This window comes from Halorubrum sp. AD140 (assembly GCF_034497445.1).
Taxonomy (GTDB): Archaea; Halobacteriota; Halobacteria; order Halobacteriales; family Haloferacaceae; genus Halorubrum.
Map to the genome: position 1 here is coordinate 1 of NZ_JAXRUU010000001.1, position 54748 is coordinate 54748.

Annotated in this window: 56 protein-coding genes, 1 tRNA gene and 1 pseudogene (1 of these 58 cut by a window edge); 28 read left to right on the plus strand and 30 right to left on the minus strand. The window is 70.0% G+C overall.

Annotated features, from left to right (window positions below; all coding sequences use genetic code 11):
- Positions 1-273 (plus strand): annotated as a pseudogene (locus tag U4E84_RS00005) (amidohydrolase); the annotation flags it as partial.
- Between the two features lie 15 nt (positions 274-288).
- Here the strand turns inward: U4E84_RS00005 and U4E84_RS00010 are convergent.
- From U4E84_RS00010 to U4E84_RS00025, 4 genes are all read right to left on the minus strand, one after another.
- Complete coding sequence (locus U4E84_RS00010) at positions 289-1650, minus strand: aminotransferase class III-fold pyridoxal phosphate-dependent enzyme (protein WP_322530036.1); 1362 nt, start codon at positions 1648-1650, stop codon at positions 289-291.
- A 70-nt stretch (positions 1651-1720) separates the two neighbouring features.
- Complete coding sequence (locus tag U4E84_RS00015; protein ID WP_322530037.1) at positions 1721-3418, minus strand: BCCT family transporter; 1698 nt, start codon at positions 3416-3418, stop codon at positions 1721-1723.
- Between the two features lie 419 nt (positions 3419-3837).
- Positions 3838-4485 (minus strand): hypothetical protein, encoded by a 648-nt coding sequence (locus U4E84_RS00020; RefSeq protein WP_322530038.1) that lies wholly within the window; start codon positions 4483-4485, stop codon positions 3838-3840.
- A gap of 120 nt (positions 4486-4605) precedes the next feature.
- Entirely contained in the window at positions 4606-5886 is a 1281-nt protein-coding gene (locus U4E84_RS00025; protein WP_322530039.1) for an amidohydrolase, read from the minus strand.
- 179 nt (positions 5887-6065) lie between these two features.
- Here U4E84_RS00025 and U4E84_RS00030 point away from each other — a divergent pair, with 179 nt between their 5' ends.
- Positions 6066-6272: a hypothetical protein gene (locus tag U4E84_RS00030; protein ID WP_322530040.1), complete on the plus strand. Its 207-nt coding sequence runs from the start codon at positions 6066-6068 to the stop codon at positions 6270-6272.
- 23 nt (positions 6273-6295) lie between these two features.
- Here U4E84_RS00030 and U4E84_RS00035 read toward each other — a convergent pair whose 3' ends face one another.
- Both U4E84_RS00035 and U4E84_RS00040 read right to left on the minus strand, forming a co-directional pair.
- Positions 6296-6715, minus strand: coding sequence for a universal stress protein (locus tag U4E84_RS00035; protein ID WP_322530041.1), 420 nt, complete (start codon positions 6713-6715; stop codon positions 6296-6298).
- Between the two features lie 45 nt (positions 6716-6760).
- Positions 6761-7330, minus strand: a complete 570-nt coding sequence (locus U4E84_RS00040; protein WP_322530042.1) for a CinA family protein — start codon at positions 7328-7330, stop codon at positions 6761-6763.
- 112 nt (positions 7331-7442) lie between these two features.
- Between U4E84_RS00040 and U4E84_RS00045 the strand changes: the two genes are divergently transcribed.
- Positions 7443-7688, plus strand: coding sequence for a hypothetical protein (locus U4E84_RS00045; protein WP_322530043.1), 246 nt, complete (start codon positions 7443-7445; stop codon positions 7686-7688).
- Between the two features lie 33 nt (positions 7689-7721).
- Here the strand turns inward: U4E84_RS00045 and U4E84_RS00050 are convergent, their stop codons facing one another.
- From U4E84_RS00050 to U4E84_RS00060, 3 genes are all read right to left on the minus strand, one after another.
- Positions 7722-8441, minus strand: a complete 720-nt coding sequence (locus U4E84_RS00050; protein WP_322530044.1) for a thymidine kinase — start codon at positions 8439-8441, stop codon at positions 7722-7724.
- A gap of 127 nt (positions 8442-8568) precedes the next feature.
- Positions 8569-9633: an amidohydrolase family protein gene (locus tag U4E84_RS00055; protein WP_322530045.1), complete on the minus strand. Its 1065-nt coding sequence runs from the start codon at positions 9631-9633 to the stop codon at positions 8569-8571.
- 87 nt (positions 9634-9720) lie between these two features.
- Positions 9721-10974 (minus strand): HD domain-containing protein, encoded by a 1254-nt coding sequence (locus U4E84_RS00060; RefSeq protein ID WP_322530046.1) that lies wholly within the window; start codon positions 10972-10974, stop codon positions 9721-9723.
- Between the two features lie 103 nt (positions 10975-11077).
- Between U4E84_RS00060 and U4E84_RS00065 the strand changes: the two genes are divergently transcribed.
- Entirely contained in the window at positions 11078-11482 is a 405-nt protein-coding gene (locus U4E84_RS00065; RefSeq protein ID WP_322530047.1) for a universal stress protein, read from the plus strand.
- Between the two features lie 76 nt (positions 11483-11558).
- Here U4E84_RS00065 and U4E84_RS00070 read toward each other — a convergent pair whose 3' ends face one another.
- From U4E84_RS00070 to U4E84_RS00080, 3 genes are all read right to left on the minus strand, one after another.
- On the minus strand, positions 11559-12128 hold the full coding sequence (locus tag U4E84_RS00070) for a transcriptional regulator (protein WP_322530048.1): 570 nt from the start codon (positions 12126-12128) through the stop codon (positions 11559-11561).
- Positions 12129-12283: 155 nt separating this feature from the next.
- Entirely contained in the window at positions 12284-13594 is a 1311-nt protein-coding gene (locus U4E84_RS00075) for a phosphoribosylamine--glycine ligase (protein WP_322530049.1), read from the minus strand.
- Between the two features lie 81 nt (positions 13595-13675).
- Complete coding sequence (locus U4E84_RS00080; protein WP_322530050.1) at positions 13676-14041, minus strand: group 1 truncated hemoglobin; 366 nt, start codon at positions 14039-14041, stop codon at positions 13676-13678.
- Positions 14042-14181: 140 nt separating this feature from the next.
- Here U4E84_RS00080 and U4E84_RS00085 point away from each other — a divergent pair, with 140 nt between their 5' ends.
- The gene (locus U4E84_RS00085; RefSeq protein ID WP_322530051.1) at positions 14182-14541 is read left to right on the plus strand and encodes a glutamyl-tRNA reductase; all 360 of its coding nucleotides are present in this window, start codon (positions 14182-14184) and stop codon (positions 14539-14541) included.
- Between the two features lie 55 nt (positions 14542-14596).
- Here the strand turns inward: U4E84_RS00085 and U4E84_RS00090 are convergent, their stop codons facing one another.
- The gene (locus U4E84_RS00090; protein WP_322530052.1) at positions 14597-14830 is read right to left on the minus strand and encodes a DUF2249 domain-containing protein; all 234 of its coding nucleotides are present in this window, start codon (positions 14828-14830) and stop codon (positions 14597-14599) included.
- Positions 14831-15014: 184 nt separating this feature from the next.
- Here U4E84_RS00090 and U4E84_RS00095 point away from each other — a divergent pair, with 184 nt between their 5' ends.
- From U4E84_RS00095 to U4E84_RS00110, 4 genes are all read left to right on the plus strand, one after another.
- Entirely contained in the window at positions 15015-15401 is a 387-nt protein-coding gene (locus U4E84_RS00095; protein WP_322530053.1) for a cupin domain-containing protein, read from the plus strand.
- A 142-nt stretch (positions 15402-15543) separates the two neighbouring features.
- A complete protein-coding gene (locus U4E84_RS00100; RefSeq protein ID WP_322530054.1) occupies positions 15544-16719 on the plus strand; it encodes a tellurite resistance/C4-dicarboxylate transporter family protein in 1176 nt (391 codons plus the stop codon).
- A gap of 348 nt (positions 16720-17067) precedes the next feature.
- Entirely contained in the window at positions 17068-19209 is a 2142-nt protein-coding gene (gene katG / locus U4E84_RS00105; RefSeq protein ID WP_322530055.1) for a catalase/peroxidase HPI, read from the plus strand.
- Positions 19210-19371: 162 nt separating this feature from the next.
- Positions 19372-20343 (plus strand): glycerophosphodiester phosphodiesterase family protein, encoded by a 972-nt coding sequence (locus tag U4E84_RS00110; protein WP_322530056.1) that lies wholly within the window; start codon positions 19372-19374, stop codon positions 20341-20343.
- Between the two features lie 66 nt (positions 20344-20409).
- On the opposite strand, the gene U4E84_RS00115 is transcribed toward U4E84_RS00110, so the two are convergent.
- Complete coding sequence (locus U4E84_RS00115; protein WP_322530057.1) at positions 20410-21393, minus strand: nucleoside recognition protein; 984 nt, start codon at positions 21391-21393, stop codon at positions 20410-20412.
- Positions 21394-21519: 126 nt separating this feature from the next.
- Here U4E84_RS00115 and U4E84_RS00120 point away from each other — a divergent pair, with 126 nt between their 5' ends.
- Positions 21520-22449, plus strand: a complete 930-nt coding sequence (locus U4E84_RS00120) for a hypothetical protein (protein WP_322530058.1) — start codon at positions 21520-21522, stop codon at positions 22447-22449.
- 48 nt (positions 22450-22497) lie between these two features.
- Here U4E84_RS00120 and U4E84_RS00125 read toward each other — a convergent pair whose 3' ends face one another.
- Entirely contained in the window at positions 22498-23448 is a 951-nt protein-coding gene (locus U4E84_RS00125; protein WP_322530059.1) for an aminopeptidase, read from the minus strand.
- Positions 23449-23624: 176 nt separating this feature from the next.
- Between U4E84_RS00125 and U4E84_RS00130 the strand changes: the two genes are divergently transcribed.
- Positions 23625-24692: a type II glyceraldehyde-3-phosphate dehydrogenase gene (locus tag U4E84_RS00130; protein WP_322530060.1), complete on the plus strand. Its 1068-nt coding sequence runs from the start codon at positions 23625-23627 to the stop codon at positions 24690-24692.
- A 48-nt stretch (positions 24693-24740) separates the two neighbouring features.
- Here the strand turns inward: U4E84_RS00130 and U4E84_RS00135 are convergent, their stop codons facing one another.
- Both U4E84_RS00135 and U4E84_RS00140 read right to left on the minus strand, forming a co-directional pair.
- On the minus strand, positions 24741-24917 hold the full coding sequence (locus U4E84_RS00135; RefSeq protein ID WP_322530061.1) for a hypothetical protein: 177 nt from the start codon (positions 24915-24917) through the stop codon (positions 24741-24743).
- 122 nt (positions 24918-25039) lie between these two features.
- Entirely contained in the window at positions 25040-25339 is a 300-nt protein-coding gene (locus U4E84_RS00140; protein WP_322530062.1) for a hypothetical protein, read from the minus strand.
- 154 nt (positions 25340-25493) lie between these two features.
- Here U4E84_RS00140 and U4E84_RS00145 point away from each other — a divergent pair, with 154 nt between their 5' ends.
- The gene (locus tag U4E84_RS00145; protein WP_322530063.1) at positions 25494-25856 is read left to right on the plus strand and encodes a DUF5518 domain-containing protein; all 363 of its coding nucleotides are present in this window, start codon (positions 25494-25496) and stop codon (positions 25854-25856) included.
- Positions 25857-25881: 25 nt separating this feature from the next.
- On the opposite strand, the gene U4E84_RS00150 is transcribed toward U4E84_RS00145, so the two are convergent.
- Positions 25882-26355 carry a redoxin domain-containing protein gene (locus tag U4E84_RS00150; protein ID WP_322530064.1) on the minus strand — a complete coding sequence of 158 codons (474 nt, stop codon included), beginning with the start codon at positions 26353-26355 and terminating at the stop codon, positions 25882-25884.
- Between the two features lie 81 nt (positions 26356-26436).
- Complete coding sequence (locus U4E84_RS00155; RefSeq protein WP_322530065.1) at positions 26437-26940, minus strand: DUF367 family protein; 504 nt, start codon at positions 26938-26940, stop codon at positions 26437-26439.
- Between the two features lie 467 nt (positions 26941-27407).
- Between U4E84_RS00155 and U4E84_RS00160 the strand changes: the two genes are divergently transcribed.
- The 3 genes from U4E84_RS00160 to U4E84_RS00170 all read left to right on the plus strand — a co-directional run bounded on the left by U4E84_RS00160 (position 27408) and on the right by U4E84_RS00170 (position 31024).
- A complete protein-coding gene (locus U4E84_RS00160; protein WP_322530066.1) occupies positions 27408-28163 on the plus strand; it encodes a coenzyme F420-0:L-glutamate ligase in 756 nt (251 codons plus the stop codon).
- 8 nt (positions 28164-28171) lie between these two features.
- Positions 28172-29155, plus strand: a complete 984-nt coding sequence (locus tag U4E84_RS00165) for a 5,10-methylenetetrahydromethanopterin reductase (RefSeq protein ID WP_322530067.1) — start codon at positions 28172-28174, stop codon at positions 29153-29155.
- 159 nt (positions 29156-29314) lie between these two features.
- A complete protein-coding gene (locus U4E84_RS00170; RefSeq protein WP_322530170.1) occupies positions 29315-31024 on the plus strand; it encodes a methyl-accepting chemotaxis protein in 1710 nt (569 codons plus the stop codon).
- A gap of 110 nt (positions 31025-31134) precedes the next feature.
- Here the strand turns inward: U4E84_RS00170 and U4E84_RS00175 are convergent, their stop codons facing one another.
- Entirely contained in the window at positions 31135-31374 is a 240-nt protein-coding gene (locus tag U4E84_RS00175) for a hypothetical protein (protein WP_322530068.1), read from the minus strand.
- 157 nt (positions 31375-31531) lie between these two features.
- Between U4E84_RS00175 and U4E84_RS00180 the strand changes: the two genes are divergently transcribed.
- The 6 genes from U4E84_RS00180 (at position 31532) to U4E84_RS00205 (ending at position 38410) form a co-directional block, all read left to right on the plus strand.
- Positions 31532-33421, plus strand: coding sequence for a site-2 protease family protein (locus U4E84_RS00180; protein WP_322530069.1), 1890 nt, complete (start codon positions 31532-31534; stop codon positions 33419-33421).
- A gap of 107 nt (positions 33422-33528) precedes the next feature.
- Positions 33529-34872 (plus strand): TIGR00300 family protein, encoded by a 1344-nt coding sequence (locus tag U4E84_RS00185; RefSeq protein ID WP_322530070.1) that lies wholly within the window; start codon positions 33529-33531, stop codon positions 34870-34872.
- Positions 34869-35426 carry a GNAT family N-acetyltransferase gene (locus U4E84_RS00190; protein WP_322530071.1) on the plus strand — a complete coding sequence of 186 codons (558 nt, stop codon included), beginning with the start codon at positions 34869-34871 and terminating at the stop codon, positions 35424-35426. Before U4E84_RS00185 ends, U4E84_RS00190 begins: the two co-directional genes overlap by 4 nt.
- Positions 35427-35496: 70 nt before the next feature.
- The gene (locus U4E84_RS00195; RefSeq protein ID WP_322530072.1) at positions 35497-35922 is read left to right on the plus strand and encodes a universal stress protein; all 426 of its coding nucleotides are present in this window, start codon (positions 35497-35499) and stop codon (positions 35920-35922) included.
- A 116-nt stretch (positions 35923-36038) separates the two neighbouring features.
- Entirely contained in the window at positions 36039-36911 is an 873-nt protein-coding gene (locus U4E84_RS00200) for a sulfurtransferase (protein ID WP_322530073.1), read from the plus strand.
- A 260-nt stretch (positions 36912-37171) separates the two neighbouring features.
- Entirely contained in the window at positions 37172-38410 is a 1239-nt protein-coding gene (locus tag U4E84_RS00205) for an FAD-dependent oxidoreductase (protein WP_322530074.1), read from the plus strand.
- A 36-nt stretch (positions 38411-38446) separates the two neighbouring features.
- Here U4E84_RS00205 and U4E84_RS00210 read toward each other — a convergent pair whose 3' ends face one another.
- Together U4E84_RS00210 and U4E84_RS00215 are read right to left on the minus strand one after the other, a co-directional pair.
- Positions 38447-39034, minus strand: coding sequence for an FAD-dependent oxidoreductase (locus U4E84_RS00210; protein ID WP_322530075.1), 588 nt, complete (start codon positions 39032-39034; stop codon positions 38447-38449).
- A 119-nt stretch (positions 39035-39153) separates the two neighbouring features.
- The gene (locus U4E84_RS00215; protein ID WP_322530076.1) at positions 39154-40050 is read right to left on the minus strand and encodes a hypothetical protein; all 897 of its coding nucleotides are present in this window, start codon (positions 40048-40050) and stop codon (positions 39154-39156) included.
- 153 nt (positions 40051-40203) lie between these two features.
- Here U4E84_RS00215 and U4E84_RS00220 point away from each other — a divergent pair.
- The 4 genes from U4E84_RS00220 (at position 40204) to U4E84_RS00235 (ending at position 42953) form a co-directional block, all read left to right on the plus strand.
- Positions 40204-40277: transfer RNA gene (locus U4E84_RS00220), tRNA-Tyr, on the plus strand.
- Between the two features lie 450 nt (positions 40278-40727).
- Positions 40728-41792, plus strand: a complete 1065-nt coding sequence (locus U4E84_RS00225; RefSeq protein WP_322530077.1) for a YihY/virulence factor BrkB family protein — start codon at positions 40728-40730, stop codon at positions 41790-41792.
- Between the two features lie 194 nt (positions 41793-41986).
- On the plus strand, positions 41987-42343 hold the full coding sequence (locus tag U4E84_RS00230) for a nuclear transport factor 2 family protein (RefSeq protein WP_322530078.1): 357 nt from the start codon (positions 41987-41989) through the stop codon (positions 42341-42343).
- A 133-nt stretch (positions 42344-42476) separates the two neighbouring features.
- On the plus strand, positions 42477-42953 hold the full coding sequence (locus U4E84_RS00235) for a universal stress protein (RefSeq protein ID WP_322530079.1): 477 nt from the start codon (positions 42477-42479) through the stop codon (positions 42951-42953).
- Here U4E84_RS00235 and U4E84_RS00240 read toward each other — a convergent pair.
- The 4 genes from U4E84_RS00240 to U4E84_RS00255 form a co-directional block, all read right to left on the minus strand.
- A complete protein-coding gene (locus U4E84_RS00240) occupies positions 42950-43588 on the minus strand; it encodes a DJ-1/PfpI family protein (protein ID WP_322530080.1) in 639 nt (212 codons plus the stop codon). The two genes, U4E84_RS00235 and U4E84_RS00240, sit on opposite strands and share 4 nt — an antisense overlap.
- 86 nt (positions 43589-43674) lie before the next feature.
- The gene (locus U4E84_RS00245) at positions 43675-44364 is read right to left on the minus strand and encodes an SCO family protein (RefSeq protein ID WP_322530081.1); all 690 of its coding nucleotides are present in this window, start codon (positions 44362-44364) and stop codon (positions 43675-43677) included.
- A gap of 59 nt (positions 44365-44423) precedes the next feature.
- Positions 44424-45332, minus strand: coding sequence for a sulfite exporter TauE/SafE family protein (locus tag U4E84_RS00250; protein WP_322530082.1), 909 nt, complete (start codon positions 45330-45332; stop codon positions 44424-44426).
- Between the two features lie 76 nt (positions 45333-45408).
- The gene (locus U4E84_RS00255; RefSeq protein WP_322530083.1) at positions 45409-45912 is read right to left on the minus strand and encodes a winged helix-turn-helix transcriptional regulator; all 504 of its coding nucleotides are present in this window, start codon (positions 45910-45912) and stop codon (positions 45409-45411) included.
- A gap of 118 nt (positions 45913-46030) precedes the next feature.
- On the opposite strand from U4E84_RS00255, the gene U4E84_RS00260 reads away from it, so the two are divergent.
- The gene (locus tag U4E84_RS00260; protein ID WP_322530171.1) at positions 46031-46381 is read left to right on the plus strand and encodes a hypothetical protein; all 351 of its coding nucleotides are present in this window, start codon (positions 46031-46033) and stop codon (positions 46379-46381) included.
- A gap of 62 nt (positions 46382-46443) precedes the next feature.
- On the opposite strand, the gene U4E84_RS00265 is transcribed toward U4E84_RS00260, so the two are convergent.
- From U4E84_RS00265 to U4E84_RS00275, 3 genes are read right to left on the minus strand one after another with little or no spacing between them, the layout of a single operon-like run.
- Entirely contained in the window at positions 46444-47316 is an 873-nt protein-coding gene (locus tag U4E84_RS00265) for an ABC transporter permease subunit (RefSeq protein ID WP_322530084.1), read from the minus strand.
- Entirely contained in the window at positions 47316-48086 is a 771-nt protein-coding gene (locus U4E84_RS00270; protein WP_322530085.1) for an ABC transporter ATP-binding protein, read from the minus strand. Before U4E84_RS00270 ends, U4E84_RS00265 begins: the two co-directional genes overlap by 1 nt.
- Positions 48083-50227, minus strand: coding sequence for a NosD domain-containing protein (locus tag U4E84_RS00275; protein ID WP_322530086.1), 2145 nt, complete (start codon positions 50225-50227; stop codon positions 48083-48085). The genes U4E84_RS00270 and U4E84_RS00275 overlap by 4 nt, the downstream gene beginning before the upstream one ends.
- A 105-nt stretch (positions 50228-50332) precedes the next feature.
- On the opposite strand from U4E84_RS00275, the gene U4E84_RS00280 reads away from it, so the two are divergent.
- Positions 50333-50905 carry a nitrous oxide reductase accessory protein NosL gene (locus U4E84_RS00280; protein ID WP_322530087.1) on the plus strand — a complete coding sequence of 191 codons (573 nt, stop codon included), beginning with the start codon at positions 50333-50335 and terminating at the stop codon, positions 50903-50905.
- A gap of 104 nt (positions 50906-51009) precedes the next feature.
- Here the strand turns inward: U4E84_RS00280 and carB are convergent, their stop codons facing one another.
- Positions 51010-54240 carry a carbamoyl-phosphate synthase large subunit gene (gene carB / locus U4E84_RS00285; RefSeq protein WP_322530088.1) on the minus strand — a complete coding sequence of 1077 codons (3231 nt, stop codon included), beginning with the start codon at positions 54238-54240 and terminating at the stop codon, positions 51010-51012.
- Positions 54241-54398: 158 nt separating this feature from the next.
- Here carB and U4E84_RS00290 point away from each other — a divergent pair, with 158 nt between their 5' ends.
- Positions 54399-54748, plus strand: the start of a protein-coding gene (locus U4E84_RS00290) for a S66 peptidase family protein (RefSeq protein ID WP_322530089.1). 688 nt of this gene lie beyond the right edge of the window; the window shows 350 of its 1038 coding nt (coding positions 1-350); the start codon lies at positions 54399-54401; its stop codon lies off the right edge, out of view.

Consider the following 54748-nt stretch of genomic DNA (forward strand, 5'->3'; position numbering starts at 1 on the left):
GGGATCGACACCGTGCTCCCGGCCGCGGACTTCGGCGCGAGCGAGGACGCGACGTTCCTGATGGAGCGCGTACAGGAGGACGGCGGGCTGGCGACGTACCTGATCGTGGGGACGGACCACCCGACGAGCCACCACACCCCCACCTTCGACGTCGACGAGCGGAGCATCCGGCACGGGGTGGACGTGCTCGTGGGGACGATCCGGTCTCTCGAACGGCGACACCCGGTTCCGCACGTTCGTGACGCGGCGGCCGTTCGGTCCGGTCGGGACTGAGCGTCGACGGAGCCGTCAGTTCGCCGCGGCGCTCGCGCTGACGGCGTCGACCGCGTCGAGGAAGAGGTCGACGCCAAGCGCGATCTCGCGCTCCGTCGCGTCGAGCGGGGGAAGGAGTCGGATCGTCTTCGCCCCGCAGCCGAGCGTCAGGAGCCCACGGTCGAGGGCGGCCTCGACGACGGCGGTCCGCCGCTCGGGCGTGTCGAACTCCACCGCGAGCATCAGCCCCTTTCCGCGGACGTCGACGACGGAATCCGGCGCGCCGTCGCGGAGGAGCTCAGTCGCCTGGCGACCGCGCCGGGTGGCGTTGGCCAGCAGGTCGTGTTCCCGAATCGCCTCCAGCGTGAACGCGCCCATCATCGAGCCGAGGAGGTCGCCCCCGCCGAACGTCGACCCGAGCCGGTTCTTCTTCGACGGGAAGACGTCCGACCGGGAGATCGTCGCGCCGACGCGGAGGGCCTTCGCGCTCGCGATCACGTCCGGCTCGATGGCGTAGTGGTCCGCCGCCCACACCTCGCCGGTCCGCCCGACGCCCGACTGGATCTCGTCGACGACGAGCGGGATGTCGTACTCCTCGGTGACGGCCGCGACCTCGTCCATGAACGCCTCGCTGGGGAAGCGGTAGCCGCCGACGCCCTGGATCGGTTCGAGCGTCAGGAAGGCGATCTCCGCGGGATCGACGTGGCCGCCCTCGGGAGCGAGCATGTTCCGGAGCTGCGAGCCGCCGCCGGCGAAGAAGCCGCAGTCGCAGCTCGCGGCGTCACAGCCGCGGTCGGCACAGAACGGCACCGTCTCGATCCCGCTTATCTCGGGGTAGTGGCGGGTGTACACCTCCTTCGACTTCGTCAGCGAGAGGGTGCCGAGCGTGCGGCCGTGGAAGCTGCCGGCGAAGGCGACGCCGTACTTCGCGGGCGCGCGGTGGTCGTGGGTGATCTTCATCGCGTTCTCCATCGCCTCGGCGCCGGAGTTCGAGAGGAACACGGTGTCCATCCCGTAGTGACCGGAGACGTCGGTCAGCAGGTCCATGAGGTGACTCGACCCCGGGAACTCGGCGTCCGCGGGGTCAGGCCCGGCCCCGAAGTACATGTCCTGGCCGGCGATCTTCATGGGCTCGACGAGGTCGAACTCCCGGAGCCGCGAGAGCAGCTTCTCGTTGTTGTAGCCGAGCGGCGCCGCCCCGATGTGACAGGTGAAATCGAGAAGGACGTTGCCGTCGACGTCAGTGACGAACGGCCCGTCGGCCTCGCGCGTCACGTCCCAGACGAACTCGTGGGAGTACTCGCTGGGCGCGGCGTGCTCCCGGTGGAACTCGATCCAGCGCTCGGCGTTCGGACCGGGGAGCGCGCCCGCGTCCGGTTCCGCCGTGTCCCTATCCATACACAGAATATGTATACAGCATACATTAAAACTTGGTATAAACGAGGATCCGGGACGGACGCGACGGCCGTCAGTCGTCGTCCGATCCGGCCGACTCGACCGGAGCCGAACGGGCGTCGGCGTTGTCTCCCGACCCCCACAGCACGGTCTCTCGCTGGAAGAGCACCTGGTCGTAGTTCTCGCCGAAGTCCTTGATCAGCGCCAGCATCGCGAGGAGACAGACGAACGCGAACGGCGTGCCGGTGATGATCGCCGCCTGCTGGAGCGTGTTCGCGCTGCCGGTGCCGCCGAGGATCATCAGGATCGCCGCGGTCATCCCGAGGACGACGCCCCAGAAGATCCGGTTGATGTTCGACGGCTTGGCCTTCCCGCCCGTGGTCATCATCGAGACGGCCAGCGTCGAGGAGTCCGCCGACGTGACGAAGAACGTCGTCACGAGGACCATGAACGCGTAGATCAGCACGGAGCCGATCGGGATCGTCATCGACGTTCCGCCGAAGTTCAACGTGAAGTTCATCGCCTCGAAGAGGATGAAGCCGGACACCTCCGCGCCGGCCTCGCCGGAGATCACCGTCCCGAAGTCGGCGATACCGTTGTGCTGTGCCCACACCGCGGTGCCGCCGACGAAGGTGAACCACGGGATGGTGGCGGCGGAGGTCGCGACGATCCCCGTGAAGGCGACCTCGCGGACGGTCCGGCCCTTGGAGATCCGGGCGATGAACAGGCCCGCGAACGGCGACCACGACAGCGCCCACGCCCAGTAGAACACCGTCCACGCGTTCACCCACTCCGTCGCGCCCGAGTCGCCCGCTCCCATCGGCCCGGCGCCGGTGAAGAGGCTCATCGAGACGAAGTCGGTGATCATCCCGCCGAACGCCTGCGTGCCGAGCAGCACGAGGAACAGCGTCGGACCCACGACGAACGTCACGAGCATGAGCGCGACGAACAGGATCATGTTGAAGTTCGAGAGCCGACGGATCCCCTTGTCGACGCCCAGCACCATCGAGGTGGTGAAAAGCAGGGTCATCATGGTGACGACGAGCAGGATGCCGATGTCACCCATGTCGATGCCCCACTGGTAATCCAGCCCGGTGACGAACTGGCTCCCGATGAACCCGAGCGAGGTGGCGACGCCGCCGATCGTCGCGAACACCGCGAGGATGTCGACGATCTTCGCGAGCGGGCCGTCGAGGTTGTCCGCGCCGAGGATCGGCGTGAGCGCCGAGGAGACGCGCAGCGGAACGTTCTCGTAGTTGTACGCGAAGTACCCGATCGCGATGCCCATGATCGTGAACACCGCGAGCTGTGGCAGCGCCCAGTGGAACAGCGTCTGCTGGACGGCGACCGTCATCGCCTCCGCCGATCCGCCCTCGACGTTACTGAAGAGCGGCGAGGGGCTGTCGTAGTAGAACAGCGCCTCGGTCGGACCCCAGAACACGACGCCGGCCGCGAACCCCGCGGAGTACAGCATCGCGAAGAACGACAGGAAGCTGTACTCCGGCGACTCGTCGCCGAGCTTGATGCTCCCCCACGGTCCCACGATAAGGAAGAGGAGGAACAACACGACGAGGAAGACGATCAACATCATCGCCCAGTTGAACGCGCCGAGCAGTTGGGTGTTGAGCGACGAGATACTCCGCTCGACCGTCGACGGGCTGAGGAAGAACGCGACGATCACCCCGAGGGTCAACAGCGCCCCGAACGCGAAGACCACGGGGTCGATCTCCTCTCTGAACTCGTCGATGACGCCCGATTCGGACCCGCTCATCCCGGAACACCTCCGCGGCGGTGACGGCTGGCTGATCCGCGCTTCACCGGTCCACCGATTACCATGCGACGAGATGGCATGCAAGACGAAACAAAGTTGTACACAATAAGTGTTTCTCACTCCGTGAGAATAGATACGTATTATGTAATTTGTAGATACGATCAACGTATACCGTAACTACCGCGACTTCGACCGAAATCGACCGCGTCTGGCCAGAATATTTGACATTTTCCGGAAACTCACAGACACAACGCCGGACCACACTCACTCGAGGGGGAACTCCCGAACGACTGCGAACGGGACGCCGGCGGGAGCTGTTGGAGAGACCGGACGATCGACCGATGCGTCGTGACCGATAATCGTTACCGACCGCGCGCCGGTCGACACGCGGTCCCGGTCGCTCGGCAGTGGGGAAGGCGTCAGTTCGTCAGTTCGTCGAGCGTGCGCTCGTGAGAGGTGGCGCTCTCCGTCAGTCGCTCGGAGAGCTCGTCGACGCGGTGTTTGATCTCCTCGCCGGCGTCCTGCGGCGAGAACGACTCCGACATGGTCAACAGGCGGACGAACGCGCGGAGCTCCTCGTCCGTGAGCTCGGCGAACTCGTCGTCTTCGAGCTTCGCGACCACCTCGTCGACGTCGATCTGTCCGACGGGGTCGACGTTGAACTCCACGTTGACCATGCGGTACTTCGATCCGGCGAGCCGCTGTTCCGCCTTCCCGACTCCCTCGGAGAGCATGTCCTTGAACGGCGTGTGGTACCCCATCGTGCCGAGGTGGAGGAACGCGAGCATGTCGGTGATGCCCTGCGTGTACGCCTCGCGGTCCTCGTCGTCCGGGTCGAACACCGTCTTCCGGTCGCGCTCCTCCAGACACTCGAAGAGGATGCTGAAATCGAGGATGGCGTTCCTGACGCGGCGTCGTATCCGGTTCCGCTTCTGCTTGCGAGAGTGGTCCGTGTAGTCGGTCTTGCGCCCGAGCAGAAAGTCACGGTCGGAGGGCGTGAGGATGCCGCGAGGCCGGTCCGCCTCGGCCGCCGCTTCGAGCGACTCCGGCACGTCGTTCTGGCCCATACGACACCGTAGCGGAGGCGAACGGATTAACAGTACTGGTCGCAGAGACTCTCGCTCGCGCTCGCGCGCTGAGGGGCGACGGGCGACGCCGCGAGAGCGTACGGGCGACGCCGCGAGAGCTTACGGGCGACGCCGCGAGAGCTCGACGATCACGTCGGATAACAGCGTCGTGCCGATCTTGAGGCTCGCCTCGTCGACGTCGAACGTGGGGGTGTGGTGGCTCGTCGGGTGGTCGGTGCCGACGATCACGTACGTCGCCAGGCCGCCGCCCTCCTGCACGCGCTCCATCAGGTACGTGCCGTCCTCGCTCACGCCGAACTCCTCGGTCGGGATCACGCGCTCGACGCCGTCGACGTCCCACGCCAGGTCCCCCACGAGCTCGCTGAGCGCCGGGTGGCTGGCGACGCACGGCGACTCGCTTATCATCCGCGGCGTGACGTCGCAGTCGTGCAGCTCGGCGGCGGCGTAGAGCGTCCGTTCGAGTTCGTCGCGCGCGTACGCCATGAGCGCCGTCGTCTCCCCGCGCACCTCGGCGTCGATCGTCACCTCCTCGGCGATGACGTTGCTCGCGGATCCCCCTTCGATGCGACCGACGTTGACGCGGGTGGCCCCGTCGGCGTGCCGGGGGATGGCGTACGCGTTCTGGATCGCGGTCGCCGCCGCCTGCATCGCGTTCGCCCCCTCGTTCGGCGCCTTCCCCGCGTGCGCGCTCGCCCCCTCGAAGGTCGCCGTCAGGTGGGCCATCGCCAGGGGGCTCTCGACGCCCGCGACGATCTCGCCGGTGGGATGATCGAGGCCGACGTGGAGCGCGAACAGGTAGTCGACGTCGTCGAGGTGGCCCGACTCGGCCATCGCCTTCCCGCCGCCGGAGATCTCCTCGGCCGGCTGGAAGAACACCTTGAACGTTCCCGTGAACGCGCTCGCCTCGACCGCCTCCAGCGTTCCGAGCGCGATGGCCAGGTGCGCGTCGTGGCCGCACGCGTGCATGTACCCCTCGTGTTCAGATCGGAACCCCTCGGCGGCGGGCCGATGGTCGCTCGCGTCTGACTCCCGGATGGATATCGCGTCGAGGTCGACGCGCAGCCCGACGCACGGCCCCTCGCCCCGCGAGAGCGTGGCGACGACGCCGGTCTGACCGCCGGCGGTGCGTTCGAGGAGGGACTCGCGCACGCCGGCGCGCCGGGCCCGATCGAGCCACGGGCGGATCTCGTCGTCCTCGGGGACGGCCATCCGCTCGTCGCTCGCCAGCGCGTCGCGACCGATCGCGACGTCGTCGACGCCGATCCGTTCGAGTTCCTCGACGACGCGCGCGGTCGTTCGGAACTCGCGCCACCCCGGCTCCGGGTGGCGGTGGAACGCCCGCCGGAGATCGGCCAGCCTGGTACGCGCGTCGTGAGGCATCTGTTCGGTCTCAAAGCGGTCAGCACACTTAACCGTAGCCGATGGTCGACTCGCCGGGGCGACGCGCCGGGGCGACGCCGCTCCCCCGCGGCCGCCGAGAGACGGCCCGACCCCGGAGATCCTCTACGGAGAGCCGTCTACGGAGATCCGTTTATGTCGTCCGGGCGCGGATCCGCGGTATGGACCGGACCGACACCGCGCTTCTCGGCGTCGCCGGGGTGGTCGTCGCGCTCGTCCTCGCGGTCGCCTTCGCCACCGGAGCGCTGTTCGGTCTCGACGAGTCGGTGGGTCGTCCGATCCGTCTGCTCGCGGTCGAGCCGTTCGCGTGGATCGTCGTCGCCGCGCTGTTCGCGGCGGTCCTCGGACACGCCTACATCGACGGCTGACGGACGCGGTCGGGCGCGCTCGGTCAGCGCACGACCGTCACGGGGACCGGCGAGTGCTGGAACACCGACTTCGCCACGTTGCCGACGAGGAGCCGGTCGGCCAGCGACCCGCTGTGCGTCCCGATCACGACCACGTCGAACTCGCCGGCGCGCTCGACGATTCGGCTCGCCGGCGACCCGACCTCGGTCTCGACGGTGACCGCGAGGCCGTGCTCCGAGGCGATCGCTCCCGCCCGTTCGAACACGTCCTCGGAGAGCTCTCGGACCCGCTCCTCGCTGTCGTCCGCGAGCGCGATGCCCGTCGCCGCGCCCATCATTCCGGAGGGGCCGCCGACGACGTGTAACACCGTCACGTCGGCGTCCCGGTGCACGTCGAGCGCGTAACGCAGCGCCCGCTCGGAGAGCTCTGAGCCGTCCATGGCTACCAGCACGCGTTCGACCATGGTACTCGTACACACGCCACGGGCATAAACGCTCGCGCGCTCGGGCTACTCGGGCGGCGATCGCCCGCCCGACTCGTCCGGCGAGTCTCCGGCAGCGACCTCGCGAATCGCCCGTCCCAGGGCGTCGAGCGCGGCGTCGACCGCGCCGCGCTTCACGGCGCCGCGGTCGCCGTCGAGGACGACCCGCTCGCTCCGGGCGAACGACGCCTCCGTCCCCCACGGCGCGGCGTACGCGACGGCGACGTACACGAGGCCCACGGGCTTCTCCGCGGTGCCGCCGCTCGGTCCGGCGATCCCGGTCGTGGCGACCGCCCACGTCGTGTCCGCGCGGTCTCGCGCCCCCGCCGCCATCTCCTCCGCGACCGTCGCGCTCACCGCCCCCTCGGCGTCGAGCGCCTCGCGCGACACGCCGAGCAGCTCGCGCTTCGCGTCGTACGCGTAGGTGACGAACCCCCGGTCGAAGTAGGCGCTCGCGCCGGGGACGTCGGTCACGCGCGACCCGACCAGTCCGCCGGTCAGCGACTCCGCGACCGCGAGGGTCTCGCCGCGGTCCGCGAGCAGCGCTCCGATCGTCTCCGGGGTCGACGCGGCGTCCTCGACTCGGCTCTCGTCCATGTGGGTCGCTCCGAGCGCCACGTTCCTGTGGGTTACGCTCCGACGGCGTTCTCCTCACTCCCCGGCGCCCGCACGCGCATGGCTTTTGAGCGAGCCCGACGAAGCGACGGGTATGAGAGCAGCGCTGCTGTTGGCCGTCGGCCTCGTCGGACTGATTCAGACGCTCGCCCCGGGGCCGGTCATCCGGGCGTGGACCCGCCTCGTGTACCGCGACGCCGCCGGCGCGGAGCCCCGCGAGTGGGCGTACGTCGCCGCGCGGGTCGAGGGGGCCGCCCTCGCGCTCGTCTCGCTCGTCGGGCTGTTCCGACTCGCGACGGCGCCCGATCCCGTTCCCGCGACGGACGACCCGACGGAGTAGCCCCGCGGTCCCGGCCGCCCGCGATCGGTCCGCTCAGTCGTCGCCCGCGTCCATCGGATCCTCAACGCCGTCGATGGATCCGTCGGGACCGGTCGAGCCGTCAGCGTCGGTCGAGCCGTCGGCGTCGGCTTCACTGGTCAGGTACGACCGGCCGCCGTCCGGGCGCTCGCCCGTCCGGAGAACGTGGCAGTCGCGACACCGGGCCTCGTAGGACTCCTCGGCGCCGACGAGGATCGTCGGGTCCTCGGCGTGGGCGGGCTCCCCCTCGATGAGCCGCTGGTTGCGGGAGGCCGGCTCCCCGCACCGCGAGCAGATCGCCTGGAGCTTGTCGATGTACTCGGCGGTCGCCATCAGCTGCGGCAGCGGCTCGAACGGATCGCCCCGGAACGTCTGGTCGGTCCCGGAGACGATCACGCGGCTCCCGGCGTCCGCGAGCGCGTTGCAGACCTCGACGAGCGCGTTCGAGAAGAAGTTCGCCTCGTCGACCGCGACGACTTCCGGGAACGGCTCGTCGTCGAGGATCTCCAGTGGACCGTCGCCCTCGTTGTCGACGACGGTCGCCTCCCACTGGCGACCCGTGTGCGTGCCGATCGTCGCCTCGCCGTAGCGATCGTCGATCGCGGGCTTGTACACCGCGACGGACTGCCCGGCGATCTCGGACCGGCGTAGCCGACGCAGCAGCTCCTCGGTCTTCCCCGAAAACATCGAGCCAGAGATGACCTCGATCCAGCCGGATCGAGTGATCGCGTGCATGAAGGAACGGGTACGAGCCAGCGACTAAACCGTTTCTTTCCGAACGCCGCGCCGCCGACCGCCCCGTGCGCGAGGCCGGCGAGCAACGAGGGCGCCGTCGTCGGCGGTCGGCACGCCGCGACCCGCTTCAGTTCCCCGCCGAGTCGACCTCGGACCCGCCGATCACGACCCGCGAGACGTCGGCGGCGCCCGCCCGGCGGACGATCGCCCGGACGAGATCGTGCGCCCCGGCGAGGTTGTCGGAGTCGCCGTCGAGGACGAGCAGGTCGGCGTCCGCGCCGGGCTCGATCACGCCGCGGTTCAGCCCGGCGACCTTCGCGCCGTTGACCGTCGCCATCCGGAGCACCTCGCGGGCGGGGAGGTCCGCCAGCTTCGCGGCGAACTCCATCTCGCGGAACATCGACGGCGAGTCGAGCATTACGTTGTCGGTGCCGAGCGCGACCGTCGTCCGCTTCGCGAGCTCGCGGATCGGCGGGACCCCCACCTTCGTCACGAGGTTCGAGCGGGGACAGACGACCACCGGCGTGCCGCGGTCTTCGAGCCGGTCGAGGTGGATCGGCTCGGCGTGGACCATGTGAACGAGGAAGTCCGGCTCCAGGTCCATCGCGGGGTTGACGTCGTCGGCGTCGCGCTCGCCGGCATGGATCCCGAACAGCTTCCCCGCCTCGCGAGTCTCTCGGCGCACCGCGTCGAAGTCGGCGTCGCGGGCGCCGGAGGCGCCGTAGCCGTCGGCGACCGAGAGCACGTCGGGGTCGTCGCGGCCGAGCACGACCGGGTCGATCTCGCGCTCTCCGAAGGCGACGTCCTCGCCCGCGAGCGCGTCCCGCAGCGCGGCCACGCCGTCGCGACCGCCCTCGCGGAACTCGATGAAGGTGCCGGTGCCGGTCGACTCCATGTACCGGAGCGACCGCGCCATGGCCGTCACCTTCTCCTCGTGACTCGCCGACCGGAGCAGCCGGTGTTTGAGCCCGTCCGGCGGGGCGACGAGCTCGTCGAGCGAGAGCCCCTCGCCGGCCTCCTTGGCGATCGAGTCGCCGATGTGTGTGTGCGCGTTGACGAACGCGGGGAGGACCACCTCGTCGCTCTCGACCGCCGTCTCCTCGATCCGGACGATCTCGCCGTCGGCGACGACGACCCGCCCCTCGACGGACTCGAACGCGTCGCCGACGAGGATCGTCCCCTCCAGGTGCATACCCCACGGTCGCCAGCCCGGGATTAAAACGTCACGGGAACGGATCGGGCGGGAGCACGGCCCGTCCGCGGGTCGGACGGCGGCGGATCACTCGAACTCGTCGAGCGTCGTCGGCACCGCTCCGCGCACCTCCGAGACGAGCCCGTCGGGGTCGAGCCCGAGCACGTCGGCGGCGGCGCGGCCGACGCGGTCGGTCGCCGGCGCGGGGGCGTACACGCCGAGCCGCCACTGGTTCCGCTGGGCCGTCCGAAGCGCGGAGACGAGCGGGGACTGTCGCTCCAGCCGCCGAATCTCGCCGTTGACGGTGACGCGGGCGGTCGACTCGCGCATCGTCGGCTCCGCGGGCACGTCGAGGATCACGTGCTCGCGGTCGACGCCGGCCTCCGCGGCGATCTCGCGCTCTAAGGCGACCTCGGTCTCGTGGTCCGCCTCGTGGACGCGGTCGGGGACGTCGTCGTACTCGGCCCACACCGCCAGCTTGTAGAGATCGCGCTCGTCGTACCGACGGGAGAGCTCCTCGGTCGTCCGACAGTCGCGGATCGCGGCGAGGAAGTCGTGGTCGTCCATCCGGCGGAGCTCGGCCGCCGTCGTCGCGGTCGCGTCGAGCAGTTCGCTCGCGGCCCGCCGCAGCATCGCCTTCGAGATGCGCGCGACGTGGTGGGTGTAGACGACCGGGTTCATCAGCGCGCGGGCGAGCAGGAGGCTCTCGGCGGTCTGGACGTTGCCCTCGTCGAGGACCAGTTCCGGGCCGTCGCGGCCGGAGCCGTCGGCCTCGTCGCGTTCGACGAACGTCAGCTCGCGGACGAACCGCTCGGTGTCGATGGTGCCGTACGGCACCCCGGTGTGGTAGGCGTCGCGCACGAGGTAGTCCATCCGGTCGACGTCCAGCTCGCCGGAGACGAGACCGGCGTAGACCCCCTCGCCGGCGACGATTCCGGCGATCCGGTCCGGATCGAGGTCGTGGTCGCGGAGCACGTCGCCGACCGCGCCGGTCGCGAGCAGCTCCGCGACGTCGTCGTGGTACTTCCCGGTGCGACGGTGTGTGAGCGACTCCAGGTTGTGGCTGAACGGGCCGTGACCGACGTCGTGGAGCATCGCCGCGGCCTCGATCCGCTCGGCCCTCTTCCCGCCGATCCCGAGGTGACCGAGCGCGCGGCTGGCGAGGTGGTAGACGCCGAGGCTGTGCTCGAAGCGGGTGTGGTTCGCGGAGGGGTAGACGAGTTGGACCGTGCCGAGCTGTTTCACGTGGCGGAGGCGCTGGACGGCGGGGGTGTCGATCAGCGCCGCGGCGACACCGTCGATCTCGATGTGGTCGTGGACGGTGTCCTTGACCGTGATCATGCGGACCGGTTCGTCGGCATCGGATAAAAGGAGTGGGAGGGTCGGTGGCGACGACCGAGAACTCACGCCACCGTTTATGGGGGTCATGCTCGAACGTCCGCACATGTACGACGTGCTCATCGGCATCGACAACGAGGCGGACCGACGCGCGGTCGCGCAGGCGGCGGCCGTGGCCGACCTCCCGAACGCGGCCGACGAGACGACGGCCCACCTGTGCCACGTGTTTCGGGACAACCCCGAGGGCGCCTCGGTCCACCAGCTCTCGGCGGTGCGGCGCGCGCGGGAGACGCTGGAGGAGGCGGGGGTCACCTGCGTCCACTACGAGGCGAGCGGCGACCCGGCCGACGAGCTGCTCGCGGCGGCCGACGACGTCGACGCGAACGCGATCTGCGTCTCCGGTCGCAAGCGTCGCCCGACCGGGAAGGCGGTCTTCGGCAGCGTGACGCAGGACGTCGTCCTCGGGAGCGACCGACCGGTGCTCGCGGTGCCGGCGCCGATCAAGGAGTAACGGAGCGCGTCGGCGTCGAGATCGCATCCGTCGACGGCGGGGCGGGCGAGAGTCCCACCGCTCAGCAACCGCGGCGCTACTCGTCGACGATCGCGACGCCGAGCCGCTCCTCCACGGCGCGGACGACGGACCCGCCGACGCCGGCCGTCGCGGCCCGGCCGTCCTCCACCGCGAAGAGGTCGTCCTCGTCGACGTCGAGCTCGTCGGCCAGCTCCTCGACGGTCAGACCGGCGTCTCGACGGGCCTCGGCGACGACGTCGCCGTACCCGGAGACGAGGTACGGGAGCCGGTCGGACTCGTAGTTCGTGCCGCCCTCCTCCCAGTGTTTGGAGTCGCCGGTCACGGAGTCGTACATCTTCGCCTGCTTTCGGGCGAGTTCCTTCTTGCGACTCTCGGGGCCGGTCGAGTCGGCGCTGGCCCCGCCGGGACTCCCGCCGGAACTTCCGCCGCGACTGTCGCCCGATCCCGAGCCGCCGTGACCGCTGGGCGCGTTGCCCGCGTCGTCGTGCGGGCGGCAGTCGGCACACACGAGCAGCTTCGCGCCGGCGACCGTGGCCCGCTGGAGCTTCGTGGTCTCCCGTCCGCAGAGCTCACAGGCGTCGCCGTCGTCTCCGCCCCCGCCTCCGCCCGTTGAGTACTTCGCCATACCGCGAGTGGTGGACCCGGACGGTTAAAAAGTCGTGGAGCGGCGACCGGTCTACGAGCGACGTCCCCACCGACGGCAGCGCGGACGACGGCGACACGGCCACCGCGGGCGGGCCGGGGCGTGTCGGTCGCCGATGGACCGTTTGCGTGGGGTCGCTACGGCCCGAGATACCCCCACGCGAGCAGGCGGTCGCCGTCGCCGTCGACCCAGCGCTCGCCGATGTCGTCGCGGTAGTACATGTTCGGCATCACGACGTCGTCGATCCGGTCGTACGCCTGTTGCCGTGCCGCCTGCATCGTCTCTCCCTTGCCGGTCACGACGATGGGCATGCCGTTGTCCCCGGCGACGCGCCACTGCCCGTCCACTTTCTTCGCGTCCTCGATGTGGATTCCGTCGCGGCCCTCCGTCTCGAACACCACGGCCGCGTTCCGGGAGTTCTCGTCGTACGTCTTCTCGTCGTCGAACGGGAACGGGGGGAGAACGACTCGCACGGCGATCTGGTACCCGTTGTGGACCTCGAGTTCTGGGTCGTTACCGTGCGCGAGGTCGTAGAAGAACTCCCCGGTGGAGGACTCGATCGACTCCTCCTGCAACGCGATCGTCGGGTAGCCGAACCGCGGCGTGAACTCCAGCGGGTAGATGCCGTTCTCGTTGACGATGCAGTTGATGTCGATGCTCCCGACGTACCCCTCGTCGGCGAGCCAGCCTTCGATCTTGCCGAAGGTCTCCGTGAACAGCTTGTTCTGGCCGGCCCAGAACATCGACGTCCCCATCTCTCCGGTCGAGGGACCGATGTTCCCCGGGAACAGCTTCTTGTGCTCGAAGTTGAAGTTCACCTGATCGATGAACTCGTTCCCGTTGAAAAAGCCGCAGATGGCGACTTCGACGCCCTCGACCTTGCGCTGAAGCTGGAAGCCCTTCATGCGGTGGCCCCACGCCTTCTTGTACGCCTCCAGGACGTCCACGACGTCGCTCCCGTCGTCCTCGCTCCCGACGTACAGCAAGCGCTTGACGTTCTGGACCTCGCCGAGCGGTTTGATCACGTAGGGAACGGGGTTCTCCTGCACGTGCCGAATCCCCTCGTCGAAGTCGTGGAAGATGTGGTGTTCGACGGTGTTCACGCCGTGCGCTTCGAGGACCTCCATCGCGTATCCCCGATCCTCTTCGAGGTGATCGGTGTTCGGCGTCCCGCCGACGACGGCCTTCCCCTCCTCGCGGAGTTCCGCGGCGAGCGCGCCGGTGCCGATGTCGGAGCCGACCCAGATGTCGTCGAAAATGATGACGTCGGCCCAGTCGACCTCCGCGCGCCAGTCGTCCGCCTTCGGGACGAAGCCGTCGCCGATCTCCCGATCGCTTTCGGCTTCGATGTAGTACTTCACGTCGTGGCCCTCGCGGTGGACCTGCCACGCGAGGTCGGTGATCAGTGCGGCATCGGCGGAGACGAACAGGAAGCGTGCGGCGTCCATGCCGGCACCTTACCCGCCGGGAACTTGAGTGTGCGTGACGCCCGCCGTCCGGCGGGCGCGGCTCGGCTCGCGGGGTCGGGCCTACTGGCCGACGACGGCCGGTTCGAGCGCGCCGACCTCTTCGAGGATCGCCTCGACGTGCTCCCCGGCGACGCCGTTCTCTCGGAGCGCCTCCGCGAGGTAGGTCGCGACGCGATCGAACGCCTCCTCGGTGATGCCCATCCCCTCGTGGGCCGTCCGCATGTCGGCCCCCTCGTACGAGACGGGGCCGCCGGCGACGGCGCTGACGAACTGCACCTGGTGGGTGTACAGCGCCTCCCGGTCGATTCCCTCGAAGTACGGCTCGAGCAACGGATCCGCGAAGACGCGGTCGTAGAAGTCCGACACGACCGCCTCGACGGCCTCGCGACCGCCGATGTCGGCGTAGATCGACTGGCTCTCGGTCATCCGCCCGACCGTAGATTCTTGCGCCTTAAGACCGATCCGAAAGAACATGTTCGGCCGTGTCGTTCGGCCTCGGGTCCGCCGCCTCGCGAGGCGAACCTGTTCGGGCGAACGCTCACCGGCGTGGGGGTCGGCGTTCCGACGTGAGATCCGAACGGCTCGGCGCACGGGAGTCGATCGCCCGCGGCGGCGACGAGAGCGCATCCCGCGACGGCCAGCGCGGACCCGACGAGAGCGACGACCAATCGACCGACCCGGAGAGCGTCCGTCGGCGACTCCGCCGCCGAACCGAGCGGATCCGGCGCCGTGAGGTCGCGGAGGCCGTCTCCGCGCTCGAGGCGCGCGACGGGCTCACCGACGAGCAGCGCGAAACGGTCTGCCGCCTCGGGTCGACGCTGGCCCGACGCGTGACGACGCCGCCCGAGTCGGCGCTGGAACGGAGCGATCCGGCGACCGGACGCGCCGTCGCGCGGCTCTTCGACCTCGCCGACGACGAGGCGTGACCGTCCCGAGGTCGGGAACGCGGCAGCGGAATGCGCCGCCGACACGCGACGGCGCTCACCCGGTCAGCTTCGGGAACTCCGCCACGAACTTGTCGGGCGCCTCCCGCCGGACCTCGTAGCCCTCCTCGTCGAACGCGGGCACCTCGGCGGCCATCTCGTAGTACAGCGGCTTCGGCTCGTGGTCGTTGACGATCGTGAGCGTCTCGCCGGGCTCCAGCCCGTCGAACTCCTCGTGGATCCGGTCGTGTCGGTTCACCGGTGGGATCTCGCGGACGTCGAGTGTCGTCATGCGATCGGGCGTTGGGCGCGCCGCCGCATCCCTGTTGAGACGAACACGTTCGGGCACAGTCACTCCTCGTCGGGGCTCGCAGAGTCGGACGTGATCACTCCAACAGCGCTGTCGATCGAAACGAACGCGAACAGCTCTCGCCGCTCCGCCGGTCGGTGGGGCCCGCTCTCCGGAGGTGAGTGACGTGCCGGCCACCAGTCTCGACGCCGAGCGGACGCGCGACGACGACCGCTTCTCGACGAGCGCGGTCTTCCGGAGCGAGCGGATGAAGGTCGTCTGCGGCTACTTCGAGCCGGGTCAGTTCATCCCCGTGCACGCCCCCGCGAGCGACGTGGCGATCACGATCCAGACCGGGTCGGGGGTCGTCCGAGAGGGCGACGCGGACCGTCCGGTCGGTCCGGGCGACGTCGTCGTCGTGGAGGCGGGCACCGAGCGCGGCGTCAAGGCGGACGACGACGCGCGCCTGGAGGCAGTGCTCGTCACGTCGCCCCCGCCGACCGACGAGGAGCACGAACCGGTCCGCGAGGGGATCCGGCGCGGAGAGTTCGACCCGGGAACGGAATCCGAGTGACGGCGGCGTCCCGCCGGCTCGCAAGCCGGCGACCGGGTCGCTGACCGGACGGATTCGCCGACACCGGGGGAGAGCGGTACTCACTTACGCTCGGGGTGAGCAGCACCGACCCACCCGGCGACCGCCGGCGAGAGCACCATCGATGGGGGATCACTCCGAAACGAACGGCGCGACCACCGACGAGCGACCGTCGGTCGGCGGACGCCTCAACGGCGCTCTCCGAGCGCTCGACCCGGCGTACTTCGGGCTCGTCATGTCGACCGGCATCGTCTCGATCGCCTTCCTGGAGCTCGGGGTTCCGACCGTCGCTCGACCGCTCGCCGTCTTCAACGTCGGCTGTTACGCGCTGTTGCTCGCGCTGTTCGCCGCCAAGGCCGTCGCGTTCCCCGAGCGTATGCTCGCCGACCTGCGGGACCGGAACCGGCACTGGGGCGCGCTGACGTTCGTCGTCGCCACGAACACCGTCGGGGTGCAGGTTCTGCTCTTCTCCGACGGCGTCGCGGTCGCGGCCGCGCTGTGGGGCGTGACCGCGGTCGTCACGCCGGCGCTGCTGTACTACCTGTTCGCGACCGAGTTCATCGGCTCGGGGAAGACGGACGTGAGCGAGCGCGTCGACGGCGCCTTCCTGCTCGTCATCGTCTGCATGCAGTCGCTCGCCGTCCTCGGCGGGCTGCTCGCCGAACCGCTGGCTGGCTACGCGAACGCGCTCGTCCTGTTGAGCATGAGCTACTTCGGCTCGGGGTACGTCCTCTACTTCGTCGTCGTAACCGTCGTCACCTACCGGCTCCTCAACGGGCCGATCCGTCCCGACGACTGGACCGGCCCGTACTGGATCACGATGGGCGCGGCGGCGATCACGACGCTCGCGGGGACGACGCTCGGCCCGCGGCTGGAGACCGTTCCCGGCTGGGGGGCGTACGCCCCGGTGATCGTCGGCGTCACGTTCCTCGCGTGGACGATCGCCTCCTGGTGGATCCCGCTGCTCCTCGCGCTCGACGGCTGGAAGTTCCTCACCGACGGGACCGACGGCGACCCGCCCGCGTGGGTCGTCGCCTTCCCGTGGTCGCGGCTCGGCCTGGGCAGACGGCTCCACGCGTACGGACCGACCGCGTGGGGTCGCGTCTTCCCGATGGGGATGTACGCCGCCTGTACGCTGAACCTCGCCGGTATCGGGACGTTCGGACTCCTCTCCGTCGTCCCGGCCTACTGGGGCTGGTTCGCGCTGGGGGTCTGGGCGCTCACCCTCGTGGGAACGGTGCGAGCCGCCGCGGACGTGCTCGTGGGCGATCCGTGGGCGGAGGCGTCTGACTCCGCGTAGCGGGGACGCGATCCGAAGCGACCACCCAAGGTAGGGCGAACATATTCGGTTTCTCGGTCCGCGACAGACGGACTCGCCCCGCGTTGCAAACGTCGAAAAGAGCGAGTTCCGCGCCCGATACGTCGCCTCAGAGTCGGTGGAGCGTTCCTGGAAGTTCGAGAAAAAGGAATAAGTATTTCCAATTTGCAAAATCGCATTTCTACAATCGTATGGGACGGAGGCTAGTAGCCAGATATTTATTCGACGTGGTCGAAAGGGTTCACAGAACCGAATGCCTACCGACCCGACCACGCGAACGGCCGCAGACGGTGCGCTCACGAACGACACGACCCCGAGGATCTCCCGACAATGACACGTACCCAGGAGTGGTGGCCGAACCAGCTCGACCTGAGTGTCTTAGACCAGAACGCCCGCGACGTCGGTCCGTACGACGAGGACTTCGACTACGCCGAGGAGTTCCAGACGCTCGACCTCGACGAGGTGAAGGCGGACCTCGAAGCGCTCATGACGGACTCACAGGACTGGTGGCCGGCCGACTACGGCCACTACGGGCCGCTTTTCATCCGGATGGCGTGGCACAGCGCCGGCACGTACCGGACGCACGACGGCCGCGGCGGCGCGGCCGGCGGACATCAGCGGCTCCCGCCCCTCAACAGCTGGCCGGACAACGTCAACCTCGACAAGGCTCGGCGGCTGCTCTGGCCGGTCAAACAGAAGTACGGTCGCAAGCTCTCGTGGGCGGACCTGATCGTCCTCGCCGGGAACGTCGCCCTCGAGTCGATGGGCTTCGAGACGTTCGGCTTCGCCGGCGGCCGCGAGGACGCGTTCGAGCCCGACGACGCCGTCGACTGGGGCCCCGAAGACGAGTGGGAGTCGACCTCGGCGGAGCGCTTCGACGAGGAGGGAAGACTCGACGACGCGCTCGGGAACACCGTCATGGGCCTCATCTACGTGAACCCGGAGGGACCGAACGGTGAGCCGGACCTGGACGGGTCCGCGGCGAACATCCGCGACACGTTCAGCCACATGGCGATGAACGACAAAGAGACGGTCGCGCTCATCGCCGGCGGCCACACCTTCGGGAAGGTCCACGGCGCCGACTCCGGCGACAACCTCGGCCCGGATCCGGAGGCCGCCCCGATCGAACTTCAGGGTCTCGGCTGGGAGAACGAGTACGGAGAGGGGAAGGGCCCGGACACGATCACCAGCGGGATCGAGGGGCCGTGGAACGCCACGCCGACCTCCTGGGACCTGAGCTACGTCAACAACCTGCTCAGCTACGAGTGGGAGCCCGAGCGGGGCCCCGGCGGCGCGTGGCAGTGGACCACGAAGAACGGCGAACTCGACGGTGCCGGCCCCGGCGTGCAGGACCCCTCGGACAAAGAGGACGTGATGATGCTGACGACGGACGTCGCGCTGAAACACGATCCCGACTTCCGAGCGGTCTTAGAGGAGTTCCGCGACGACCCCGACGAATTCCAGGACGCCTTCGCGAAGGCGTGGTACAAGCTCATCCACCGCGACATGGGCCCGCCGGAGCGGTTCCTCGGTCCCGAGGTCCCCGAGGAGACGATGCTCTGGCAGGACCCGCTCCCCGACGCCGACTACGACGTCGTCGGCGAGGCGGAGATCGCCGAGCTCGAGGACCTGATCGCGGAGTCCGACCTCTCCATCGCCGAACGGGTCAAGACCGCCTGGGCGTCCGCGTCGACGTTCCGCCACAGCGACAAGCGCGGCGGCGCGAACGGCGCGCGGATCCGCCTCGAGCCCCAGCGGAGCTGGGAGGTCAACCAGCCCGACGAGCTGGAGTCCGTGCTGGGGACCTACGAGGAGATACAGGCGACGTTCAACGAGTCGCGCGACGACGACACGCGGGTGTCGCTCGCCGACCTCATCGTCCTCGGCGGCAGCCTCGCCGTCGAGCAGGCCGCCGCGGCCGCCGGACACGACGTCGAGGTTCCCTTCGAACCCGGCCGTGTCGACGCCACGCAGGAACAGACCGACGAGGAGTCCTTCGAGGCGCTCGAGCCGAAGGTGGACGGCTTCCGCAACTACGTCGGTGCGGACCTGCCCCACGACCCCGAAGAGGAGATGGTCGACACGGCCGAGCTCCTGCGGCTGACCGTCCCCGAGATGACGGTGCTCGTCGGCGGCATGCGCGTCCTCGACGCGAACTACGACGGCTCCGACCGCGGCGTGTTCACGGACGAGCCGGAGACGCTGACGAACGACTTCTTCGTCAACCTGCTCGACTTCGACCGCGATTGGGAGCCCGTCTCCGAGGACGAGGAGGTCTTCGAGCTTCGGGATCGGGAGACCGGCGAGGTCGACTGGACGGCGACCCGGTGTGACCTCGTCTTCGGGTCGAACTCCCGCCTCCGCGCGGTCGCCGAGGTCTACGGCGCCGCGGACGGCGAGGAGACGTTCGTGCAGGACTTCGTCGACGCGTGGAGCAAGGTCATGAAGCTCGACCGCTTCGACCTGGAGTGAGGTGACGCCGGCCGGACGCGGCGCCGCCGGACCCGCGGCGCTCGTGGGTGGCCCTCACCGCTCGAGCCGTGCGATCTCCACGTGATCCCGGCCGAGCGACTGTTCCGACCGCCGTGCGATTTTTCCGACAGGAGAGCGACGCTCACGTCGAGACGCGAGACCGTGACCGACTCGGACACCCTCGGGCCCGATCCGACCGACGCGAACCGGACCGCGCCGGGATCGCCCGTCACGGGCAGGTTCCGGACGCGTCGAGCGGTGCTGCGGCGGGGCGCGGGAGCCGTCGGTTCGCTCGCGGTGGTCGGGTCGGGCGCGGGGGTCGGGTCGGGCGCGGTCGCCCCGCGACTCCGCTCCGACCCCCCAGCGACGGAGACCGACTCGTCGCCGGGAGGCGACGCGGCCCCGCCGCTCGTCGCACACCGGGGGTGTGCGGCCGACCACCCGGAGAACACGGTCGCGGCCGTCGAGGCGGCCGCCGCCGTCGTCGATCGTATCGAACTCGACGTGCGGCGGTGCGGCTCGGGCGAGCTCGTCGCCTTCCACGACGCGACGCTGGGGCGGGTGACGGACGGGTCGGGACGCGTGGACGAAACCCCCTACGCGGAGCTGTCCGGGCTCGACGTCGACGGGTCCGGCGAGCCGATACCGACGATCGAAGAGGCGTTCGCCGCGACGCCGTCGGACGTGCGCCTGCTGCTCGACCTCAAGGAGCCGGGACTGATCGCCGACCTCCGCTCGGCGCACGCCGGCCGCGACCACGACCTGCTCCTGTCGTCGTTCCACCCGTCGGTCCTCGAGGAGGCCCGGGCGACCGCTCCGGAGCTCCCGACGGCGTACGCCGTCCGCGAGTCGGTCCCGAACCGCGTGCTGCGGCCGCTCGTTCCGGGCCTGCCCGCCGGCGCGTACGCGCCGGAGGCCGTCGAGGCGACGGTCGACCGGGCGACGGAGCTGGGGTGTCAGGCGCTCTGTCCCCGCTACGAGCTCTGTCTGCAGACCGACCTCGTGGCGCGCGCACGCGACGCCGGGCTCCGAGTGCTGCCGTGGACGATCGCGTCGGAACGCGAGTACGAGGCGCTCCGCGCCGTCGGCGTCGACGCGGTCGTCTCGGACGCGTGTCGCGGGCTACGCGGGTGAGACGGCGGGGCGGCATTCTCGTCGATCCGCCACGTCGCGGCGACCGGCGTCGCGGCCGGCGGCCTCTCACCACACCGGCGCGAGCAGCAGCGCGACCGTCGCCGAGATGAACACCAGTTTCAACGCGGTGTTGACGGCGATCACCTTCGTGCCGAACTCGGCGCCCCAGATCCCGTACTGGAAGGGGATCGAGCGCCGGAAGGTGGAGACGGCGAACGAGAGGATCCCGCCGATGAGCAGGCTCGCGACCGCGGTCCGGGTGGTGAACACGCCGGCCTCGGTCCCGACGAGCGTCACCGCCCCGGCAGTGGTGTCGAGGGTGTAGACGGCGATCACGGGGACCGCGGCGCCGGGGAGCCCCAAGACCCCGGTGATCGGCTCGGCGACGCTCGTCAGCGCCTCGACGTCGTAGGCGCTGACGAACGCGATCACGAGCGTGTACACGACCGCGAGCCGCGGGACGATCCGACGGAGCGTCGACCAGGACTTCTCGGCGGCCTCCCGGACGCGCTCGCGGCTCGTGCGGTCGTCCGCCTCGGGACCGCTCGCGTCGAGGGCGGCGAGCGCGGAGCGGTCCACGTTGCGCTCGGAGAGGAGGACGCCGCCGGCGAGCACTCCCGTCACCGTGATCGCGAGGGCGATCCCGGCGCGCGCGGAGACGTAGACCGTCCCCGTCCGCACACCCAGGATCGGGATCAACACGGGGACGTAGTAGGTGAACACGTGCTGGACGAAGCCGAAGAACGTGTTGATCGTCACGGCGACGAGCGTCGCCCGGTCGTCGAGCAGTCCCGACTCGCGGTACTCGGCGAGCGTGGCGTAGCCCGCCGTCGTCGACGCCGCCGTCGTGAGGATCGCGGTACCGACCTCGTCGGGGAGGTTCGCGGGGCGGGTGAGCCACCCCGCCAGCCCGGCGACGTACCGGATCAGCCCGAACGCGACCGCGACGTTGGCGGCGAAGACGCCGGCCGCGATGAACGCCGCGATCCGCGCGATCCGCGGGGCGACCTCGGCGATCAGGGCGACGACCTCGGCGGCGACCGATTGCACGACTCCGGGTACGCGGCCGTCGGCCTAATGGGCGTCGGAACGGGCGCGCGGCGACCGGCGGACGGGGACGCACGAGAGGTCGCCGGCGCGCGGGGCTTATGCGATCCCCGCTCGAACGCCCACCCCATGGCACCCGCGGAGGACGACATCTCGATCGAAGAGAAGCGCGTGTACGCCGGGTCGGCGGGCCGCACCGACGCGTACGTCGCCACCGGAAACGGCGTCGTGCGGGTGGCGCTGTCGGCCGACAAGGTCGGCGCGTTCGACATGGTCGCCCGCGAGCCGGCCCGCGACGTCGCCGTGCTCCCTCGGGACGCCGGTCCGGACCTCGTCGGGATCGCGGCCGCGGACGGCCTCCGGGTGGCCCCCGTCGGCGACGAGCCGGAGTTCGAGGCCGTCGCGGCCGACGCGGACCCGGCGGTCGCGGTCGGCGCCCACGCCGGCGCCTTCCTCGTCGCCGGCGAGGGGGGCGGGATCGACCGCATCGAGGCCGCCGACGGTGGGACCGATCCGGCAGCGGCCTCGGTCGGGACCGTGTCTGAGCCGCGCGCGATCGACGGTCCCCTCGTCGCCGCCGGCGACGGCGTCCACCGAGTCACCGGGGGCGACGGGGCGGGCGCGACCCACGCGCTGACCCCGGTCGGGCTCGACGACGCCCGCGACGTCGCCGGCGCGGGGATGCCCCTCGCGGCGACGGCGTCGGGGCTCTACTGGCTCGGAAACGGCTGGATGACGGCGCTGGAGGGCGCCGCCGAGGCGGTCGCGGCCGACGGCGACGGCCACGCGATGGCGGTCGTCGACGGCGACCTCCTCGTTCACGCGGGCGAGCGCGGGACCGACGCGGGCGAGCGCGGGACCGACGCGTGGGACGGGGAGACGTGGCGCGCGACCGAACTCCCCGTGGACGAGAGCGCGGTCGCGCTGGGCTACGGCCCCGGGGTCTCCGTGGCCGTCACCGCGGCCGGCACACTCTGCGTCGACGCCGGCGACGGCTGGCGACACCAGGTGGTCGGCGTGCGGGACGTGGCGGGCGTCGCGCTTGCGGTCGTCGAATAGGTCCCCGTTCCGGGATAACTGAACAACCCGTCTCCGGTCCGGCCGCCCCTACGCGGTCGGCAGCTCGATCTCCTTGCCGTCGGCGTAGACGGTCGGGTTCCGGAGGATGCCGTCGATGTGGATCGGGGCGTCCGTCTCCCCGCCGATCCCGGCGTTGTCGCCGATCGCGATGTGCACGGTGCCGCCCGCCTTCTCGTCGAGGAGGACGGAGCCGACGAGCTCTTCGACGCCGACGTTGGTCCCGATTCCGAGCTCGGCGAGGTTGTACGCGGCGTCGCCGACCGACGCCGCGGCGGTCTCAACGTCGGCGCGGATCGCGTCGTCGTCGATGCCCGTGACCTGCCCGTCCTCGACCTCGAAGGTGAGTTCTTGACCCTCGTCGAGGAGTCCGTGCGGCATCATCGTCCCGTCGACGACGAAGGTGCCGGTCGCGGTCTCGGGCGCGACGAACACCTCGCCGGCCGGCAGGTTCGAGAAGTCGCCGGGCTCGCGCACCATCCCGGTGTCCGAGAGCCACTCTCGGTCGCCGATCCCGAACGTGATGTCGGTGCCCGCGGGCGAGGTGACGCGCACCTCGTCGGCGCCGGCGACCTGCGCGAGCACGTCGTCGCACGCGGCCTCGATGGCGGCGTAGTCCGCGTCGAGGCCGGTGGTGAACACGTCCTCCGTGATCCCGGGAAGCGTCGCGCCGCGCGCGCCGGCGTCGCAGGCGGCGCCCCGGGCGCGGGTGTGACTGAGGCTCTTGGTCGTCGGCGCGAGGAAGACGTCGCTCTCGGCCATCGCGGCCGCGACGGGCGCGGGGGGCTCGACTCCGTTCTGCTCGGCCGGCGGATACCGGAGGAGGGTCGCGTCGTCCGTGGCCCCGCACGCGGCCGCGTACAGCGCCTCCCCGATGGGCTCGCGCTCGTCGTCGGTGACGACGACGACGGACTCGTCGGGCGCGACGTTCAGACACTGGGTCACGGCGGTGGTCGCCGCCTTGGACAGATCGGATGGCATACCGACCGCTCGGTGACGCTCGGCGTTAGTCCTTCCCCTCCGGGGCCGTTTACTCCGTTTCGAACTCCAGTTACACGCTCCCGTCCAGCGAATTAACGGACCGGTTACTCACGCCGTAGTTAATTTCTATCAATAATCTACGAAAACATTATCACCGTACACGTGGACGATCCGGTATGATACGCGTGGGCGTTAACGGGTACGGCACGATTGGCAAGCGGGTCGCGGACGCGGTCGCGGCCCAGCCCGACATGGAGCTCGTCGGCGTGACGAAGACCGGCCCGAACTACGGGGCCGAGGCCGCGGTCCGGCGCGGCTACGACCTGTACGCCGCGATCGCCGACCGCGCCGAAGAGTTCGAGGTCGCCGGCCTCGACACCGCCGGAACGCTGGCTGACCTGCTCGACGTCGTCGACGTGGTCGTCGACTGCTGCCCCTCCGGGGTCGGCGCGCGCAACCGACCGACCTACGAGGCCCACGGCGTGCCCGCGATCTACCAGGGCGGAGAGGACGCCTCGGTCGCCGACGCATCGTTCAACGCCCGGGGGAGCTACGAGGCCGCCCGCGGCGCCGACTCGCTCCGCGTCGTCTCCTGTAACACGACCGGGCTCTCCAGGCTCCTCGCGCCGCTCGACGAGGCGTACGGCGTCGAGAAGGCGCGCGTGACGCTCGTCCGCCGCGGCGGCGATCCGAGCGAGACCGACCGCGGCCCGATCAACGACGTCGTCCCGGACCCGATGACGGTCCCCTCACACCACGGCCCCGACGTGAACACGATCCTGCCGGACGTCGACGTCGACACGGCCGCGCTGAAGGCGCCCGTCACGGCGATGCACACCCACAGCGTCAACGTCACGCTCGAAGACGCGCCCAGCACCGCCGCGGTCAGAGAGCTCCTCGCGGGCGAGAGCCGCGTGTTCCTGATCCCCGAGCGCGCCGGGATCGACGGCGCCGGCGCCCTGAAAGACTACGCCGCCGACGTCGGGCGCCCGCGCGGCGACCTCTGGGAGAACTGCGTCTGGGAGGAGTCGATAAGCGTCCAGGGAAGAGACGTGTACCTGTTCCAGAACGTCCACCAGGAGGCCGACGTCGTCCCCGAGAACGTCGACGCGATCCGGGCGCTGGCGACCGAAACGCCCCGTGAGGAGTCGGTCGCCCTGACGAACGAGTCGCTCGGCGTCGGGCTCGACAGCCTCCTCTCGGACGGCGGGACGTCGAGAACGCCGGTCACGGCGGACGACTGAGGCCGTCGGTCCGTGGGGCCGCGTTCGGGTTCGGAGCCCGTTTCGCGGTCACTCCCTCGGCGCCGTCACGAGGAACGTCCGTCCCCCGCGTCGTTCGAGGTACACCTCGCTCCCGCGCACGCGATTCGTGCGAACGCGGTCGGTGATCCGGTCCGTCCGGCAGTCGGTGACGTCCACGCGCGCCGGCGTCGCGTACCGGGGTCGGTCGTGGGTGGTCGCGCTCATGGCTTCGAGATCGAGCGCAGCGTCCGTATAAGCGAGCCATCCCCGGAGTGAAACTGAAAGTGAAGGGCTCAGAGGGAGTGTCCGCCGATCGTCGCTCGTTTCGACGCCGCAGACGCGCCGATTCAGCGACGGAGCCCCGCCTCCTCGTCGCCCTCGACGAACCGCACCGTGAAGTAGTCGTAGCCGCCGTAGGCGGCGTCGAGGGCCCCGAGCCACCAGTTCCAGCGCTCGACGAGCGACGAGCCGTCGGGCGCGTCGCCGAGGTGGTCGACCACGCCGGCGACGGTGAGCGCGTGTCCCCGGTCCCGGGAGGGCCGCCCCGAGTCGGCGAGGTCGCGGGCCGCTCGGGCGACCGCCCGCCGCTCGGCCTCGGTCCCGCCGAACTCCGCCGCAAGGGCCGTTTCCAGACGCGTTCGGTCCATGAGTGAGGGTAGGAGAGCCGAGTATATGAGTCGCGTGGTAGGGGGTATCACAGCCGGCGTCGGCGACGGCATCGTCGACGAGGCGAGCGCGGCTGTCACTATTTTGAACGGAGATGCCGGCGAATATTTACCTCCTGACCGGCTACTCGAAGCCATGACAGACTGGCGCGCCGTCGGCTACGGGTTCGTAGTGATGCTGATCGCCGGACTGCTCGCGACGTTCGCTCCGGTCGTCGGACACGTCGGTGCCGGACTGATCGGCGGGTTCGTCGCCGGCTACGTCGCCGGCGGCGGCCTCCTCTCCGGTACGTGGCACGGCCTGCTGGCCGGCTCCGTGAGCGGCGTCGTCGTCACCCTGCTTCTGGCCGCGTTCGGCGGACTCGTGGGGCTCGCCGGGGGCCCCATCGGGAGCCTGCTCGGCGGTGCGGGCGTCCTTGTCGTCGGCCTGTTCGTGACGCTGCTTTTCGCGATCGACTCGGCGCTGGCCGGGGCGATCGGCGGCGTGCTCGGGGACTGACCCGAAAAACGGGAGGACCGGTCGCCTACGCCGACTCTACCGCGTCGAGAACCGCGTCGTAGTCCGGCTCGTTGGTCGGGTCGTCGGCGACCCAGTCGTAGACGATCTCGCCGTCCGCGTCGATCGCGAACACGGCGCGGTTCGCGACCCCGTAGAGTCCGAGGTCGGCGATGTCCATCTCCAGGTCGTACGCACGGATCGCGTCGCCGGCCGTGTCGCTCACGAGGTCGAACTCGATCCCGTGCGCCTCGCGGAACGCGCCCTGCGAGAACGGGGAGTCGGCGCTGACCCCGAACAGGGTCGCGCCGGCCGCCTCAAACTCGTCGAGTCGCTCCTGCAACGCGACCATCTCGTTCGTGCACGGCGGCGTGAACGCCCCCGGGAAGAAGGCGAGCACCACCGGGCCGTCACCGAGGTGATCGTCGATATCGAACGGTTCGTGGTCGCTCGTGCCGACCGTCGCGGTGAACGTGGGTGCGGCGTCGCCTGTGGATGCCATCGTCGTGTAATACGAGCGACTAGTCCAAAAGGCTTACCGCGCTCATGTTCGGGTCCGGACCGGCGGCCGAGTCGCGACCGGTCACTCTCGGTCGAGGTACTCCTGCTGGACCGCGACGACCTCGGCCGAGTCCTCGCAGTCGGCGTACCTGCGCAGCGGCTCCTCGTTGAGGTCGAGGAACGTCTCCCCCCAAGTGAACTTCGCCATGATCCGCTCGGCGTGCTCGGGCTCGCCGAGGATCGCCAGCGCGGCCGCGAACGCCTCGACCGTCGTGAGCCGCATCGGTCGGCCGAAGTTCACCGGGTTGCCGGCGACGAGGTACGGGAGCGCGCGGTGCTCGCCCGGAAGCGAGAACATCTTCTCGCCCGCCGACTCCCACGAGCAGTCGAGCGCGACGAGCGCGTTCTCGCGCGCGAGGTCGGCGTCGGCGGGCGAGAGCGCGCGCTCGGCGTGGGGGTTGAGCACGACGCCGTAGGGGGTCGCGCGGTCGGAACGGTGTAGCTCCGCGAGGTCGAAGCGCGCGAGCTTCCGGGCCGTGCACTTGTCGGGGTCGTCGTCGCCCTCGTACCGGACGTGGAGGTCCACGTCCGGCGTTCGGGGGTGTCGCGTATAAGCCGTGCGGAGGGACCCCGCGCGGAACTGGTCGCAGCCGTTCGTCCGCGCCCGCTCACGGGGCCCGGGTCTGTGTCACCATCGAGTCCTGTTCGTCGCGTTCCGGCGGGACGCGCGTCCGGGTCTCGATCGGGTCCGGTTCGTCTTCGGTCGTGGGTTCGCTCATCGCGGGCGGCAGTCGTAACTCGTCACACAAAGCTGTTTGGCTGGAACACGTACTAATTCGCGTGTTTCCTAATATGCGTTTGCAATTTTTCGAAGTATACCGTACATCGTATTATTATTACGAGAGAATATGACGGATATGTCGTTTTCTCTTGGTTTCTCTCGGACGCGACGCCGCCCGACTCTGGTTTTCTCCGGGGCGCACCGCCACCCGACTACCGTCAAGCCGGCCCGGTATCGGCGGGGTTTTTCGTCGTCGCCGACCACCCGTGCGTATGGAGCTGTTCGCCGTCCCAGACCTCCCGGAGATCCGGGAGGGAGACGACCTCGCGGCCATGATCGACGAGCGCGTCGACCTCCGGGAGGACGACGTCGTCGTCGTCGCCAGCACCGTCGTCTCCAAGGCAGAGGGGCGCGCGTTCGACCTCTCCGACTTCCCGGCCGGACCGCGGGCGAAGGAGGTCGCGGACCGGCTCGCGGAGATTTCGGGAGAGGAGAAGGACCCGCGCTTCGCGCAGGCCGTCGTCGAGGAGTCGACGGAGCTGATCGTGGAGGCCCCCTTCCTCCTGACGGCGACGCGCTTCGGCCACATCGGCGTCAACGCCGGGATCGACCGGTCGAACGTCCCCGACGCCGACCTGCTGTTGCTCCCGGAGTGCCCCTCGGAGAGCGCGGAACGGATACGCGAGGGGATCGCGGCCGACCGCGTGGTCGTCAGCGACACCTGCGGGCGCCCGTTCCGACACGGCCAGCGCGGGGTCGCGATCGGCTGGGCCGGCCTGCCGGCGAGCCGCGATTGGCGCGGCGAGCGCGACCGCGACGGCCGGGAGATGGACGTCACCGTCCAGAACGTGATCGACGAGCTCGCGAGCGCCGCGAACCTCGTCGCCGGGGAGGGCGACGGCGGGACGCCGGTCGTCGTCGTCCGCGACTGGGCGTTCGGCGACCACGAGGGGTCGGACAGCCACTTCCGCGAGGTCGAGGGCGACTTCGTCCGACAGGCGCTCCGGCAGTGGGAGTACCAGGAGTAATCACAGACATGCTCGGCATCGAACTCACCCCCGAACACGACCTGCATCGCCTCGTCGACCTCGGCGTCCGCGCCGAGGACGCCGGCTACGACGCCGTCTACTCGACGTGTCACTACAACAACCGCGACCCGTGGGCGTTCCTCTCGCAGCTCGCGACCGCCACCGACTCGGTCCGGCTCGGCCCCGGCGTCGCCAACCCGTACGAGACCCACCCCGTGACGCTCGCCTCGCGGGTCGCCACCCTCGACGAGCTCTCGGGGGGACGCGCCGTCTTCGGGCTCGGCCCCGGCGACCCCTCGACGCTCCGGAACCTCGGCCTCGAAGACGAGCGGGGGCTCCGCCCCGTGCTGGAGGCGTTCAAGACGGCCCAGAGGCTGTGGGCCGGCGAGCGCGTCGACCACGAGGGGACCTTCGACGCCAGCGGGGCGGGGCTCAACTACGAGCCCCCGCAGGGCGCCGACATTCCGGTCCACGTCGGCGGCGAGGGGCCCCATATGTGTCGGATGGCGGCGAAACACGCCGACGGGCTGCTGTTCAACGGCTCGCACCCGACGGACCTGGCGTGGGCCCGCGAACAGGTCGACGACGGGCTCGGCGACCGCCCCGACCACCGGGGCGAGTTCGACCTGATCGCGTACGCCGCCGTCTCCGTCGACGAGGACGAGGACGCCGCCCGCGAGGCCGCCCGTCCGCCGGTCGCGTTCATCGCCGCCGGCGCGGCCCCGCCCGTCCTGAAACGGCACGGGATCGACCCGGACGCGGCCGCGGCCATCGGTGAGCGCGTCTCCGCCGGCGAGTTCTCCGCGGCCTTCGAGCGCGTGACGCCCGCGATGGTGGACGCGTTCTGTCTGGCCGGGTCGTCCGAAACCGTCCGCGAGCGGGCCGCGGCGCTCGCCGAGCACGCCGACGGGCTGGTGGTCGGCTCGCCGCTCGGCCCGGATCTCGAGGTCGCGGTCGACCTCGCGGCCGAGGCGGTCGACGGTCTCTTTTAAATTCCCAGGGACGTTCTCGCGGCCGCGAAATCGAGAATCGCGCGTGATAACCTCGGGGCGAGGTTCATAACCCGGCCGCCGAGACGCTCTGCTATGTCGACAACGCGACGGCGACGCGGGGGGATCCGAGGCCGGTACGAGGCCATCCTCTGGCGGACGATGGACCTGCTCGGCGTGTCCGAGTCGATAGAGCGGAAGGTCGTGACGGCGGTCGGAATCCAGTTCCTCGTCACCGTCGGGATCTTCCTCACGCCGTTCCTGCTCTCCGGGACGCGGGCGTCCGTCGTCTCCGGCGCGCTGTTCCTCGGTGCGGTCGCGGCGATCTACAACACCCTGCTCGTCGTGCGACGGGACTTCGTCGCGCCCCTCCGGGGGCTGGAGGCCGGCGCCGACGCGATCGCCGCCGGCGAGATCGGAGACGGGGCGGAACCCGTGCGGGAAGCGACCCGAGAGCCGGCGACGGTCGAGGCGGCCGGGACCCGCGAGAGGACGCTCGTCGGCGCCGACCAGTCGGACGAGATCGGGAGTCTCGTGCGCTCCTTCGCCGAGGTCCAGCGGTACCTCGGCACCGTCTCGTCGCAGGCCGACGCGCTCGCCGCGCAGGCGTTCGACGACCCCGCCCTCGACGAGTCGGTGCCGGGGGCGTTCGGCGACGCGCTCGACGAGATGGCCGCCAACCTCGAGTCGTACACGACCGAGCTCGAATCTCTCGTCGACGCCTTCGGCGACGCGGCCGAGCGCGCGCGGGAGGGCGACCTCACCGCGACGATCGACGCCGACGAGCTCGCTAGCGACGGGAACCGGTACGTCGAGATCGTCGAGAACTACAACCGGCTCGTCGCCACCCTCGGCGGCACGGTGAGCGAGGTCCAGGCGTTCACCGGCGAGGTCGCGGCCGCGAGCGACGACGTGCGTACCAGCATGGACGAGGTCGACGACGCGAGCGAGGCGGTGGCGCGGTCGGTACAGGAGATCTCCGACGGCGCGGCCCGACAGACCGACCGGCTGGCGTCGGTCTCCGAGGAGATGAGCACGCTCTCGGCGACGGTCGAGGAGATCGCGGCGTCGGCCGACGACGCGGCCGCGACCGCGCGGAGCGCCGCGGACCGCGGCCGGGCCGGTCGCGAGGAGGCCGCCGAGGCGATCGGAGAGCTGGAGGCGCTCGAAGCGGAAATCGGGGAGACCGCGACCGCGGTCGAGGAGCTCGTGGCTCGGGTCGGCGAGATCGACGAGATCGCGGCCGTGATCGACGGGATCGCGAAGGAGACGAACCTGCTGGCGCTGAACGCCTCGATCGAGGCGGCCCGGGCCGACGGTTCGGGCGACGGCTTCGCCGTCGTCGCCGACGAGGTGAAGGCGCTCGCGGAGGAGACGCGCGGGGAGGCGGCGGCGATCTCGGACCGCATCGACGAGGTGCAGGAGGCCTCCGCGAAGACGGCCGCCGACGTCGACGACATGGAGTCGCAGGTGTCCGAGAGCGTCGACACGATCGAGTCCACCCTCCGGGAGTTCGAGGAGGTCGTCGAAGAGGTGACCACGGTGGACGCCACGGTCCAGGAGATCAGCGCCGCGACCGACGATCAGGCGCGGACGACGCAGGAGGTCGTCGACGTGGTCGACGAGGTGGCGACGGTCAGCGGCCGGACCGCGACGGAGGCCGAGACCGTCGCCGCGGCGGCCGAAGAGCAGACCGCGACCGTCTCCGAGGTGGCCGACAGGGCCCACGCGCTGTCGGACCAGTCCGACGCGCTGCTCGCGCGGCTCGACGAGTTCGTCGTGCCGGCGAGCGGTGACGTGCCGTCGGCCTCCCCGGCGAGCGGGAGCACTCTTCCCTCCGCCGGGGAACAGCCGAGTCCGGGCGACGACTGAGCGGCCCAGTCCGGGCGACGACCTGGCAGTCGGTCAGGACGTGACGAACCGAGCCGATGACGAAGCCATCCGGTGACGGGGCGAGGCGGACCGTGACGAGGCGAGGCGGACTACTCCGACCGCCCGCGACCGCCGAGCGAGGGGAGCGTCACGCCGATCTCCTGTAAGAGGGCGCCCACCGCCATGTAGCCGAACGCGGCCATCGTGGCGACGATCAGGACCTGTCCGACGAGGACGAGCAGCGCCGACAGCGGGTCGCCGGCGCCCAGGATGAGGTCGTTCAGGAAGATGTCGACGAACCGGCCGACGTCGCCGACGAGTCGCGAGGCGAAGTCGATGAGTGCGAGCATACGAGGACGTTGGCCCGGGGGGTACTTGGGTGTTGAGTTCGCGGTCGTTTCTCCTCGATCGCGGTGGCGTCTCGCGCCGAGGAGACTCCGAGCACCGGTGACCCCGCGGTCTCGACAACCGAACGCCTTACACCCGACGGACACGGACGTGCCGATAATGAACGCGCTGACGGACCTGTTCGCCGCGAACACCCTCCTGTGGGTCCTCACCGGGATCCTCGCGTACTCCGCGGTCGCGCTGTGGCTGCAGAACCGAGGGATTCTCCCCGGGTCGGTCCGCGTCTCCGGCCCGATACTGACGCTCCGCACGCTCCGCGGGCGAGCGTTCCTCGACCGGCTCGCTACGCCGAAGCGGTTCTGGCGCGGGCTCGCGAACCTCGGGCTCGGCGGCGCGCTCGTCGCGATGGTCGGGTCGTTCGTTCTCATCCTCTCGTCGGCGCTCTCGGCGCTCGACGCCACCCAGCCCTCCGCGATCCAGCAGCCGCAGAACTTCCTCATCATCCCCGGCGTCAACGACTTCCTCCCGCTGTCGGTCGCGCTCGAGATCGTCGCCGGCCTCGCGATCGCGATGGTCGTCCACGAGGGCGCACACGGGCTGCTCTGCCGCGTCGAGGACATCGACATCGAGTCGATGGGGCTCGTCTTCTTCGCGCTGCTCCCGGTCGGCGCCTTCGTGGAGCCGGACGAGGAGGCGACGCAGGCGGCCTCGCGGGGGGCCCGCGCCCGCATGTTCGCGGCCGGCGTCACCGCCAACACGCTGCTCACGGTGCTCGTGTTCGCGCTGCTCTTCGGCCCGGTCGTCGGCGCGATCTCGCCGGCGGCCGGGTACGCCGTCGGCGAGGTGAATCCCGGCTCGCCGGCCGCCGCGGCCGACATCGGGAGCGGGGACCGGCTGGTCGCGGTCGAGGGAGAGCCGGTCGACACCGCCGCCGAGTTCGAGGCCGCCCTCTCCGACGCCGACGAGACGGTGACGGTCACGGCCGACGACGGCGACGGGGAGCGCACCGCCGAGGTGACGCGAGCGCTCCAGGTGGTCGGCTCGGCCGGCGGCAACCCGCTCGACCTGACGATCACCGAGGACCCGGTGACCGTCGAGTCGGTGAACGGCGAGCCGGTGGCGACCGAGGGCGCGTTCTTCGACGCCGTCGGCGACGACGAGCGCGCGACGGTGTCCGTGTCGGCGCCCGACGGCAGCGACGCCGACGGCCCGTGGACGGAGAACTCGACGAACGGGAGCGCCGAGATCCCGGTCGGCGCGTACGCGCTCGGCGTGCAGGAGGACGGCCCCCTCGCGGACGCCGGGGCGACCCCCGGCGAGCCGCTGACGATAGTCGAGATCGACGGCGAGCGGATCCACGACGACGACGACCTCTCGGCGGTCCTCGGCGAGCGAGAGGCCGGCGAGACCGTCGAGGTGATCGCGTACGACGGGGACGACGAGCGCGTCAGCTACGACGTCGAGCTGGACCCCCACCCGAACCGCGACGGCGGGTTCGTCGGCGTCAGCGTCTTCCCGGGCGCGAGCGGGCTGGCGCTCGACGACTTCGGCGTCTCCGAGTACCCGGCCGGCGCGTACCTCGAGCTGCTCGGCGGGGACGGCGGCGAGAGCGCGACCGACGGCGTCGCGCTCGGGGGACTCACCGAGTCGCCGCTCGGGCTCGTGTTCGTCTCGCTCATCCTCCCGCTCGGCAGCCTGTTCGGGCTCCCGTTCAACTTCGCGGGATTCACCGGCGAGGTGACGAACTTCTACGTGGTCGACGGGGCGCTCGGCGCGCTCGGCGGCGGGACGTTCCTGCTCGCGAACCTGCTCTTCTGGACCGGGTGGATCAACATCCAGCTCGCGCTGTTCAACTGCCTGCCGGCGTTCCCGCTCGACGGCGGCCGGATCCTCCGGATGGTCGCGGAGGCGGTGATCAGCCGGCTCCCCCTCTCAGACCGGCACGCGGCGGTCCGCACGATCACCGTCTCCTCCGGGCTCGTCATGCTCGCAGGGCTGATCGCGATGGTGTTCGGCAATCAGATCCTCGCGGCGCTCGGGATGATCTGACGGAACGACCGCCGCGCTCCGCGTCGCCGACCGCCGCGCTCCGCGTCACCGACCGCCGCGCCCCCGCGAGGGGAAACGGGTTTCTCCGCGCGCCGAAACGGTGGGGTATGAGCCACGAACGCACCGTCGAGATCGAGGGCCACATCATCGACAGCGGGACGATGCAGCGCTGTTTCGGCGCGGTGATGGACCTCGGCGGCTCCTTCGACGTGGAGCGGTTCGACGTGGGGAAACACGAGGACGAGGAGTCGTACTGCCGGCTGACGGTCTCGGCTGACGCCCCGGAGACGCTCCAGGCGATCCTCCACGAGCTCCATCAGAACGGGGCGGTGCTCGAGGACCCGACCGACGTGGACCTCGTCGCGGCCCCCGCGGACAGGGTCGTGCCGCCCGACTTCTACTCCACGACGAACCATCCGACCGAGGTGCTGTACGACGGGGAGTGGATCGAGGTCGAGCGGATCGAGATGGACTGCGCGCTGGTCGTGGACCCCCACGGCGGCCCCGACGGCGAACCGCACGCGTACACGAAGGTGCTCAACGCGGTGGAAGAGGGCGACCTGATCGCGACCGACCAGTCCGGAATCCGGGTGCGACCCCCGGAGCGCCCCCGAAGCGGAGGGAGCGCCTTCGGCTTCATGCAGGGCGGCGTCTCCTCGGAGCGGCCTTCCGAGTCCACGATCAGGGAGGTCGCCGCGGAGCTGCGCGAGGTGAAGCGCTCGGGCGGGAACGTGCTGGTCGTCGCGGGCCCGGCGGTGATCCACTCCGGCGCCGGCGACGCGCTCGCCGACCTCGTCGAGGCCGGGTACGTCGACGCGCTCTCGGCCGGGAACGGCTTCGCCACCCACGACCTGGAGCGCTCGCTGTACGGCACGTCGCTCGGGATGAACGTCGAGACCCTCGAACATCCCCGGAAGGGACACAAACACCACATCTGGACGATATCGGAGATCATCCGCGCCGGCGGGATCGAGGCGGCCGTGGCGGAGGGGATCGTGACGGAGGGCGTGATGTACCAGTGCGTCGAGAACGACGTCGACGTCGTGCTCGCGGGCTCGATACGCGACGACGGCCCGCTCCCGGACACGGTCACCGACGCGGTCGAGGCCCAGAACGCGATCCGCGAGCAGGCCCACGAGGCCGACGTGGTGCTCATGCTCGCGACGCTGTTGCACTCCGTCGCGGTCGGGAACTGCCTCCCGTCGACGACGAAGACCGTCTGCGTCGACATCAACCCCGCGACGGTCACCCAGCTGCTCGACCGCGGCTCGGCGCAGGCCGTCGGGATGGTCACCGACATCGGAACCTTCGTCCCGACGCTCGCCGAGTTCGTGCTGGAGGGCGAACTGGACGAGGGGGGCGGCGGCGCGGACGCCACGGACGGCGGCGGCGCGGACGCCACGGACGACGGCAGCGCGGACGCCAGGGCCGGAGCCGGGGGAGACCGATGACGGTCGTCGTCAGGCCGTACGACCCCGAGACCGACGCCGAGGGGCTCTACGACTGCAAGCTCGCCTTCGAACGCGGGCTCGGCGAGAACACGGGCGGCGACGACAAGGCGGCCGTCTACGAGGGGAAGCTCACCGACGGCTACCGCGATCGGTGGCTCGCGTGGGTCGAGCGGTGCGTCGCGGACGACGAGCGGTGCGTGACGGTCGCGGTCGCGGAGGGCGACGACGGCGCGGCCGACGGCGGGGGCGGCGACGGCGCGGCCGCCGAGGCCGGAGACGTCGTCGGCTACGTCTTCGTGCTCCCCGAGCGGCTCGCGATGATCTGGGACGCCGCGGTGGTCAACGAGCTCTACGTCGCTCCCGACCGCCGCGGCACGGGCGTCGCCGACGACCTGATGGCGGCCGCCGTCGACCTCGCGGGCGACCAGTCGCTCCCGCTCGATCGGATCGTGCTCGACGTCGACCCGGCGAACGAGCGCGCGCGGGCCTTCTACGACCGGTACGGCTTCGAGCCGTGGGGCGAGATGGTCGCACGACCGATAGACCTCGGCTGAGGGGAACCGGAACCGCAGGGCGTGAGAACGCCGGACAGGAGTTATATGCGAGCCGGGCCGATCTCCGGACATGAGCTATCTCGTTGCGACCGACGGGTCGACGGAGAGCGACGAGGCCGTCCGGTACGCGGCCCGCCAGGCGGTCGCGTTCTACGAGACCCTCGAGATCGCCCACGTGCTGACGCCGGACTCCGAGCTCGTCGACGGGACGCTCATCCTCCCGGGCGAGGAAGCCGCCGTCGACGCGGGCGAGGACGTCCTCGCGAACGCCCGCGCGATCGCCGAGGAGGCGGTCGGAAACGAGTCGATCGACGTGAAGACGCAGCTGCTCACCGGTCGGCCGGCCGACGCGATCACCGCGTACGCGGCCGAGACCGACGTGAACGCGATCTACGTCGGACACCGCGGGCTGAGCGAGGAGCGCGAGCAGGTGGTGGGCAGCGTCGCGAAGAGCGTCGTCGACAAGGCCGACGTGCCCGTGACGGTCATCCGGTAGCGCTCTCGCTGCGCCCCGATCGGCGCGATCCGACCGTCTCGTCGCTCCGTCAGAGGCCACGGCAAGGACCACCATTACCGGGGGTTCCAAACCCATCGACCGCGTAACACGTGACGATGTCAGACGACGCACTCGTCACGGCGGACTGGGTGGAATCGAACCTCGACGCGTTCCAGGACGACGACTCCGACCTCCGGCTCGTCGAGATCAACAACCCGACGGTCACCGACGAGTCGGAGTACACGCCCTACGAGGAGGGGCACATCCCCGGAGCGCTGAACTTCGAGTGGGACGAGGTGTTCACCGACGAGACGGAGCGCGACATCGTCTCGAAGGAGAACTTCGCGAAGCGAAACGGCGAGGGCGGCATCGACGCCGACACGACCGTCGTCGTCTACGGCGGCGGTCGCGTCCCCAACTGGTTCGCGCTGTTCGGCTACTGGATCTACAAGTACTACGGCCACGAGGACGTCCGCGTGATCGACGGCGGGAAGGGGTACTGGGTCGACAACGACTACCCGCTCTCCACCGAGGAGCCCGACTTCACGCCGCGCGAGTACGAGGCCCGCGGCCCGTTCGAGAGCGTCCGCGCGTACAAGGACGATATCGACAAGGCGATCGAGGAGGGGATCCCCATGGTCGACGTCCGCTCTCCCGAGGAGTTCTCCGGCGAGGTCATCGCGCCGGAGGGGCTCAACGAGACCGCCCAGCGCGGCGGCCACATCCCCGGCGCGAGCAACGTCCCCATCGCGACCACCCTGAACGAGGACGGGACGTTCAAGAGCGCCGACGAGCTCCGCGAGCTGTACTCGGACGCCGGCGTCGACGGCGACGAGTCGACCATCACCTACTGCCGCGTCGGCGAGCGCTCGTCGATCGAGTGGTTCCTCCTGCACGAGCTGCTCGGCTACGACGACGTCCGTAACTACGACGGCTCCTGGACCGAGTGGGGGAACCTCGTCGGCGCGCCGATCGAGACGGGCAACTGAGACGCGATCGCCGTTTTTCCTTTTACGTGCGCGGCGTCCGCCCGCCGGCACTGAACGTTCGACGCTCGCTGGTCCGATACGTCGTTAGAGCTTCCGAGACGGTCGATAGCTCGGTTGTTCGACCACCGCCGACGGCAGCCTCAAGTGTGACGGGTCGTAACGGATCACATGAGATTCGGAGGACCGGTACACGCGAGTACGCGGGGAAATCGAACCGGGTTCGAACCCGACCGAGCCGGCGTCAGCCGGGGTGACCCCGCGTGAGCGACGACCCGACCGTCCTCGTGATCGGGGGCGGCGCGACCGGGGCCGGCGTCGCACGTGACCTCGCGCTCCGCGGGGTCGACGTGGCCCTCGTCGATCGGGGCGGGCTCGGGAGCGGCACCTCCGGGCGCTCGCACGGCCTGCTCCACAGCGGGGCTCGCTACGCCGAGGCCGACGCGCCGGGCGCCGAGGAGTGCCTGTCCGAAAACCGCACGCTCCGGGAGATCGCCGGGGCGTGCGTCCGCGAGACCGGCGGGCTGTTCGTCCGGTTGACGGGCGACGACCCCGACTACTTCGCGGAGAAGCTGGCGGCCTGCGAGGCGATCGGCATCGAGGCGGAGCGGCTCGACGGCGACGAGGCCCGAGCGCTGGCGCCCGGCCTCTCGGGGGACGTCGCCGAGGCGTTCCGCGTGCCCGACGGGGTGATCTACCCGTCGCGGCTGGTCGCCGCCAACGCGGCCGACGCCGAGCGACACGGGGGCGAGGTCCACCCGCACTCCCCGGTGGAGGGGATCGAAGTCGGCGACGGGGCGGACGGCGGCGTCGCTCGCGTCCGCGTCGGCGGCGCGCTCGACGCGACCCTCGAACCGGAGTGCGTCGTCAACGCGACGGGGGCGTGGGCCGACCGGATCGCCGACATGGCCGGCGTCGAGGTCGGGATGGCGCCGAGCCGCGGTGTGATGGTCTCCGTCGATCACGAGGGGCTCGGCCCGGTGTTGAACCGGTGTCGCGACCCCGCCGACGGCGACATCGTGGTTCCCCACGACGGCGAGGTCGTCCTCGGGACGACGAGCGTCCCCGTCTCGGACCCCGACGACTACGAGACCGCCGACTGGGAGGTCGAGCGCTCGGTCAAGGAGTGCGCCGCGATGCTTCCGGCCGTCGCCGACGCCCCCGAAGTCAGGCGGTGGTGGGGCGTGCGTCCCCTGTACGCGCCCGACGAGTCGGGGTCCGACCGGCGCGGCATCTCCCGCGGCTTCACCGTCATCGACCACGCCGACGAGGGGGTCCCGAACCTGTTCAGCGTCGTGGGCGGGAAGCTCACGACGTACCGGGAGATGGCCGAGGCGACGAGCGACCGCGTCTGCGAGCGGCTCGCTATCGACGCGGGCTGCGAGACCGCGACGGAGCGGCTGCCCGGCGTCGACGACCCCGCGGAGCTCGACGCGCTCGTCGAGCGGTACGGCGGCGCGAACCCGACCGACGTTGACGTCGTGGACGCCGCAGACGACTGATCGGCGCCGCGGAAAACGCCGGCCGCGGACGAGCCGTTACTCGTCGTCGATCATGCCGCCGAACACCGCGGTCGCGGTGTCGGGGACGTCGAAGTCGTGGTAGTGTTCGCCCTTCTCCTTCGAGAGGATGTTGAGGGCCGCGGCCGCGCCGTCGCCGGCCGAGATGACCGCCTGCCACTCCTCCGCGCGGACCATCCCGCCGGTCGCGTAGGCGCCGTCGACGCTCGTCTCCATCGAGACGTCGACGTCGACCGTGTCGTCCTCGTCGAACGCGCAGCCGAGCGACTCCGCGAGGTCGCGGCTCGCGCCCGTCGCGAGCACGAGGTAGTCGGCCTCGTACTCGCCCTGTTCGGTGGTCACTGCGAACCCGTCGCCCGACGCTTCGACCCCGGTCACCTTCTCGCCCTGCTTCCGGTCGACCCCGAAGTCGTCGGCCTGCTGTCGAGCGGTCGCGAGGAACTCGCTGCCGCCGACCGACCCGATCCCGGGGTAGTTGAACAGGTGCGCCTTGTGCATCCACGTCTTGTCGGTGTCGAAGAGGACCGCATCGAGCCCGTTCTTGCCCGCGAACAGCCCCGCGCTGAGCCCTGCCGGTCCGCCGCCGACGATTGCCACGTCCGTCATATGCCCGCCTTTCGGCCGCGTCCGCATAATGGTTGGCGGAGCCGGCGATCCGGAGCGTTGGTGGTTCCGCGCGCGCCAGGGTCCGCGGCGGGACGTCCACGTCGGCGGTCGCTCGGCGGCTACGTCGAGAAGTCGGAGAGCGATCCGTCTGCGTCGTCGGCGTCGCGTCCCTCGCCGTCCGTGTCCCGCCCGTCGCGGCGTCCGTCGTCGGCCTTCGCGTCGCCGCCTTTCTCGTCTCCTCCTCCTATCGTCTCGGGCTCGTGCCACGGGTCGTCCGGGTCGACCGGCTCGACGGCGCGGTCGAGCTCGGCGGCGGAGTACTCGCGCTCGTCGTCGAGGAGCATCGCGAGGCGCTGCCAGCGGGCGCTGTGCTCGCCCTCGCCCTCCGGGCCGACGCGCGCTCCGCGCGTCTTGAAGAAGCGCGTACCGCGGCCCAGCCTCGACCCCTCGCCGGTGTGCGCGTCGAAGATCGCGTCGAACCGACCGCCGGGTTCGAGGTCGCCGACGGGGAAGTCGTGGGCGGGCTCCTCGCCGCGCTCGCGGGCCTCGGCGCGGACCTCTGCGACGGCTCTGAAGTACTCGTCGGCGTTGGGTCCCTCGCGGGTCGACCGCGCGCGGGCGGCCGCCAGCGCGGCGTGAATCGCACAGAGGCGGCCCTTCCACTCGGCGGGCTCCCAGCGCTCCGTGGCGAGCTCTTCGTACCGCTGGATCGTCAGCGCGACGTCGCTGCCGGCGCGGAGGTCCTCGACGACGTACAGCGTCAGGCGGTCCCAGAGGTTCCACGCGTAGCCGGAGCGCGCCAGCTCCCAGGCGGCCCACGCGGCGACCTCCTCGTCGGAGCGGCGCACGGCCTTCTGGAGGAGGCTGGAGACGGCGTAGCGGTTGTAGCCGCCGTCGGTCTCGTTCGGCTCCTTCGGCTCGCCGAAGTCGTTCTCGCCGGTCGCGTCCGGCGTCGTGTCGGTCTCCAGGCTCCCGTCCGACCCGAACGTCGCCTGTCTGTCGTCGCCGTCGGCCATACCTCCGCTCCCGCCGCGAGCGACTTAAAAACCGCGCGCGGCGTGCGAGGTCGGAGTGGACCGGTCGCGGCCCCGAGACGCCCGCGGTACCGCGGATCACACCTCTGCTGAAAGGGAACGCTTAAGTCCGATCCAGCGGCTAGAACTCAGTGACCGCCCTTAGCTCAGCCTGGTAGAGCAGTCGACTGTAGATCGACTTGTCCCCCGTTCAATTCGGGGAGGGCGGACTTCTGCTGCGAACAACGTGAGCAGCCGGACGTCTCACGGACCGAATTGAGCAGACGAGTCACAGCCCGGAACGGCGAGCGGAGCGAGCCGCACGCCCGGACTGTCTCGGCGGGTTCAATTCGGGGAGGGCGGACTGGCTTTTCGGTCGAGCCGAAGCTGACCGTGGATCGACTTGTCCCCCGTCCCCGTGAGCGAAGCGAGCGGGGGCTCGGAAGTCGCGCGCAGCGAAGCGAGCACGTCTTCCGGTGTTCAATTCGGGGAGGGCGGACTTCTGCTGCGAACAACGTGAGCAGCCGGAAGTCTCACGGACCGAATTGAGCAGACGAGTCACAGCCCGGAACGGCGAGCGGAGCGAGCCGCACGCCCGGACTGTCTCCACTCTGCCCCCGGGTCATCGCCCCTGCAACTGCCAGCCTCCCCGTTTTACCTGCGCGACCGTACGATCCGGTATGAAACGCCTCACGTCCCTCGTGGGAACGGCCAAGCAGACCCTGACCGAGGTGTCCGAAAAGAACGTCACGTTCATGGCGGCCGGCATCGCGTACAACGCCTTCATCTCGCTGGCTCCCCTTTTGATCCTCCTCCTGCTGGTCGCGTCGACGACTGGTACCGGACTCGAGGACCGGCTCATCGCGCTCGCCGGAGAGACGTTCCCCGACCCGATCGCGGGCGTCGTCGAGGACATATTCCGCGGCGAGAACGGCTCCTCGAGCGCCTCGATCGTCGGTCTCGTCGTCCTGATCTGGGGAACCCTGAAAGTGTTCCGCGGCCTGGACACCGCGTTCTCGGAGATCTACGAGACGACCGATCGCAACTCGTTCGTCGACAAGCTGGTCGACGGCCTCGTCGTGTTCGTCGCCATCGTCGTCGCGATCCTCGCGACGGTCGGGGTTACGGCGGTCTTCGTCAGGTTCTCCGACGCGGTCCCGCACGTCGGCGTCGCGACGACGCTGGCGCTGATCGGCGGGCTCGTCGCCGCGTTCCTCCCGATGTACTACCGGTTCCCCGACGCGGATCTCGGGTGGCGCGAGATTCTTCCGGGCGTCTTCGTCGCCGCGTTCGGGTGGGCGGCCTTCCAGTCGCTATTCCGGGTGTATCTCCAGTTCAGCGGCGACGGTTCCAGCGGTTTCTTCGGCGGTGTCGTCGTCGTCATCACCTGGCTGTACTTCTCGGCGATCATCCTCCTCCTCGGGGCGGTGATCAACGCCGTCCACGGGGGTCACACCTCGGGCAAAGCCGGGGGCGTCGGGCGGGGGGCGACTGCGCACGAGACCCACCGCGAGGAGTCGATGGACCGGGCGGAGTTCGCGGCCTACCTCCGGGAACTCCGGGAGGAGCTCACCGGACGCTACGAGGGGATGCAGCCCGCACACGACGGGAGCGGAGAGCTCCGGCGACCGCTCGGAGACGTCGAGGTCATCGAGCAGACGACCGAGAGCGAAGCGGGCAGACGCTGGGAGGTCGCCTTCCGCTGGCAGTCGGACGACGGGTCGGAGACGGCGCGGGAAGGATGACGGCGCCCGGAAGCGCGTCGATACCGGCGGCGGTACCCGAAGCGGGACGGGGTCGCGCCTCGCGGATCTCCGATTGCGCCTGCTGATGGGGTGAACCGACTCGTGTTCTCGGTCTCGCCTGGGTGTCGAGTGGACGAGGGACGTGGCGTCCGTCGAATCACAGCCTACTTGTCACGTTGCGTCGAACGCGAACCATGGACAACGCGGATCCGGACGTCGTCCGGTCGTACTACGAGTCGATCGATGCGGAAGCGTACGAGTCCGTGTTCGCGCTCTTCGACGAGGACGTCCGTTACGAGCGCCCCGGTCAGGACGACATCGAGGGAACCGACGACCTCCGCGACTTCTATCTCGACGGGCGACCCCTCACTGAGGGCGCACACGAGATCCGCTCCCTGACGACCGAGGGCGACACCGTCGCGGTCAGGGGGACGTTCAGCGGCCTCCAAGACGGCTCCCGAGTCGCCTTCGGCTTCGCCGACTTCTTCGTGTTCACCGACGCCGGCACCGTCGGCCGCCGGTACACCTACACCGATCGCGACGAAGTCTAACGAAGCCGGTCAGAACCCCACGGCCGAAGCCGTGGACTCCCGCGTCGTCCGTCCGTGAAGAGTGGCCTCTCGATTCTCAACTCCAGTATTCGCACCGACAGCGTATTTATCCCTCGCATGCAACCCTCTAGACATGACTCTCGTCGTGGTCCCGGTCCGGTTCCCGCCGTCGTCGCACTCGGCGGCGACGCTGCGAGAGGCCGTCCGCGTCGCGGAGGAGCGCGACGCCGACCTCACGATCCTCCACGTGGACCTGTATCAGAACTCCGGGGGCGTCTCCCGCAGCGACCTCAAACGCGCCGTCGAAGGGCAGATCGGCAAGGTCGACCGCGCGCGGTACGTCGTCCGGCGGGGGTTCCTCGTCGAGGAGACCATCCTCGAGGAGATCGTCGCCGAGAAGGCCGACGTCGTCGTCATCGGTTCGAAGCAGGCCGGGCGCTGGCGGCGCATGGTCCAGAAGCTCCTCTCGGACCCTGACATCGACTCGTTCCTCCGGAGCGAGCTCGACTGCACCGTGATCACGGTCGAGGCCGACGGGGAAACGACGAGCAACGAGACCGACGACGGCGAGGTCGACGCCCCGCTGCCCGAGGACGGCGCCGGCGGCTAGGCGCGGTCGGCGCCGCGAGCGACCTCGTACCGCCGCTCGTACTCGATGGTGGTCGCGACGCGGTCGGCGATCTCCGCGCCGAGCTCCCGCTCGACGAGGTAGAGGGCCAGGTCGATCCCGGAGGTCACCCCGCCCGCGGTGAGCAGGTCGCCGTCGTCGACGACGCGCGCGTCCACGACCTCGGCGCCCGACTCGCGCAGCTCGTCGATCGCTGACGCGTGGGTGACCGCGCGCCGCCCGTCGGTGACGCCGGCCTCAGCGAGCAGCATCGACCCGGTACACACCGAGGCGATCCGCGTGCCGGCGGCGTGGTGGTCCGCGAGCGCGCGGGGCACGTCCCCCTTCCGCGCCTCCGCCCACGCGCTCGCCTCCTCGTCGCGGGCGTTCCACCCGCCGCCGGGAACGACGAGCAGGTCGGGAACGTCGGCGGATCTCGGCGCCGCCAGGACGCCGTCCACGCCGACGCGGGTCCCGTGGCTCGCGGTCACCTGGTCGCGGTCGCCGAGCGTCACGTATCGGACGCGCCCGACGCGGTCGCCGCCGGCGGCGTAGTCCAGCGCGTAGTCGAACACCTCGTACGGGCCGATCCCGTCCAGCTCGTCGAAGCCGTCGTACAGCAGAATATCGATGTTCACGGCCGAGACACGGCCCGGAACCCCATGGGCGTTCCCCTCGGTGAGAGTCATCCCTCAAATACGTTCTGCTCTCCGAATCGACCGCACTACTCGTCGGAGAACCCGTCCACGACGGCTTCGACGTCGCCCGTGATCCGATCGGGATCGACGTTCTCGCCGCGGTACGCGCGCTCGACTACCCCGTCGGGGTTGACGAGGAGCGTGACGACGAGGTGGTTGAAGTCGTACCCTTCCAGCCGATCGCTCTCGGTCGTCCGCTCGAAGCCGATTCCCAGCTTTTCTTCGACGACCGCTTTCGCTCGGTCCGGCGAGTCCGGCCGAAGGTACCGCCAGTTGCCGGCGTCCAGGTTCACGCCGATCTCCGCTGCGTTGTCGCGGAGTGCGTCCTCGTCGTCTCGCTCTGGATCGAACGTGATCGGGAGGAACACGACCGCATCGGTCAGTCCCGCTTCGTCGATCCGGTGCTGTACCGTGACCAGCTGCCGGAGCAGGATCCCGCACTCGGCGGGACAGAAGGTGAATATCGCGGTCACGAGCGCCGTCCGATCCAGCGCCGCACTGTCGACCGTCGTCCCGGCGAGCGGGTCGGGGAGTTCGAACTCCGGAAGAGGCTGTCCGTACGCGGGATACGCCAGGTCTTCGCTGTCGGCGGTCTGGTCCTCCTGTGGGTCCAAGACGGTCCCCTCGGCCCCGTCGTCGAACAATCGCGCCGTACAGCCGGCTGACGCGCCGGTCGTCACCGCACCGATCCCTCCGAGCAGCGCTCGGCGTCGCATACGTTATCGAGGGGCCTGAAGCTCATAACCGGTCTGGTGCGATCGACGAACGACCCGAATCATAACGGCGAGTAGTACGGGATCGGCGGGTGCGGCAGCGGCACGCCGAGCGTCGCAAGTCCGTGTTGCAGCGGGACGTATCCGAGGACGACGAACGCGACGCCGAGAACTCGATGGAGCCGCATTCGAGTATCGAGGCTCACGGACTGGAACACCGTTCCGAAGAGGAAAAGGGCTGGAACCGTTCCGACGCCGAGCGCGCCGAGGGCGGCCGCGCCGCCGAATGCACTTCCTTGCACGAACGCGTACAGAAACGCCGGGTACAACAGCGGGCAAGGGAGGAAGCCGTGGGCGGCACCGAGCCCGACGATCCGCCAGTCGCCGACCCACGCGTCGACGCGGGGGACGATCCGACCGGTGACGAACCCGGACGCGGTGGCCATCCCCGGGACGGGGATCGATCGCAGTTCGAGGTGGAGTGCGTACCGGAGACCGATCGCGATGATAGCTCCTCCGACGACCAGGCCGGTAGCCGCGTGGACGTCGGCGGCGATCGTCGTGACGGTCCGCGCCGTGACGAACACCAGGCTCCCGGCGAGCCCGAAGAGGGCACCGAGCGTGGCGTAGCTCGCCGCCCGTCCGAGATTGAAGAGCGCGTGTTGACGCACCTGTCGGACCGTGAGGTCGTCATCGCGACCGCTCCGCCCGGAACTGGATCTCCGCTCGCTCCGCGACCCGCTACCGCCACCGCTTCCAGGGGCGGTATCTCGCATCCGATCTGCGTAAGTGGTGACGAGTGGACCGCACATCCCGAGGCAGTGTGCGCCGCCGAGGAGTCCGATGAGGAGAAAGACGACCAGGCTCAGCGGCTCGGTCGAGTGGATCGTCCCGGCCGGTTCACACGTACCCGTCGAGGCGAGTGGAGACGGAGCATCGAAGAGATCGACGTTGACCGCGAACTCGCGCATGATGGATCGACGGGACGACCCCGCCTAACCGATCTGGTGCGATCGACGAACGGCACCGACGGGCGGACGACCGAGGTCAGTCGAGAAGGCTGTCCACGGTCCTGATGAACCGGTCGACGACGCGGTCCGGAAGCGACGGGGAGACCTCGTCGAGGAGGTCGGCCGTCCGCTCGGGACGGGCCAGAGAGAGCGTCATCGGACGGTCATCCGACTTCTCGACGACGCCGCTGTCGACGAGGTTAGACACGTGCCACGAGACTGTACTCCGCGCGAGATCGAGCTCGTTCGCGAGCGACGCGGATCGCGTCGGTCCCTCTGCGTGGAGTCGAACGATGATCTCGCGGGCGGTCTCGCGTCGAAGGAACGCGAGCGCTCGTCGCTCCCACGGATCGAACGACGGTTCGAAGTAGTGGGTCCGTCCACCGACCCGCTCGACATCGAGCTCGCCGTCGCGGACCAGTCGTCGGAGGTGGTACTGCGCTTGCCCGGTCGCGATGTCGAGCTCGCGCCCAACCCGGTTGAAGTGAACGCCCGGCGTGTCGCGGACGTGACGGCGAATCCGGGTTCTCGTGTTCGGCATGGATACTCGTCGAATGATATCGTGTCGATATTTAAAAGGGGCTCGCGCGTTCTTCGTTCTCGGGAGCGGCCGGTGCGTGTCTTCTTACCCCTCGACTCACAAAGACGCAACACGCGTGATTCCGAGACCCGTGCCGCTGACCGCCGCTGACTGGGGCGTAGAGGGGTCGCTGGCGCTGCTCGCGGTCGTGTTCGTCGCGGGCGTCGGGACCGGGCTCCTCTTCCTCGTGAGCCTCGTCGCGTACAAGCGTCGGCGGACCGCCCAGTACCGACTGATAAGCGTCGCCGTCGGAGTCCTGTTGGCCCGATCGATCGTGGGCGCGGGTACCGTCCTCGGTTACGTGCCGATGCCGATCCACCACTTCCTCGAACACAGCCTCGACTTCCTGATCGCGGCGATCGTCCTCTACGCCGTGTACGTCCACGCGCCCGGGTCCGTGTCCGGGGCAGACGACGCGGGAGCAGAGTGAGGATGCTGGGCGGAGCAAGGGACGGTTCTGGTCCGGCGAAGCGAGAGCGACGGCAACCGGCTTCACGCCCTCACCCGCTCGATAGCGACGTCGACGAGGCGGCCGTATGCGAGCGTCGCGACCGAGACGACGACGCCGGCGAGAGTCCACCCCGCGAGCGAAGCGACCGCTCGACCCGTCGAAACGAACCCTCCCTCCGGCGCGAAAGCGACGCCGATCACGTGTTCGAACACCAGTCCGCGGAACGCGCCGTTCGGCGTGAGCGCGAGCATGTCGGGGATCGCCGACGCGGGCGTCCCGCCCGAGAGCGACCCGAGGAGCGCGAGGTCGCCGCCGAGCACGCCGCCGAGAAGCGCGAGGACGCCGAGCGCGATCGCGCTGCGCCGGCTCGACGAGAGCGCGGAAACGGCCGCCCCCAGCGACACGTACGCCGCGCCGAACAGAACGACGAGGGCGAGGAACCGGACGTACAAAAGCGGCGAGTCGACGCCCGCGTGCGTCGCGTAGATTCCCGTGTCCGGCGCGGCCGTGAGCCAGACGTACCCGCCGACCAACGCGAAGGGAACCCCGACGATCGCCACCAGCGCCGCCAACCGCGCCAGCAACACTCCGACGACGTAGCTCCCGACGCTCACCGGATAGGTCCGGATGACGGCCAGTTCCCCGCTCGCCGCGTCGGACAGCAGCGAGCGGTACCCGAGCACGACCGCGACCGCCGGGACCAACACCTCCGTCGGCAGGAGCAGGTCGACGACCGCCGGGACGAACCCGGTCCCGCCTCCGCCGCCGACGGCGACCAGTCCGCCGAGCGCGAGGAGCAGTCCGACAGCGAGCACGCCGTATCCGGGAGTCCGGGAGACCGTCGCGATCTCGCGACGGAACACGGTTCCGATCCCGGACACGGCGTTGCGAACCCCTCCGATGCGACCGTACATCACTCCGACACCCCAGTCACGTGGACGGAACTCGCTCCCTCGTCGTCCTCTCCGTCGTCTCCACGGTCGCCACCGTCCGCCGCGTCGCTCCGAGTCGCGGAACGGTACAGTCCGTCCACGTCGGCCGCGTCGTGTTCGGAGAGCAGTCGGTCTCGCGGCCCCGAAGCAGCGACGCGACCGCGATCAAGAACGACGATCTCGTCCGCGTACTCGTCGACGAGCATGAGGTCGTGCGAACTGACGACGACGGCGGTGTCGTCCGTCGATTGCTCGACCGCGGTTCGGAACGCCCGCTCGCGCATCTCCGGATCGAGTCCGCTCGCCGGCTCGTCGAGCACGACGAGCGGGGGGTCGCCGACGAGCGCCTGGGCGATCCCGAGCAACCGTCGCATCCCACCGGAGAGCGCCTCGACACGTCGGTCAGCGGCGTCGGCCAGTCCGACACGGTCGAGCGCGGCGTCCGGATCGCCCTCAACGAACCGCGCGTAGAATGCCAGCGTCTCGCGGGCGGTGAATCCGCCGCGGAACGGGACGTGCTGCGGGAGGTAACCGATCGGTTTGGTCGCCTCGCCGACCGCGTGGCAGACGGTCCCTTCGGTCGGCTCGACCGGACCCGCGAGGGTCCCGAGCAGCGTCGACTTCCCCGATCCGTTCGGGCCGACGACAGCGGTGACGCCGGTCGATATCTCGAGCGATACGTCGTCCAACACCGTGACGCCGCCGTAGGTTCGGGTGACGTCGGAGAGCTCCGCGAGGGGTTCGTCGGTCATTGTCCGGTGTCCCCCTCGTCGGCTGACCGCGCGAACGGCTCTCTCTCCGCCGACGAATCTGCGGCGCGTTCCACGGCTTCTCTCTCCGCCGTCTCGCTCGTCGTGTGTTCCATGGTCGTGATGGTCGTCGTGTTTGTGTTGGTCGTGTTGGCGAGGTGGTCGTCGTCGAGGCGCTCGACATCCGACCGCCAATCCGCGTGCATCGGATCCCCGTCCGCGCCGTCTGCGTCGGCCAAGGCGGCGACCCGATCTGACGCGTACGGCTCCGCGGCCGGCGACGGGTCCGTGATGCTCCCCGACCGCGCACCCGGAACCGTTCCGCGGAGCCGATCCAAGAGCGCCGCCGCGGGGGACTCGGCGACGGCGACCGCGGCGATCTGGCGGTGAAGCGCAGAGTCGACCGCCGAGGTCGGCCGGTAGGCTCGTTCGCCCGGCTCGTGAACCCCGACGTTCGCACCCTCCCAGTAGTTCCCGCGGTCGCCGTCGGCCCAGACGCGGAGTGCGCCGGCCCCCGCGGCGGCGTGGTCGTCGTTCCCGACGAAGTCGTTCTCGATGACTCGGCTCGACGGGACAACCGTCGTCGCGCGGGCGCCCAGTTCGTTGTCCGCGACCACGTTGCGCTCGTACAGCGAGCCGCGAGAGCTGGTCGAGAAGCCGAGCTCGTTGTCCGACAGCGTGTTGTACCCGATGTACGTCCGCGTTCCGGACGCCTGGATCCCCGCGCTCGAACCCCTGACGTCGTTGCCGACGATCGCGTTCCCCGAGGGACGAGTCATCACCGTGACGCCGGCGAACAGCTCGTCGCGGAACACGTTGTCGGCGATCAGCGCGTCGCCGGTGTACATGAGGTGGGTCCCGTACCGGTTTCCTTCGAAAGAGGAGTTCCGAACGACCGATTCGTCCGCGCGGTGGAGGTAGATACCGTCGCGACCGCCGGAGAACGAGCTGTCCGTGACCGTCACCCGCGACTGCATCCCGGTGACCCCCATGAACCCGTCCTGCCACTCTTCGCTCCCGTCGACGCGGAGGTCGCGAATCGTCGAGTCCGAGCCCTCGCGAAGCATGACGCCGCTGGCGTTGGTTTCGATCGCGACGTCGTCCACGAAGAGTCCGGGAGCGTCGATCGCGCGAACTCCCGCGTCACCGTGGCCGTACCCGAGCCTGATGTTGGTGTCCCACGCTTCGCGGTCCGCGTCCGGCTCTACGCGCGCCGCGTCGGGGTCGCGCGTTCTGTTCCCGCTCCCGTCGATCCGCAGTCCGGAGAGCGCGACGTCCGACGCGCGGACCGTGACGACCGACCCGTTCCCGTCGCCCCGGATCCGCGCGTCGTCGCCGGCGATCGTGATCGACTCGTTCACCGTCACCGTCTCCTCGTAGGTCCCCGGCGGGACGACGACAGTCGTGTCGGGCGGTGCGGCTTCGATCGCGTCTCCGATGGTCGGCTCGTCTGTACCCACGACGACCGATACCGGCCGGTCCGCATCGCGTTCGGCGGCCGCGATCCGCCGATCCGCCTCGGCCCACCGTTCCGGGGCGATCGATCGCACGGTCGCCGCGGAGTCGACGTCGAACGACCGGGACCGGACCTCCGCCCACCCAACGACGACGCCTCCGTGGTCGGCAGCGAACGACTCGGCGTTGTCCCGAGACGCGAAGGGCACGACCGTCTCGCCCGCCGACGTCCGAGCGTCGCCGTCGACGACGTAGACGGCCTCGTCAGCCGGGGTCCACGCGGGCGCCCGTCCGGGGGCTGTTCGGAACAGCCCCGAGTCCGTCGTGTCGGGCTCGGTCCCGTCGAACGTCTCGACGTAGGCGACGAGCGGGTATCCGAACTGCGATTCGGTCCGGTCGTCGTTCAGCCGGTCGACGAACGACTCGACCCCGTTGTAGCCGACGACGTACTGGAGCTGCGAGTAAAACACCTGCACTCGCGGCACCGTGGTCGACTGGTTCATCTGCTCGTCGGTCTCGGCGGAGAGGCCGAGCTCGACTGCGTCGTCGTAGCGGACGGGCTCGGGGGTCGCGTCCGCGGGGTCGGCGAAGAACGCGCCCGCGGTCGCGAGCGTCGCGACGACGAGGAGCGCGGCGAGACCGGCGAGCGCGAGCGATGACCGATCGCCGTACGGGTCGAAAACTGCCACGGTGACGGTACGATTCCCGGCAGTAAAGCCGATCTGGTTCGTTCCTCGAACACGCCGGTGAACGCGTCCAGAGGGCCTAAGCACGCAGGAAAAGAAGTCGTATCTATGCCCACATCCGATCGGTCGGCGATGTCGCGGCGACGGCTGCTCACCGGCGTCGGCGCGGGGATCACCATCTCCGCTGCCGGCTGTCTCGGCGGCGACGAGGGCGACGAGATCGCTCCCGTCTCTCTCGACGGCGGACGCGCCTGCGACGAGTGCGGAATGATAATCGAGGACCACCCGGGGCCGGTCGGGCAGATCCACTTCGCGGACGACGAGCCGGAAGGAGGACGTCCCGGACAGTTCTGCAGTAGCACCTGCACGTACACGTACCTGTTCGACGCCGAAGACGAGGGACGAGACGCGAACGCGACGTTCCTCACCGACTACTCGACCGTCGATTACGAGACGTTCACCGAGGGCGACGACACCATGGTCTCCTCACACGTCGAGGGCGACGCATTCGCGCGGATCACGGCCCTCACCGTCGTTGCTCGCAGCGATATCGTCGGCGCCATGGGGCCGGAGCTAATCCCCTTCAGCGACGGCGACGACGTCGACGTGTTCGTCGACGAGTACGGCGGCGAAGCGATGGACGCCGAGGACGTCGAGCGCTCGACGCTCGATGCTTTATAAACGGACGGCTGCGTGTCTTAGTTCCCTGATAAAGAGCGCGCGGGATCGATCGGAGATCTCGACGGACCGCGTCGTGGTCGCGTCCCCTCTGTCTCTCCGGCCGCTTACTCCGCGTCGCCCCACGTCGCGACGCGCTTCGGCCGGTCGGAGACGGCCATCACGTCGATGTCGTCGCCGGCGTGCTCGATCGCTTCGAGCGCCGCCGTCGCGGAGGCGTGCGTCGAGAAGTAGGTGATCTCCTCTTCGACGGCCACCTCCAGCAGCTCGCGCTGCCGGGAGACGATGAGGTCGAGTTCGCCCCGACGGGCGGCCTCGACGAGGTCCGTCGCCGTCGAGAGCTCGAAGTGCTCGGCGTACCCCGCGACCAGCGCCTCGCCCGCCTCGGTGTCGGGGTCCGGGAACTCGTCGGCCGAGAGGTCGACGACGGCGGTGCCGGACTCCGGGATCGGTTTGCCGGTGGCGTCCTGCGCCTTGTCGTACGCCTTGCCGAACGAGCGGGCCGTGCCCATCACCTCGCCCGTCGACTTCATCTCCGGGCCGAGGCGCGGGTCGGAGCCCGGCAGGCGGTCGAACGGGAGGACGACCTCCTTCACGCTGCGGTGCTCGGGGATCTGCTCGTCGACGTCGAGGTCGGCGAGCGTCAGGTCGTCGGTCATCACCTTCGCGGCGAGCTTCGCGATGGGGACGCCCGTCGCCTTCGAGACGAAGGGAACGGTGCGCGAGGAGCGCGGGTTCGCCTCTAACACGAACACCTCGCTGTCGACGTCGTCGTCGCCGACGCCGGTCACGGCGAGCTGGACGTTGAGCAGGCCGACCGTGTCGAGCGCGCGGGCGATGTCCTCGGTGACCTGACGGACCCGCGCGAGGGTGTCGTCGTCGAGCGAGCGCGGCGGGATCATGCACGCGGAGTCGCCCGAGTGGACCCCAGCGCTCTCGACGTGCTCCATCACGCCGCCAAGCAGGACGTCCTCGCCGTCCGCGACGGCGTCGACGTCCAGTTCGACCGCGTCGTCGAGGAACTGGTCGACGAGGATGGGCTTGTCGGGCGAGACGCGGACCGCCTCCTCGATGTACTCCTCCAGTTCCGCGTCGTCCTCGACGACGCGCATCGCGCGGCCGCCGAGCACGTACGAGGGACGCACGAGGACGGGGTAGCCGATCTCGTGGGCGAGTTCGAGCGCCTCGCCCTCGCTCGTCGCCGTTCCGCCCTCGGGCTGGGCGATCCCCAGCTCGTCCATCAGGACGTTGAAGCGGTCGCGGTCCTCGGCCAAGTCCATCGCCTCGACGCTCGTCCCCATGACCTCACAGTCGAGCCCGCGGCGATCGATCTCCGCCTGAAGCGGTTCGCCGACGTTCACCGAGGTCTGCCCGCCGAACTGGACCATCACGCCGTCGGCGCCGGTCGTCTCGATCACGTCGGCGACTTCCTCGGCCGAGATGGGCTCGAAGAAGAGCCCGTCCGAGGTGTCGTAGTCGGTCGACACCGTCTCGGGGTTGTTGTTGACGACGTGCGCGTCGATTCCCAGCTCGCGGAGCGCGCGCACCGCGTGGACCGCGCAGTAGTCGAACTCGACGCCCTGCCCGATGCGGATCGGACCGCCGCCGACGACCACGACGCTCTCGACGTCGGGGTCGACGCGGACCTCGTTCGCCGCGCCCGCGGTGTCGGCGCCGTGGATGAACTCCGGCAGGCGCGCGGAGTAGTAGTACGGCGTGGACGCCTCGAACTCGCCGGCGCAGGTGTCGACCTGCTTGTACGTCCGGTCCGGCACCGTGGTCTCGACCTCGCTCACGTTCGCCTCGACGCCGCCGGCGGTCGCGGTCGCGGCGATCTCGGCGTCGGTGCGGCCGACCATCGCGGCCTCGGTGAAGTCGCCCTCGGCGGCCGCGGCGGTCCCCTCGGCGATGTTCTCGAACCGCTCGACGTACCAGCGGTAGATGTCGGTCAGCTCGATCACGTCGTCGACGGTGTAGCCGCGGTCGAACGCCTCAAACATCGCGTACGGGCGGTCGGGGCTCGGGCGTTCGAGGTACTCCGTCTCCAGCTCCGCGTCGGAGACCTCGGCGAAGTCGACGGCGGGGTCGTACTCCGAGGAGCGCAGCGCCTTCACCATGCTCTCCTCGAACGTCCGGCCGATCGCCATCGCCTCGCCGGTCGACTTCATCGCGGTGCCGAGCTCGAAGTCCACGTCGTCGAACTTGTCGATGGGCCAGCGCGGCACCTTCGTCACCACGTAGTCGATGGCGGGCTCGAAGGCGGCGGTCGTCTCGCCGGTGATCTCGTTTTCGATCTCGTGGAGCCGCTTGCCCAAGGCGACCTTCGCCGTCACGCGGGCGATCGGGTAGCCGGTCGCCTTCGACGCGAGTGCCGAGGAGCGGGAGACGCGCGGGTTCACTTCCACCACGCGGTACTCGCCGCCCGGAGTGCCGTCGTCGTGCCACGCGAACTGGATGTTACAGCCGCCCTGGATGCCCAGGTCGCGGATCACTTCGAGCGCGGCGTCGCGCATCTCCTGGTGACCGTCGTCGGGGATCACCTGCGAGGGGGTGACGACCGTCGACTCGCCGGTGTGGATCCCCATCGGGTCGATGTTCTCCATGTTGCAGATGATGATACAGGAGTCGTCGGCGTCCCGCATCACCTCGTACTCCAGCTCGACCCAGCCCGCGATCGACTCCGTGACCAGCACCTCGCTGTTCCGCGAGAGGCGGAGCCCCTTGCGGACGCGCTCGACGAGCTCCTCGAACTCGTCGACGACGCCGGATCCGGAGCCGCCGAGGGTGTACGTCGTCCGGGCGATGACGGGGAGGCCGCCGACCGCGTCGACCGCGTCCCGAACGCGCTCGCGGAACGCCTCCTCGTCGAAGTCCGTCACCGACTCGCCCTCGTCCAACGATATGGTGGTGGACTTGGGCACCGGCTGGCCGAGGCCCTCCATCCGCTGGCGGAACAGGTCGCGGTCCTCCGTCGCGTAGATGGTGTCGAGCGGCGTTCCCATCACCTCGACGTCGTACTCCTCCAAGATTCCCTCCTCGGCGAGCTCCGCCGTCACGTTGAGTCCGGTCTGGCCGCCGAGCCCGGCGATGACGCCGTCGGGCTGCTCGATCCGGATGACCTCCGCGATGGCCTCCGGCGTGATCGGTTCGATGTACACCCGGTCCGCGGTCTCCGGGTCGGTCATGATCGTCGCCGGGTTGGAGTTCACCAGCACGACGCGGGCCCCCTCCTCCTGGAGGGCGCGACACGCCTGTGCGCCGGAGTAGTCGAACTCGGCCGCCTGTCCGATCTGGATCGGTCCGCTGCCGATCAGGAGAATGGTCCGGTCCTCGCTCATTGTCGCGACGAAGTACGCTCATCGTAATAAGGTCGGCGATAGAGTACGAATCTCGCAGCAGCTTTGCGATTTTCGCAAGATACGTCGAGACATACCGTACGACACGGTGTGACATGCACCCGGACGATTTATCCTGACGCCGGACGCAGCCCGCTAGCGTGGCGTTCACGACACCCCCGCCGCTCGGCGACGGTCAGGCGCTCGCAATCGCGGCGCCCTCGCGGCCGGCCGACGAGGCGACGCTCCGGATCGGCCGCGAGCGACTCGCCGCGCTCGGTGTCGAGACGCGAGTCCTCCCGACCGCGCACCCCGACCGCCAGGAACCGGCGTCGCCCGCGGCGCGCGCTGCCGACGTCGAGGAGGCCTTCCGCGACCCCGAGGTCGGCGCCGTGATGGCGTACACCGGCGGCGACGACCAGATCCGGATCCTGCGGCACCTCGACGGCGACGCCTTGGTGGCGAACCCGACCCGCTTCCTCGGCTACAGCGACAACGACAACCTCCGGCT

What these genes read in the sequence shown, in the direction of transcription:
- U4E84_RS00010 (WP_322530036.1), bottom strand. Translation starts at nt 1,650, where the DNA reads ATGGATAGGGACACGGCGGAACCGGACGCGGGCGCGCTCCCCGGTCCG.
- U4E84_RS00015 (WP_322530037.1), bottom strand. Translation starts at nt 3,418, where the DNA reads ATGAGCGGGTCCGAATCGGGCGTCATCGACGAGTTCAGAGAGGAGATC.
- U4E84_RS00020 (WP_322530038.1), bottom strand. Translation starts at nt 4,485, where the DNA reads ATGGGCCAGAACGACGTGCCGGAGTCGCTCGAAGCGGCGGCCGAGGCG.
- U4E84_RS00025 (WP_322530039.1), bottom strand. Translation starts at nt 5,886, where the DNA reads ATGCCTCACGACGCGCGTACCAGGCTGGCCGATCTCCGGCGGGCGTTC.
- U4E84_RS00030 (WP_322530040.1), top strand. Translation starts at nt 6,066, where the DNA reads ATGGACCGGACCGACACCGCGCTTCTCGGCGTCGCCGGGGTGGTCGTC.
- U4E84_RS00035 (WP_322530041.1), bottom strand. Translation starts at nt 6,715, where the DNA reads ATGGTCGAACGCGTGCTGGTAGCCATGGACGGCTCAGAGCTCTCCGAG.
- U4E84_RS00040 (WP_322530042.1), bottom strand. Translation starts at nt 7,330, where the DNA reads ATGGACGAGAGCCGAGTCGAGGACGCCGCGTCGACCCCGGAGACGATC.
- U4E84_RS00045 (WP_322530043.1), top strand. Translation starts at nt 7,443, where the DNA reads ATGAGAGCAGCGCTGCTGTTGGCCGTCGGCCTCGTCGGACTGATTCAG.
- U4E84_RS00050 (WP_322530044.1), bottom strand. Translation starts at nt 8,441, where the DNA reads ATGCACGCGATCACTCGATCCGGCTGGATCGAGGTCATCTCTGGCTCG.
- U4E84_RS00055 (WP_322530045.1), bottom strand. Translation starts at nt 9,633, where the DNA reads ATGCACCTGGAGGGGACGATCCTCGTCGGCGACGCGTTCGAGTCCGTC.
- U4E84_RS00060 (WP_322530046.1), bottom strand. Translation starts at nt 10,974, where the DNA reads ATGATCACGGTCAAGGACACCGTCCACGACCACATCGAGATCGACGGT.
- U4E84_RS00065 (WP_322530047.1), top strand. Translation starts at nt 11,078, where the DNA reads ATGTACGACGTGCTCATCGGCATCGACAACGAGGCGGACCGACGCGCG.
- U4E84_RS00070 (WP_322530048.1), bottom strand. Translation starts at nt 12,128, where the DNA reads ATGGCGAAGTACTCAACGGGCGGAGGCGGGGGCGGAGACGACGGCGAC.
- U4E84_RS00075 (WP_322530049.1), bottom strand. Translation starts at nt 13,594, where the DNA reads ATGGACGCCGCACGCTTCCTGTTCGTCTCCGCCGATGCCGCACTGATC.
- U4E84_RS00080 (WP_322530050.1), bottom strand. Translation starts at nt 14,041, where the DNA reads ATGACCGAGAGCCAGTCGATCTACGCCGACATCGGCGGTCGCGAGGCC.
- U4E84_RS00090 (WP_322530052.1), bottom strand. Translation starts at nt 14,830, where the DNA reads ATGACGACACTCGACGTCCGCGAGATCCCACCGGTGAACCGACACGAC.
- U4E84_RS00100 (WP_322530054.1), top strand. Translation starts at nt 15,544, where the DNA reads ATGGGGGATCACTCCGAAACGAACGGCGCGACCACCGACGAGCGACCG.
- katG (WP_322530055.1), top strand. Translation starts at nt 17,068, where the DNA reads ATGACACGTACCCAGGAGTGGTGGCCGAACCAGCTCGACCTGAGTGTC.
- U4E84_RS00120 (WP_322530058.1), top strand. Translation starts at nt 21,520, where the DNA reads ATGGCACCCGCGGAGGACGACATCTCGATCGAAGAGAAGCGCGTGTAC.
- U4E84_RS00125 (WP_322530059.1), bottom strand. Translation starts at nt 23,448, where the DNA reads ATGCCATCCGATCTGTCCAAGGCGGCGACCACCGCCGTGACCCAGTGT.
- U4E84_RS00130 (WP_322530060.1), top strand. Translation starts at nt 23,625, where the DNA reads ATGATACGCGTGGGCGTTAACGGGTACGGCACGATTGGCAAGCGGGTC.
- U4E84_RS00135 (WP_322530061.1), bottom strand. Translation starts at nt 24,917, where the DNA reads ATGAGCGCGACCACCCACGACCGACCCCGGTACGCGACGCCGGCGCGC.
- U4E84_RS00140 (WP_322530062.1), bottom strand. Translation starts at nt 25,339, where the DNA reads ATGGACCGAACGCGTCTGGAAACGGCCCTTGCGGCGGAGTTCGGCGGG.
- U4E84_RS00145 (WP_322530063.1), top strand. Translation starts at nt 25,494, where the DNA reads ATGACAGACTGGCGCGCCGTCGGCTACGGGTTCGTAGTGATGCTGATC.
- U4E84_RS00150 (WP_322530064.1), bottom strand. Translation starts at nt 26,355, where the DNA reads ATGGCATCCACAGGCGACGCCGCACCCACGTTCACCGCGACGGTCGGC.
- U4E84_RS00160 (WP_322530066.1), top strand. Translation starts at nt 27,408, where the DNA reads ATGGAGCTGTTCGCCGTCCCAGACCTCCCGGAGATCCGGGAGGGAGAC.
- U4E84_RS00165 (WP_322530067.1), top strand. Translation starts at nt 28,172, where the DNA reads ATGCTCGGCATCGAACTCACCCCCGAACACGACCTGCATCGCCTCGTC.
- U4E84_RS00170 (WP_322530170.1), top strand. Translation starts at nt 29,315, where the DNA reads ATGGACCTGCTCGGCGTGTCCGAGTCGATAGAGCGGAAGGTCGTGACG.
- U4E84_RS00175 (WP_322530068.1), bottom strand. Translation starts at nt 31,374, where the DNA reads ATGCTCGCACTCATCGACTTCGCCTCGCGACTCGTCGGCGACGTCGGC.
- U4E84_RS00180 (WP_322530069.1), top strand. Translation starts at nt 31,532, where the DNA reads ATGAACGCGCTGACGGACCTGTTCGCCGCGAACACCCTCCTGTGGGTC.
- U4E84_RS00185 (WP_322530070.1), top strand. Translation starts at nt 33,529, where the DNA reads ATGAGCCACGAACGCACCGTCGAGATCGAGGGCCACATCATCGACAGC.
- U4E84_RS00190 (WP_322530071.1), top strand. Translation starts at nt 34,869, where the DNA reads ATGACGGTCGTCGTCAGGCCGTACGACCCCGAGACCGACGCCGAGGGG.
- U4E84_RS00195 (WP_322530072.1), top strand. Translation starts at nt 35,497, where the DNA reads ATGAGCTATCTCGTTGCGACCGACGGGTCGACGGAGAGCGACGAGGCC.
- U4E84_RS00200 (WP_322530073.1), top strand. Translation starts at nt 36,039, where the DNA reads ATGTCAGACGACGCACTCGTCACGGCGGACTGGGTGGAATCGAACCTC.
- U4E84_RS00210 (WP_322530075.1), bottom strand. Translation starts at nt 39,034, where the DNA reads ATGACGGACGTGGCAATCGTCGGCGGCGGACCGGCAGGGCTCAGCGCG.
- U4E84_RS00215 (WP_322530076.1), bottom strand. Translation starts at nt 40,050, where the DNA reads ATGGCCGACGGCGACGACAGACAGGCGACGTTCGGGTCGGACGGGAGC.
- U4E84_RS00225 (WP_322530077.1), top strand. Translation starts at nt 40,728, where the DNA reads ATGAAACGCCTCACGTCCCTCGTGGGAACGGCCAAGCAGACCCTGACC.
- U4E84_RS00230 (WP_322530078.1), top strand. Translation starts at nt 41,987, where the DNA reads ATGGACAACGCGGATCCGGACGTCGTCCGGTCGTACTACGAGTCGATC.
- U4E84_RS00235 (WP_322530079.1), top strand. Translation starts at nt 42,477, where the DNA reads ATGACTCTCGTCGTGGTCCCGGTCCGGTTCCCGCCGTCGTCGCACTCG.
- U4E84_RS00245 (WP_322530081.1), bottom strand. Translation starts at nt 44,364, where the DNA reads ATGCGACGCCGAGCGCTGCTCGGAGGGATCGGTGCGGTGACGACCGGC.
- U4E84_RS00250 (WP_322530082.1), bottom strand. Translation starts at nt 45,332, where the DNA reads ATGCGCGAGTTCGCGGTCAACGTCGATCTCTTCGATGCTCCGTCTCCA.
- U4E84_RS00255 (WP_322530083.1), bottom strand. Translation starts at nt 45,912, where the DNA reads ATGCCGAACACGAGAACCCGGATTCGCCGTCACGTCCGCGACACGCCG.
- U4E84_RS00265 (WP_322530084.1), bottom strand. Translation starts at nt 47,316, where the DNA reads ATGTACGGTCGCATCGGAGGGGTTCGCAACGCCGTGTCCGGGATCGGA.
- U4E84_RS00270 (WP_322530085.1), bottom strand. Translation starts at nt 48,086, where the DNA reads ATGACCGACGAACCCCTCGCGGAGCTCTCCGACGTCACCCGAACCTAC.
- U4E84_RS00280 (WP_322530087.1), top strand. Translation starts at nt 50,333, where the DNA reads ATGCCCACATCCGATCGGTCGGCGATGTCGCGGCGACGGCTGCTCACC.
- carB (WP_322530088.1), bottom strand. Translation starts at nt 54,240, where the DNA reads ATGAGCGAGGACCGGACCATTCTCCTGATCGGCAGCGGACCGATCCAG.